This is a genomic window from Marinococcus salis (assembly GCF_054971365.1).
Map to the genome: position 1 here is coordinate 113,671 of NZ_JBQOJB010000003.1, position 57,671 is coordinate 171,341.

The 57,671-nt window shown below is 47.7% G+C and carries 54 protein-coding genes and 5 tRNA genes (2 of these 59 only partly in view); 5 read left to right on the top strand and 54 right to left on the bottom strand.

Features of this window, described 5'->3' with window-relative positions; genetic code table 11:
- The 14 genes from ACTTK6_RS03960 to ACTTK6_RS04025 all read right to left on the bottom strand — a co-directional run.
- Nucleotides 1-711, bottom strand: partial view of a DUF92 domain-containing protein gene (locus ACTTK6_RS03960; protein WP_094907954.1) — the 5' portion only. 60 nt of this gene lie to the left of the window's left edge; 711 of the gene's 771 nt are visible here — the first part of the coding sequence; the start codon lies at nucleotides 709-711; its stop codon lies off the left edge, out of view.
- Complete coding sequence (locus tag ACTTK6_RS03965) at nucleotides 701-1,264, bottom strand: 5-formyltetrahydrofolate cyclo-ligase (protein ID WP_462832757.1); 564 nt, start codon at nucleotides 1,262-1,264, stop codon at nucleotides 701-703. Before ACTTK6_RS03965 ends, ACTTK6_RS03960 begins: the two co-directional genes overlap by 11 nt.
- Before the next feature lie 85 nt (nucleotides 1,265-1,349).
- Nucleotides 1,350-1,499 carry a 50S ribosomal protein L33 gene (gene rpmG / locus ACTTK6_RS03970; protein WP_079476821.1) on the bottom strand — a complete coding sequence of 50 codons (150 nt, stop codon included), beginning with the start codon at nucleotides 1,497-1,499 and terminating at the stop codon, nucleotides 1,350-1,352.
- A 184-nt stretch (nucleotides 1,500-1,683) separates the two neighbouring features.
- On the bottom strand, nucleotides 1,684-3,822 hold the full coding sequence (locus tag ACTTK6_RS03975; protein ID WP_462832758.1) for a peptidoglycan D,D-transpeptidase FtsI family protein: 2,139 nt from the start codon (nucleotides 3,820-3,822) through the stop codon (nucleotides 1,684-1,686).
- Between the two features lie 139 nt (nucleotides 3,823-3,961).
- Nucleotides 3,962-4,573 (bottom strand): superoxide dismutase, encoded by a 612-nt coding sequence (locus ACTTK6_RS03980; protein WP_079476823.1) that lies wholly within the window; start codon nucleotides 4,571-4,573, stop codon nucleotides 3,962-3,964.
- A gap of 373 nt (nucleotides 4,574-4,946) precedes the next feature.
- A tRNA-Ser gene (locus ACTTK6_RS03985) sits at nucleotides 4,947-5,039 on the bottom strand.
- Nucleotides 5,040-5,068: 29 nt separating this feature from the next.
- Nucleotides 5,069-5,145: transfer RNA gene (locus tag ACTTK6_RS03990), tRNA-Ile, on the bottom strand.
- Between the two features lie 24 nt (nucleotides 5,146-5,169).
- Nucleotides 5,170-5,245 (bottom strand) — tRNA-His (locus ACTTK6_RS03995).
- A gap of 21 nt (nucleotides 5,246-5,266) precedes the next feature.
- Nucleotides 5,267-5,343, bottom strand: a tRNA-Met gene (locus ACTTK6_RS04000).
- Nucleotide 5,344: 1 nt separating this feature from the next.
- A tRNA-Asn gene (locus tag ACTTK6_RS04005) sits at nucleotides 5,345-5,419 on the bottom strand.
- Nucleotides 5,420-5,496: 77 nt separating this feature from the next.
- A complete protein-coding gene (locus ACTTK6_RS04010; RefSeq protein WP_079476824.1) occupies nucleotides 5,497-5,979 on the bottom strand; it encodes a DUF456 domain-containing protein in 483 nt (160 codons plus the stop codon).
- Between the two features lie 95 nt (nucleotides 5,980-6,074).
- The gene (locus ACTTK6_RS04015; RefSeq protein ID WP_079476825.1) at nucleotides 6,075-7,706 is read right to left on the bottom strand and encodes a Na/Pi cotransporter family protein; all 1,632 of its coding nucleotides are present in this window, start codon (nucleotides 7,704-7,706) and stop codon (nucleotides 6,075-6,077) included.
- A gap of 197 nt (nucleotides 7,707-7,903) precedes the next feature.
- Nucleotides 7,904-8,551, bottom strand: coding sequence for an NfeD family protein (locus tag ACTTK6_RS04020; RefSeq protein WP_079476826.1), 648 nt, complete (start codon nucleotides 8,549-8,551; stop codon nucleotides 7,904-7,906).
- Between the two features lie 197 nt (nucleotides 8,552-8,748).
- Nucleotides 8,749-9,648 (bottom strand): DUF1002 domain-containing protein, encoded by a 900-nt coding sequence (locus ACTTK6_RS04025; protein ID WP_462832759.1) that lies wholly within the window; start codon nucleotides 9,646-9,648, stop codon nucleotides 8,749-8,751.
- A 315-nt stretch (nucleotides 9,649-9,963) separates the two neighbouring features.
- On the opposite strand from ACTTK6_RS04025, the gene ispG reads away from it, so the two are divergent.
- On the top strand, nucleotides 9,964-11,091 hold the full coding sequence (gene ispG, locus ACTTK6_RS04030; protein WP_079476828.1) for a flavodoxin-dependent (E)-4-hydroxy-3-methylbut-2-enyl-diphosphate synthase: 1,128 nt from the start codon (nucleotides 9,964-9,966) through the stop codon (nucleotides 11,089-11,091).
- A gap of 79 nt (nucleotides 11,092-11,170) precedes the next feature.
- On the opposite strand, the gene ACTTK6_RS04035 is transcribed toward ispG, so the two are convergent.
- Genes ACTTK6_RS04035 through ACTTK6_RS04050 form a run of 4 tightly spaced genes read right to left on the bottom strand, consistent with a single transcriptional unit; the run spans nucleotide 11,171 to nucleotide 14,155 of the window.
- Nucleotides 11,171-11,614, bottom strand: coding sequence for a Fur family transcriptional regulator (locus tag ACTTK6_RS04035; protein ID WP_079476829.1), 444 nt, complete (start codon nucleotides 11,612-11,614; stop codon nucleotides 11,171-11,173).
- Nucleotides 11,592-12,452 carry a metal ABC transporter permease gene (locus ACTTK6_RS04040; protein WP_079476830.1) on the bottom strand — a complete coding sequence of 287 codons (861 nt, stop codon included), beginning with the start codon at nucleotides 12,450-12,452 and terminating at the stop codon, nucleotides 11,592-11,594. The genes ACTTK6_RS04035 and ACTTK6_RS04040 overlap by 23 nt, the downstream gene beginning before the upstream one ends.
- 48 nt (nucleotides 12,453-12,500) lie before the next feature.
- Nucleotides 12,501-13,379, bottom strand: a complete 879-nt coding sequence (locus tag ACTTK6_RS04045; RefSeq protein ID WP_462832761.1) for a metal ABC transporter permease — start codon at nucleotides 13,377-13,379, stop codon at nucleotides 12,501-12,503.
- Nucleotides 13,379-14,155 (bottom strand): metal ABC transporter ATP-binding protein, encoded by a 777-nt coding sequence (locus tag ACTTK6_RS04050; protein WP_079476832.1) that lies wholly within the window; start codon nucleotides 14,153-14,155, stop codon nucleotides 13,379-13,381. The genes ACTTK6_RS04045 and ACTTK6_RS04050 overlap by 1 nt, the downstream gene beginning before the upstream one ends.
- A gap of 194 nt (nucleotides 14,156-14,349) precedes the next feature.
- Here ACTTK6_RS04050 and ppx point away from each other — a divergent pair, with 194 nt between their 5' ends.
- Together ppx and ACTTK6_RS04060 are read left to right on the top strand one after the other, a co-directional pair.
- The gene (gene ppx / locus ACTTK6_RS04055; RefSeq protein WP_079476833.1) at nucleotides 14,350-15,927 is read left to right on the top strand and encodes an exopolyphosphatase; all 1,578 of its coding nucleotides are present in this window, start codon (nucleotides 14,350-14,352) and stop codon (nucleotides 15,925-15,927) included.
- A gap of 96 nt (nucleotides 15,928-16,023) precedes the next feature.
- Nucleotides 16,024-18,132, top strand: coding sequence for an RNA degradosome polyphosphate kinase (locus tag ACTTK6_RS04060; protein WP_462832762.1), 2,109 nt, complete (start codon nucleotides 16,024-16,026; stop codon nucleotides 18,130-18,132).
- Between the two features lie 120 nt (nucleotides 18,133-18,252).
- Here ACTTK6_RS04060 and ACTTK6_RS04065 read toward each other — a convergent pair whose 3' ends face one another.
- The gene (locus ACTTK6_RS04065) at nucleotides 18,253-19,155 is read right to left on the bottom strand and encodes a deoxyribonuclease IV (protein WP_094907959.1); all 903 of its coding nucleotides are present in this window, start codon (nucleotides 19,153-19,155) and stop codon (nucleotides 18,253-18,255) included.
- An 11-nt stretch (nucleotides 19,156-19,166) separates the two neighbouring features.
- Nucleotides 19,167-20,465 carry a DEAD/DEAH box helicase gene (locus ACTTK6_RS04070; RefSeq protein ID WP_462832763.1) on the bottom strand — a complete coding sequence of 433 codons (1,299 nt, stop codon included), beginning with the start codon at nucleotides 20,463-20,465 and terminating at the stop codon, nucleotides 19,167-19,169.
- A 249-nt stretch (nucleotides 20,466-20,714) separates the two neighbouring features.
- On the opposite strand from ACTTK6_RS04070, the gene ACTTK6_RS04075 reads away from it, so the two are divergent.
- Nucleotides 20,715-21,659, top strand: coding sequence for a 4-hydroxy-3-methylbut-2-enyl diphosphate reductase (locus ACTTK6_RS04075; protein WP_079476837.1), 945 nt, complete (start codon nucleotides 20,715-20,717; stop codon nucleotides 21,657-21,659).
- Nucleotides 21,660-21,695: 36 nt separating this feature from the next.
- Here the strand turns inward: ACTTK6_RS04075 and ACTTK6_RS04080 are convergent, their stop codons facing one another.
- The 30 genes from ACTTK6_RS04080 to lepA form a co-directional block, all read right to left on the bottom strand.
- A complete protein-coding gene (locus ACTTK6_RS04080) occupies nucleotides 21,696-22,805 on the bottom strand; it encodes a Nif3-like dinuclear metal center hexameric protein (protein ID WP_462832764.1) in 1,110 nt (369 codons plus the stop codon).
- On the bottom strand, nucleotides 22,802-23,521 hold the full coding sequence (locus ACTTK6_RS04085; RefSeq protein WP_079476839.1) for a tRNA (adenine(22)-N(1))-methyltransferase: 720 nt from the start codon (nucleotides 23,519-23,521) through the stop codon (nucleotides 22,802-22,804). The genes ACTTK6_RS04080 and ACTTK6_RS04085 overlap by 4 nt, the downstream gene beginning before the upstream one ends.
- Nucleotides 23,522-23,605: 84 nt before the next feature.
- Entirely contained in the window at nucleotides 23,606-24,721 is a 1,116-nt protein-coding gene (gene rpoD / locus ACTTK6_RS04090; protein ID WP_079476840.1) for an RNA polymerase sigma factor RpoD, read from the bottom strand.
- 222 nt (nucleotides 24,722-24,943) lie between these two features.
- Nucleotides 24,944-26,767 carry a DNA primase gene (gene dnaG / locus ACTTK6_RS04095; RefSeq protein ID WP_462832765.1) on the bottom strand — a complete coding sequence of 608 codons (1,824 nt, stop codon included), beginning with the start codon at nucleotides 26,765-26,767 and terminating at the stop codon, nucleotides 24,944-24,946.
- Between the two features lie 24 nt (nucleotides 26,768-26,791).
- Nucleotides 26,792-27,259 carry a DUF188 domain-containing protein gene (locus ACTTK6_RS04100; RefSeq protein WP_462832766.1) on the bottom strand — a complete coding sequence of 156 codons (468 nt, stop codon included), beginning with the start codon at nucleotides 27,257-27,259 and terminating at the stop codon, nucleotides 26,792-26,794.
- A gap of 12 nt (nucleotides 27,260-27,271) precedes the next feature.
- The gene (locus ACTTK6_RS04105; RefSeq protein WP_079476843.1) at nucleotides 27,272-28,087 is read right to left on the bottom strand and encodes a pyruvate, water dikinase regulatory protein; all 816 of its coding nucleotides are present in this window, start codon (nucleotides 28,085-28,087) and stop codon (nucleotides 27,272-27,274) included.
- A gap of 15 nt (nucleotides 28,088-28,102) precedes the next feature.
- Nucleotides 28,103-28,735: a helix-turn-helix transcriptional regulator gene (locus ACTTK6_RS04110; protein WP_079476844.1), complete on the bottom strand. Its 633-nt coding sequence runs from the start codon at nucleotides 28,733-28,735 to the stop codon at nucleotides 28,103-28,105.
- Between the two features lie 44 nt (nucleotides 28,736-28,779).
- A complete protein-coding gene (gene glyS / locus ACTTK6_RS04115) occupies nucleotides 28,780-30,864 on the bottom strand; it encodes a glycine--tRNA ligase subunit beta (protein ID WP_094907964.1) in 2,085 nt (694 codons plus the stop codon).
- A complete protein-coding gene (gene glyQ, locus ACTTK6_RS04120; protein ID WP_094908028.1) occupies nucleotides 30,854-31,744 on the bottom strand; it encodes a glycine--tRNA ligase subunit alpha in 891 nt (296 codons plus the stop codon). Before glyQ ends, glyS begins: the two co-directional genes overlap by 11 nt.
- Nucleotides 31,745-32,041: 297 nt before the next feature.
- Complete coding sequence (gene recO, locus ACTTK6_RS04125; RefSeq protein WP_079476846.1) at nucleotides 32,042-32,791, bottom strand: DNA repair protein RecO; 750 nt, start codon at nucleotides 32,789-32,791, stop codon at nucleotides 32,042-32,044.
- 27 nt (nucleotides 32,792-32,818) lie between these two features.
- Nucleotides 32,819-33,721: a GTPase Era gene (gene era / locus ACTTK6_RS04130; RefSeq protein WP_079476847.1), complete on the bottom strand. Its 903-nt coding sequence runs from the start codon at nucleotides 33,719-33,721 to the stop codon at nucleotides 32,819-32,821.
- Nucleotides 33,722-33,750: 29 nt separating this feature from the next.
- The gene (locus ACTTK6_RS04135) at nucleotides 33,751-34,140 is read right to left on the bottom strand and encodes a cytidine deaminase (protein ID WP_462832834.1); all 390 of its coding nucleotides are present in this window, start codon (nucleotides 34,138-34,140) and stop codon (nucleotides 33,751-33,753) included.
- Nucleotides 34,141-34,162: 22 nt separating this feature from the next.
- Nucleotides 34,163-34,546 (bottom strand): diacylglycerol kinase family protein, encoded by a 384-nt coding sequence (locus ACTTK6_RS04140; protein ID WP_462832767.1) that lies wholly within the window; start codon nucleotides 34,544-34,546, stop codon nucleotides 34,163-34,165.
- Nucleotides 34,530-34,991, bottom strand: a complete 462-nt coding sequence (gene ybeY, locus ACTTK6_RS04145; protein ID WP_462832768.1) for an rRNA maturation RNase YbeY — start codon at nucleotides 34,989-34,991, stop codon at nucleotides 34,530-34,532. The genes ACTTK6_RS04140 and ybeY overlap by 17 nt, the downstream gene beginning before the upstream one ends.
- A 16-nt stretch (nucleotides 34,992-35,007) precedes the next feature.
- Complete coding sequence (locus ACTTK6_RS04150; RefSeq protein ID WP_462832769.1) at nucleotides 35,008-36,012, bottom strand: PhoH family protein; 1,005 nt, start codon at nucleotides 36,010-36,012, stop codon at nucleotides 35,008-35,010.
- Nucleotides 36,013-36,172: 160 nt separating this feature from the next.
- On the bottom strand, nucleotides 36,173-36,799 hold the full coding sequence (locus ACTTK6_RS04155; RefSeq protein WP_462832770.1) for a hypothetical protein: 627 nt from the start codon (nucleotides 36,797-36,799) through the stop codon (nucleotides 36,173-36,175).
- Nucleotides 36,800-36,833: 34 nt separating this feature from the next.
- The gene (floA, locus tag ACTTK6_RS04160; protein ID WP_371862268.1) at nucleotides 36,834-37,844 is read right to left on the bottom strand and encodes a flotillin-like protein FloA; all 1,011 of its coding nucleotides are present in this window, start codon (nucleotides 37,842-37,844) and stop codon (nucleotides 36,834-36,836) included.
- Between the two features lies 1 nt (nucleotide 37,845).
- The gene (locus ACTTK6_RS04165; protein ID WP_462832771.1) at nucleotides 37,846-39,201 is read right to left on the bottom strand and encodes an NfeD family protein; all 1,356 of its coding nucleotides are present in this window, start codon (nucleotides 39,199-39,201) and stop codon (nucleotides 37,846-37,848) included.
- A 168-nt stretch (nucleotides 39,202-39,369) separates the two neighbouring features.
- Nucleotides 39,370-39,816, bottom strand: a complete 447-nt coding sequence (locus ACTTK6_RS04170; protein WP_094907969.1) for a GatB/YqeY domain-containing protein — start codon at nucleotides 39,814-39,816, stop codon at nucleotides 39,370-39,372.
- Nucleotides 39,817-39,836: 20 nt separating this feature from the next.
- Nucleotides 39,837-40,010, bottom strand: coding sequence for a 30S ribosomal protein S21 (gene rpsU, locus ACTTK6_RS04175; protein ID WP_022794945.1), 174 nt, complete (start codon nucleotides 40,008-40,010; stop codon nucleotides 39,837-39,839).
- A 130-nt stretch (nucleotides 40,011-40,140) separates the two neighbouring features.
- A complete protein-coding gene (gene deoC / locus ACTTK6_RS04180) occupies nucleotides 40,141-40,809 on the bottom strand; it encodes a deoxyribose-phosphate aldolase (protein WP_094907970.1) in 669 nt (222 codons plus the stop codon).
- Nucleotides 40,810-40,837: 28 nt separating this feature from the next.
- Complete coding sequence (gene mtaB / locus ACTTK6_RS04185; protein ID WP_079476855.1) at nucleotides 40,838-42,172, bottom strand: tRNA (N(6)-L-threonylcarbamoyladenosine(37)-C(2))-methylthiotransferase MtaB; 1,335 nt, start codon at nucleotides 42,170-42,172, stop codon at nucleotides 40,838-40,840.
- Nucleotides 42,169-42,927 (bottom strand): RsmE family RNA methyltransferase, encoded by a 759-nt coding sequence (locus tag ACTTK6_RS04190; protein ID WP_079476856.1) that lies wholly within the window; start codon nucleotides 42,925-42,927, stop codon nucleotides 42,169-42,171. The genes mtaB and ACTTK6_RS04190 overlap by 4 nt, the downstream gene beginning before the upstream one ends.
- Nucleotides 42,928-42,938: 11 nt before the next feature.
- Nucleotides 42,939-43,883: a 50S ribosomal protein L11 methyltransferase gene (gene prmA, locus ACTTK6_RS04195; protein WP_079476857.1), complete on the bottom strand. Its 945-nt coding sequence runs from the start codon at nucleotides 43,881-43,883 to the stop codon at nucleotides 42,939-42,941.
- Nucleotides 43,884-43,900: 17 nt separating this feature from the next.
- On the bottom strand, nucleotides 43,901-45,022 hold the full coding sequence (dnaJ, locus tag ACTTK6_RS04200) for a molecular chaperone DnaJ (RefSeq protein ID WP_079476858.1): 1,122 nt from the start codon (nucleotides 45,020-45,022) through the stop codon (nucleotides 43,901-43,903).
- A gap of 171 nt (nucleotides 45,023-45,193) precedes the next feature.
- A complete protein-coding gene (gene dnaK / locus ACTTK6_RS04205) occupies nucleotides 45,194-47,032 on the bottom strand; it encodes a molecular chaperone DnaK (protein WP_094907972.1) in 1,839 nt (612 codons plus the stop codon).
- A 37-nt stretch (nucleotides 47,033-47,069) separates the two neighbouring features.
- Nucleotides 47,070-47,651 (bottom strand): nucleotide exchange factor GrpE, encoded by a 582-nt coding sequence (grpE, locus tag ACTTK6_RS04210; RefSeq protein ID WP_233133215.1) that lies wholly within the window; start codon nucleotides 47,649-47,651, stop codon nucleotides 47,070-47,072.
- A gap of 93 nt (nucleotides 47,652-47,744) precedes the next feature.
- Nucleotides 47,745-48,779 carry a heat-inducible transcriptional repressor HrcA gene (gene hrcA / locus ACTTK6_RS04215; protein ID WP_079476861.1) on the bottom strand — a complete coding sequence of 345 codons (1,035 nt, stop codon included), beginning with the start codon at nucleotides 48,777-48,779 and terminating at the stop codon, nucleotides 47,745-47,747.
- Between the two features lie 79 nt (nucleotides 48,780-48,858).
- On the bottom strand, nucleotides 48,859-50,001 hold the full coding sequence (hemW, locus tag ACTTK6_RS04220) for a radical SAM family heme chaperone HemW (protein WP_462832772.1): 1,143 nt from the start codon (nucleotides 49,999-50,001) through the stop codon (nucleotides 48,859-48,861).
- A gap of 58 nt (nucleotides 50,002-50,059) precedes the next feature.
- Nucleotides 50,060-51,883 carry a translation elongation factor 4 gene (gene lepA / locus ACTTK6_RS04225; protein WP_094907975.1) on the bottom strand — a complete coding sequence of 608 codons (1,824 nt, stop codon included), beginning with the start codon at nucleotides 51,881-51,883 and terminating at the stop codon, nucleotides 50,060-50,062.
- A gap of 233 nt (nucleotides 51,884-52,116) precedes the next feature.
- On the opposite strand from lepA, the gene rpsT reads away from it, so the two are divergent.
- Nucleotides 52,117-52,383, top strand: coding sequence for a 30S ribosomal protein S20 (rpsT, locus tag ACTTK6_RS04230; RefSeq protein ID WP_022794935.1), 267 nt, complete (start codon nucleotides 52,117-52,119; stop codon nucleotides 52,381-52,383).
- A gap of 31 nt (nucleotides 52,384-52,414) precedes the next feature.
- On the opposite strand, the gene holA is transcribed toward rpsT, so the two are convergent.
- From holA to ACTTK6_RS04250, 4 genes are all read right to left on the bottom strand, one after another.
- On the bottom strand, nucleotides 52,415-53,434 hold the full coding sequence (gene holA / locus ACTTK6_RS04235; protein WP_179124136.1) for a DNA polymerase III subunit delta: 1,020 nt from the start codon (nucleotides 53,432-53,434) through the stop codon (nucleotides 52,415-52,417).
- Between the two features lie 90 nt (nucleotides 53,435-53,524).
- Nucleotides 53,525-55,822 (bottom strand): DNA internalization-related competence protein ComEC/Rec2, encoded by a 2,298-nt coding sequence (locus tag ACTTK6_RS04240; RefSeq protein WP_462832774.1) that lies wholly within the window; start codon nucleotides 55,820-55,822, stop codon nucleotides 53,525-53,527.
- A gap of 117 nt (nucleotides 55,823-55,939) precedes the next feature.
- Nucleotides 55,940-57,229 carry a homocysteine synthase gene (locus ACTTK6_RS04245; RefSeq protein WP_462832776.1) on the bottom strand — a complete coding sequence of 430 codons (1,290 nt, stop codon included), beginning with the start codon at nucleotides 57,227-57,229 and terminating at the stop codon, nucleotides 55,940-55,942.
- 72 nt (nucleotides 57,230-57,301) lie between these two features.
- On the bottom strand, nucleotides 57,302-57,671 hold the 3' portion of the coding sequence (locus ACTTK6_RS04250) for a helix-hairpin-helix domain-containing protein (RefSeq protein WP_462832835.1). 251 nt of this gene lie beyond the right edge of the window; 370 of the gene's 621 nt are visible here — the last part of the coding sequence; the start codon falls outside the window, past its right edge — the gene reads right to left on this strand; its stop codon occupies nucleotides 57,302-57,304.

The window sequence follows — 57,671 nt, forward strand, 5'->3', positions numbered from 1 at the left end:
GCTTAGTGCATTCACAGCGTTATTGGTCATCCATGAAACGCCCGAAGCATAAATGGTTTTTCTGCCGTGATGAACCTCTGCTTCTGTGTAAGACTTACATTCACTGCACCAGTTTATCCGCTCTGCGTACGCTCCGAGAAACGTGTCTATAAAGCAGCCTCCTGCTCCTGCGATACACACGGAAACAAGCATAAACATCCCAAGCTCTTCAGATAAGTAAAAGACGGCCCCTCCTATAAGGGCGGCGCCCCCGCAGGCACCCAGTGTTCCAACTGTTGAAACCGCTCCGGACCATCCATTTTCTGTTTGTTTTCGACTGCGAATATGAAAGGGGCGGCCTCCGAAGCGCCGGCCGATCTCTGAAGCCCACGTATCCGCATTCGATGCCGCTACTGCCCCAACAGCAGCAGCCAAAAATCCCTCCCACGGAACTGCGCTGTATAAGGCGGCAAATAAAAGCATCGGCCCCCCATTTGCCCATACCTGCCAGCTGTCCCGCTGGACCTTTTCCTGCCTGTTCAAGCGTGAGAGAGCTGTCGAACTAATAAAAAAAATAAGCAGGGCCGCTGTTCCCGGCCAACTTGTCCATACGTAGATAAGCGTACCAAGCACCCCTGCTGACATCGTACCGAAAAGCGTTAGGGATCGTTTTTGCCAAATGGTGAGTAAAAACAGCGCGAACACTAGACCCAGTGCTGTTTCACCCCACATGAAGAAGTCCGTCACTGCTGATCAGAGTCTGTACCGGCACATCGTGCGCTTCTACCGGAATATGCTCCTGAAGCTGAAAAGTATGAATCAGGGCAGCCGTGGAAAAATCCGCCCGGTTTAGAAAACGGTCATAGTACCCGCCTCCAAATCCAATACGATAGCCTTCCTTATTAAACACTAGACCAGGCACAAGAATAAGGTCAAGCTGCTCCGGAGGAACGAGGGCACAGACGCTTTTTTTAGGCTCGTATATCTGGCCGATCGAGCGTTCAAGCTCACCGAAATTCTGAATTTCATAAAATTCCATTCCACGCTGTTCGGGATCTATTTTAGGTACACATATCCGCTTTCCTTGCTGCCAGCCAGTTTCAATGATCGGTCCGGTGTTTATTTCATTTTTAAGTGATACCGTTACCGCGATCGTATCCGCCTGTTTCCAGCCGTTCCATTGAAATAAATATTCGTAAATTTTCTTTTCCGCCTTCAGACGCTCGCTTCCGGAAAGGGCCTGGTACGAGCTGTTTATCTGCTGGCGGAGCCTATGTTTATTCAATTGCATCCCCCTTCCACGTTATTTTTCCTTATACGTTGCTTTAAGACAAAAGAAAAAGCAGCTGGGAGATGTAATCTCCTGCTGCTTATTTCGTTTCGCGATGAAGAGTGTGCTTTCCTAAACGAGGAGAATATTTGTTCAATTCAATACGCTCAGGGTTCGTGCGTTTATTTTTGCTGGTAATGTAATTACGGTCACCAGTCTCTGTGCAGGCAAGCGTTATTTGTACACGCATGTGATTCCCTCCCTACTTTCGTACATTTTTCATACTTAGTAATATTATCAGATTCCTATTTGTGCTTCAAGTCTGTGGTGTTAGTTTTTCCAAGGAAAGTTAAGAAGATTTTTCTTAAAAGCGGCAAATCAGTGAAAAATGTTAGCAGCGCACCGATATACCGCAGTTATCTATCCTGGAGGAATTACTGTTCTTCCCCGACATCGCCGGATTCTTCCTCATCTCCTGAGGTCTCTTCATTGTCTTCCGCATTCTCCTCGTTGTCTTCCGCGCTCTCCTCGCCATTTTCACCTTCAGCTTCGTTTTCGCTGCTTTCGGCTCCCGGGCGTTCTTCCTTGAGGTTCACATATGCCTGCATCGTATCGGCGGCAATGCTGTTAGCAATACCCGAGCGCCCTCCGTCCTCACTTTTATAAGTATTAGGCACGACGACCGCGATCGCAATCTCCGGGTCTTCATACGGCCCATAGGCAATAAAAGTCTGATTGTTCACCTCTATAACTTCATTGTCGCTTTCCCTGCGCACACTGCGCTGGGCCGTTCCGGTTTTCCCGGCAACTTCCATATTTACATCGGTAAAATAGCTGTCCGCTGTGCCAAGCTCGGTGTTTACCACGTCGTACATGCCCTCCTGGGCGATATCAAAGTATTCTTTGTCAATATTAACTTGGTTCAGCATGTTCGGTTCAAACTGGTGGAGCACAGCTCCCATCTCGTCGGTATTACGGTTAGGTTCACGGATTTCTTTGACCAGGTGCGGCTCCATCCGTTTTCCGTCCGAAGCAATAGTCGCAGAATACTGCGCCAGCTGCAGCGGCGTATATGTGTCAAGCTGACCAAATGAGAAGTACAGCAGACTTCCAGCCTTGGCTCTTCCTGCATTCAGCCCGGTAGCCTCTGATGGCAGATCCACGCTAGTTTCTACCCCAAGCCCGAACTGATGGTAGTAGTCTCTCATCGTCGCATACGCTTCATCCACTTTTTCATCGTTAAAACCATTGCCGTCCCCAAGCTCGTAATTCATCAGTCGCATCGCAATTTCGGACATGAAAATGTTGGAGGATTCCTGGATGGCACCGATGACATCTACCGTGCCAATATCATGGGAGGAACGGATTTTTGGGCTGTTTGGCAGTTGAATCGGACTGTCATTAATCCGTGTGTCTTCCGTAATGACTTCCTCCTGGAGACCAATCATACCTGTCGCCGGCTTGATCGTGGAACCCATCTCATACGTGTTCGTTACATTCCCGAGCTGGTCATCGTAGCCATTCATGGCAAGTATCTCTCCAGTATTCGGGTCGATCGCAGTCACGTACGCCTGCTGATCGTTTGGAAATGAGCCCTCTGACTGCCCCATCTGATCGTCAATTATCGTCTGTACTTCCCGCTGCAGATCCATGTCAATCGACAGCACCAGGTCATTACCGCGGCTTCCGTTACTCGTTTCCTCTGCTTCATCGTCTTCACCACTGACGGTTCCTTTTTTGCCTCTCAGTGTATCTTCATAATGTTCTTCGAGAAAGCTCTGGCCTACTTCATCGGAACGCTGGTATCCTTTGGCCAGAAACTCAGACACCGTTTCTTGAGGAATCGATCCTACATTTCCATACAGACTTTGAAACGCCTTTGTGTACTGATAGTCGCGCCTGAAGTCTCTTGTTACATCCACGCCCTCCAGCTCATCGAGGCGGGCACTAATAGCAGTGGCTTCTCCCTCTGTTAAATCCCGTTTCACACGCTGCGGAGAGTCGTAGTAGCCAGAAATCATTTCACTCCAGATGGCCACCACTTCCAGTTCTTCGTCACTGATGTCATTTAATTGTTCGTCTGTAATCCGGTCAAGCTGAACTTCATACGGATCTTTACCGTTTTCCATCAGCCGCTGCTCTTCTTTATCCGAAACGAGTTTATCCGCTTCATTTTCCCGTGTCAAAAGCCAGTAGTCCTGCAAATTTCTTTCGGGCATGCTATCGCGATCTGTTTCTTCTTCATCAAACTCAATCAGCTTAGCCAGCTCTTCAGCTGTCTGAATACGTTCGTCGTCCTCGTAGCTTCTCTGGTTCGTGTACGTTAATGTCAGAATAAGGTTGTTGCCCACCAGCTCTGTGCCATTTCGGTCGTACATGATCCCTCGCGGGGCATCGACGCGGCTTGCAGAAGTGGATGCTGTCTCATTTACGTCTTCTTCATATGTATCACCTTCAACGATCTGTACGTACCCAAGCCGCAAAATCAATATAGAAAATAATATAAAAACGGCGAAAAAAAGAACGTTCAGCCGAAAAGGAATGGTAGGTTTTTTATTTTTTCCAGAAGCCACACGCAATCCCTCTCTTAATGTATATATGTTTGCTGATCACTTATTAATTATAGCACAGAAAGAGGCTGCTGCCGAACTTCTGCTTTCTGCCAAAACAAAAAATCCGCTCCCGAAAATGGGAACGGATTCTGCAGAAATATTATTTTGCTTCCTGATAATTCTTTTCAACTTCGTCCCAGTTCACAACATTCCAGAATGCTGCTACGTAATCCGGGCGACGGTTTTGATATTTCAGGTAATAAGCGTGCTCCCAAACGTCCAGGCCGAGAAGAGGAGTTTTCCCTTCCATAACTGGGGAGTCCTGGTTGAGCGTATCCATAAGTTCAAGCTCACCGTTGTTTAAGACGAGCCATGCCCAGCCGGAGCCAAAACGGCCGGTAGCCGTTGCGCCGAATTCTTCTTTAAATTTGTCAAAGCTCCCCCACTTGCTCTTAATGGCATCTGCCACTTCGCCTGTTGGTTCTCCACCGCCGTTCGGGCTGAGAAGCTTCCAGAAAATGGAGTGGTTGGAATGGCCGCCGCCGTTGTTTCTTACTGCGGTACGGATATCTTCAGGTACAGCGTTCAAATCGCTGATCAGTTCATCAACGCTTTTGTTTTGAAGATCGCTGTGGTTTTCCAAGGCTGAATTTAATTTTGTTACATACGTGTTATGGTGTTTATCGTGGTGAATGTTCATTGTCTGCTCATCGATATGAGGCTCTAATGCGTTTGGTGCATAAGGTAGATCTGGTAGTTGATGTGTACTCATACAAAATGCCCTCCTTGAAAGTTCTGGTGATTTGTACAAAGTGACTATGCAATAATTTAGTATACAAAATTACACTTAGTCTACTTTCACTTTACCAAAACAATACTTATTTTTCAAATCAGCTTTCTGGCTAATTCAAACTAGAAAGCCTGCCACGGTTGATTATTCCCTTTTGCTTTTTCTTTAAACATAAAAAATTCGGCAGTGTTTGCTGAAAACCAGAAAATCAAAAGCTTAAAAATGTCTGCATACACGATCGTCCCTTTTCCGGGCCAACCTGGCTTTCAAACAAAAAAACTTCCCCGGCTTTGCCGAAAAAGTTTAGTGGATGTCTATATTAAATCCGTTTGTGTTTACAATCATAGTTTAATAATGGCGGAGGAAGAGGGATTCGAACCCTCGCGAGCCGTAAAGCTCCTAACGGTTTTCGAGACCGTCCCCTTCAGCCGTACTTGGGTATTCCTCCATGAGAATATTCATCCACTGTTTTTAAAGTGGTGGACCCTGTAGGACTCGAACCTACGACCGGACGGTTATGAGCCGTCTGCTCTAACCAACTGAGCTAAGGGTCCCTAAGAGTATTCCAGACAAAAAAATGGGGCGGTTGATGGGAATTGAACCCACGAATGCCGGAACCACAATCCGGTGCGTTAACCACTTCGCCACAACCGCCGTATGCTTATGTAAATGTATTGGTAGCGGCGGAGGGGATCGAACCCCCGACCTCACGGGTATGAACCGTACGCTCTAGCCAGCTGAGCTACGCCGCCATGGCTCCGCAGGCAGGATTCGAACCTGCGACCAATCGGTTAACAGCCGATTGCTCTACCACTGAGCTACTGCGGAATGTGTTACTGCCGTTTTTACGACAGTAATTACTATATCATTTCCCTTAAAAAGCGTCAAACAGATTTTCGCACTTTTTAAACAAGAATTATTATAATATAAATAGCGTTCACTAGCAATATACCGCCCTTTACAATAACACTTGCGATAAATCCCCCAACAGAGCCAACGCCAATTTTACCAAGCTGTTTCCACGACTTCTGGCCCCCAATTAATTCTCCGATGACAGCTCCGGCAAGTGCGCCAATCAGAATACCAGCAACCGGAATAATAAACGGCCCGACGACCAGGCCGATCAGGCTTCCCCAGATGCCGTACTTCGTTCCCCCGCTTCGCTGGATACCATAATAGTTAGCGACGTAATCAATGGCAAACAACAGCACGGCGATCACTGCCTGGATAATCCAGTATGCAATGCCAATGTCTGTGAACCCGTACCCGAGTGCAAACAAAAGAGCAGCAGCTGCATGAAATATCCCGCCCGGGAGAATCGGGTAAATAACTGCCACAAGCGCCAACACGTAGCAGGCGAACCCAAGCAAATACCAGATGATTTCCATAGTTTCCTCCTTATACAGATATACTTTGTTCTATAGTCCTATTCCCCTTTGGACAATCCACAAAAAAGAAGGAGGTGTCCTCCCTCCTTCTCTTCTTATGAAACTTCCCGATCATCTAGTACTGTTTCGGCTATATTCACCGAATGGTCGCCGATACGTTCGAGATTACTGATCATATCGACAAATACAATACCGGCAGACCCGGAACAGCGCCCCTCATTCAAACGGAGAATGTGTTTTTTACGCAGCTTCCGTTCCATCTTATCGATGTCTTCTTCCTGTTTTGCCACCTGCTGGGCAATTTCATAGTCATCCTTTTCAAGCGCTTCAACGGCGCGGGTAAATGTGCTGATCGTCAGCGTGAACATTTCATGTAAATCTTTATATGCTTCTTCTGAAAGCGTCACTTTATTGGACAGCTGATAGTCGACAAGCTCCATGACGTTTTCCATGTGGTCGCCCACCCGCTCGATGTCGCGGACAGTATCCATTACGACAGAGTGTTTGCGCGAATTTTCTTTAGACAAAGACCGGGCGGAAATGCCGATCAAATATTCCGTAATGTCTTTATCAAGGTTATTGATCGCTTCTTCATACCGAACAATCTTCTCGGCGTCCTTTTTGTTTTTCGTATCCAGATAGCTTTCGCTTTTCTTAAGACCTCTTCCAGCGTAATCTGCCATTCGGAGCGTTTCAAGCTTCGCCTGGTCTAAAGCAATCGCCGGGGATTGATAAATAAAGCTCGGATCCAAGTGTTTCGGTTTGTATTCAATTTCTTCATCGCTTCCAGGAACCAGCTTGGTAACGATGTACGCCAAAACGCCCACAAAAGGCAGCTGGATAATCATGTTTGAAATGTTAAAAATTCCGTGGGCGAACGCAATCGTCATTGGCTCATTTAAGTTAAGAGCTTCCTGCAGGTAGCTGATAAATGCTGTATACGGCACAAGCAAGATGAGTACAATTGTTGCACCGATCAGGTTAAAGATGACGTGGGTCAACGCAGTACGCTTTGCTGCCACGGAAGCGCCGATAGCTGCTATGACCGCTGTAACAGTCGTACCTATATTGTCGCCAAAAAGTATTGGAAGCGCAGCCTCCAGCGATATTGCATTTTGCGTGTACAATTCCTGAAGAAGGCCAATGGTCGCCGAAGAGCTCTGCAGCCCGACGGTAAAGATGACCCCTACCAGCAACCCTAAAAGCGGGTTATTACTCATGCTTATCGTTAAATCGTTAAACGCCGGCAGTTCTTCAAGCGGTGCTACTCCGTCCCCCATAAGTGAGAGCCCAAAGAACAGAGCCCCAAAGCCGAAAAAAGTTTGTCCTATGTTGTTTATTTTTTTGTTTTTAAAGAAAAAGATCAGTACTGTACCAATAAATATAATTGGAAGAGCGTATTCTTCGAGTTTGATCCCAATAATAAACGCCGTCACCGTTGTCCCGACGTTTGCCCCCATAATAACGCCAATCGCCTGGCGCAGCGTCATAAAGCCGGCGCTTACAAGGCCGACTGTAAGTACTGTAGTTCCTGAACTTGATTGAATAAGTATAGTTACGATAATACCGACCAGCACGCCCATAAACGGGTTGGAGGTGAATTTATCCAGAAGGTCCCGAAGCCTGTCACCGGCAATCTTCTGCAGGCCATCCCCCATGTATTTAATTCCAAATAGGAATATTCCCAAACCACCAAAAAAAGTAAACAAAATCGTTTGAATATCCAAACTCTACATCTCCTTAGTCGCTTTATGAATTTTGGCAGTTTTTTGCCGCACCCAGTCTATTTTTAAAGTAATTTAAATGGTTTGTAAAGGAAATATTACTTTTTTCCAAAGTTATTTAACTTTTGTTTTTATGCCGTAAAAAAAGAGCAAGCCAAAGCCTCCTCTTTTTTCATCTACAACCTTTTATTATATGGAAATTATTGTTCTTTTACTGCGGAATCGAGACGCTTCACCCGGATGCGTGTACCGTCCACAGAGGTTACCTCAATTTCTTCGTTGGCATTCAGCCACTGATCGCCGCTTGTCGCACTGTAACGTTCTCCCTCAATATCAATCGTCCCAGTCGGACGGAAAGGAGTAACGGTAGTCCCCGTTTTACCGACCAGCCCTCCGTACGTCTGGTTAATCGAATTGTAGCCCAGATCGCTCGTTAAACTATCCTTAAGCATCAGCTTCGACCACAGATCCCGGCGCGGAAAAACCTTCAGGAAAAACATAGCTGCCATCGCTCCTGCCAGGAATCCGAAAATAACGAGTACGCCGTAAATAATGGTAGGAGTCGGTACTGCAATAGATACCCCCATCAGCAGAAGTCCTACAATAGAGACAGTGCCATCTCCGATAAGCTTGCCGTCAAGCAGAATCAGACCAAGCCCCGCTGCATACAGCACCAGCACCCAAATGCCGGCTGCCCCTTCAAGATGATAAGAAAAGAATAAGACCATAAAGGCTGTGCCCAGAATAAAAAATAAGCTTTTGGACTTAACAAGAAATTCGGAGATTAAAAACATCGTTCCAAGGAAAACGACAATAAATCCTACACTCGGGTTCGCTAACCATTCCATCGTATATACTCCCTTCCACAAAGCTTTTATATTGCCTACTCTATTCGTTTCATAAGCGCTTAATAATCATATATACGCGTAAGCAGCCAGTATCGTTTCACATATATTGTAACTCTTCCGTCTGCCAGTTGTCAGCTGAAAGCGTCTTCTTTCCATAAAAAAAGAGACCCTAGCGGCCTCTTCTTTTTTATCCAATATTATGCCGATTCCCCGGAATCGCTGTTGAACCATCCCTGGACGGAATCAAGCATCTGTTCGAGGAAAGCGACGATGCGTGAAAGGAAGTTCTGCGTGTCCTCGCTGTTCATAAAGCTGTCAATATTTTCGGTAGCCTTATTCAGCTGGTTTTCCATCTGTGACCAATCAATATTTAAGTTCTGCATCCGGTCGAATAAAGAAACAAGCTCATCTTGCTGCTGTTCGCTCAGCTCAATGTTCATATCACTGGAAACATTCTGTACGATAATCCGGATGTCTTCCGTATTATTAATCTCAGTGTTATTAATCTCCTGCTTGATTTCTGTGATCAGGGTTGTGGCTTCTTCTTTGCCGATGTCTTCGCCAAGCTCAGATGTTTTGGCAATCTCTTCATTTGCCACCTGTTTTTGATCCTCAGATATGCTGACATTGTTCTGCTGTTCGTAGGCTTTTAAAATTCCTGTCAGCGCGGCCGTGCCGGATACATTAAACGGGGCTGTTACGTAAACCTCTGCATCCTCTACTCCTGCTGTTGCAAGCGCGTTGGCATACATCCCTTCTGTAACAGTATCTATTTTGTTCGTTTCAATATCAATGCCTTCACCGTCTTCAGCCGCAGTAATCTTTGCAGAAGATAACGCCCGCGAGCCAATTTCGGAACTGCTTAAATAATCCCCAAGATACTGATACTCTTCTTCATTTGTAACTTCAACCACCGGGACTTCCCCTTCGGTTACCTCCATCTCTTCGAGCAGAGAACTTCTTTGTTCCGAGGAAAGGTCCTGGCCGAGTGTCACTGTTACATCTCCTGCCGCTGCGTCCGCTGACACCTGCTGGCTTACCCCGAGAGCCCCTAACGTAACTACCCCGGCTGCTAATGTCTGTTGCCACCACTTCATTATAATCAGCTCTCCTTCTTATGCCCTTTCATTTCCAAATCATATGCTTTTTTGACCAATATATTTATATTCGTCGCATCTATAGTCGTAAGCTTTGCAAAAAAGTTACACTACCCGCACGCTTTCGTTAGTTTCTCATCATTTTACAAAATGCCGGCGCAGTGCATTTCATTTCACTGCGTTAGAAGCAACTGCTTGCCAAGAGCACACGCCCACTGATACAATTACGTTGTGTTATAGACCACTGTCAACTATTGTTGTTGCACTAGAAGAAGCACGAAATAAATTCACCAATATAAAGGGGCGAATGGATACATGAGCCAAATAACCCACCGCAGCGAAACCCGAGCAGTCAAAGTAGGTAATGTGACGATCGGTGGCAGCAATGAAGTAGTAGTACAAAGCATGACCACAACAAAAACCCACGATGTGGAAGCGACCGTCGCAGAAATCCACCGTCTTGAAGAAGCCGGATGCCAGATTGTCCGTGTCGCATGCCCGCAGATGAAGGATGCTGAAGCAATTCCGAAAATTAAACAGCGTATCAATATTCCGCTCGTGGTCGATATCCACTTCGACTATAATATGGCTTTAAAAGCCATTGAGGGCGGCGCCGATAAAATCCGGATCAATCCCGGCAACATCGGCAAGCGGGAAAAAGTAGAAGAGGTTGTTGAAGCAGCCAAAGCTAAAGGCATTCCGATCCGTATCGGTGTGAACGCTGGCTCCCTCGAAAAACGAATTCTTGATAAATACGGGTATCCAACTGCAGACGGAATGGTTGAAAGTGCTCTCTACCACATTTCCATTCTCGAAGAGCTCGGCTTTTACGATATCATCGTTTCAATGAAAGCTTCGGACGTGCACCTTGCTATTGAAGCTTATGAAAAAGCAGCTCAGGCCTTCAGCTATCCGCTTCATTTGGGCATCACTGAATCAGGCACCCAGTTCGCCGGTACGGTTAAAAGTTCGGCCGGCCTTGGCGCTATTCTAAGTAAAGGCATCGGAAGTACACTGCGTATTTCTCTCAGTGCCGATCCGGTGGAGGAAGTAAAAGTAGGCCGCGAACTTCTGAAAACGTTCGGCCTTGCGTCGAACGCCGCTACACTTATTTCCTGCCCTACCTGCGGACGTATCGAAATTGACCTGATTAGTATTGCTAACGATGTCGAAGAGTATATCTCCACAATTAAAGCCCCAATTAAAGTAGCAGTGCTCGGCTGCGCAGTTAATGGCCCTGGTGAGGCAAGAGAAGCCGATATCGGTATTGCCGGTGCAAAAGGCGAAGGTCTTCTTTTCCGCCACGGGGAAATCATCCGGAAGGTTCCGGAAGAAACCATGGTGGAAGAACTGAAAATTGAAGTTGATAAAATTGCTGAAGAGCACTACGCTAAAGAGGCAGAAAAAGAACGCGAAGCTAAAGAAAAGGAACTGACGAATTAAGCTTCCCATGCAAAAGAGGTCCACCCGTTGCGGGTGGACCTCTTTTTTGCTTTTATTGTTATCATCGCAGCTCCAGAGTTTATGCCGGTGCTGCTTCTCTTTGTTTTGCTCGTTTGCACTCAGCGCACAGGCCGTAAATCTCGAATTTATGACCGGTCACTTCAAAACCGCCGTCGACGTTTTCATTCAGCCAGTCCATCGGGCACGTTTCAATTTCTCTGGTTTTTCCACATTCAAGACAGATAAGATGATGATGGTGAGCCGTCGTTGAGCAGGAGAAACGAAAATGCATTTCGCCTTCAAGTTCGGTCATTTCAAGAATATCCATTTCTTCAAATATGGCCAGGTTTCGGTAGACAGTATCCACGCTCATTCCAGGGTAATTTTTTTGCAGGGACTGCAGTACCTCTTTCGCTGTCAGGTAGCGCTTTTCATCAGAAAAGAGCTGAAGCAGTTCTTCGCGCTTCGCAGTATATTTAAACCCTTGTTCTTTCATAATGTTAAGCGCTTTGGTGACGTTCATATTTAAGCCTCCTGTTTCTTTTCCAGTTAATCCATGCTCTAAGAATTAAAGTGGCTAAAAGTATAAAAGCAGCTGTTACCACCGTACCGCCGCCGGAAGCAACCCCAAAAAAGATGGAACCGGCCGCCCCGGCTGCCACAGAGATCTCCCCGATTATAACAGCTATCAGAAGCATTCGTTTAAAGCCAGTGGCCCACTGCATTGCAGCCGCTGCCGGAAGCGTAATTAAAGCCCCTGCGAGCAGCACGCCGACAACCTGCATGGATGCCGATATGACAATTGCAAGCAGCACAGCAAGCAGCACATTGAATATTTTAACCGGAATTCCAGCAGATGCCGCCATTTCTTCATCAAAAGAAAGAAACATTAACTCTCTCCCAAACGCTGCAAGCAGCCCTAAAGCAACAACTGTCATCACCCCAATAAACCAAAGGTCTTCCATCTGCACTGAAACGACACTGCCAAACAGGTAGCCATACCACTCCGTCACCCCATCCGCAGATATGGACATAAACAGGGCGCTGAGCCCTACCGCCGCTGCCATTAGAATCGGAGCGGCAAGCTCCTGAAATCCTCCGTAGGTATGACGTACACGTTCGATAATCAGCGACCCGGCAAACGCAAATAAAAAACCGGTATACAAAGGATTAATTTCCCAAAAAGCCTGAAGATTACCGGCGAGCACTCCGGCTGTCACTCCGGTAAGGGTGACGTGAGCGAGAGAATCTGCTATCAGCGAAGAGCGGCGCACAACTAAAAATGAACCGATCAAAGGTGCCGTCAGTCCAATTAACACCGCTGCTATAATGCTTCGTTCCACAAAATTAATATCAAACATAGCCGTCACTCTCTATTCTTTATTTTACACAATGAGCACTTTTTTGTGCTATTGATTTGCTTTGTCCGTCCATTTGGCCGTTTCCCACGGTCTCTGCCGTATTCGCCCAGCCACTTTTTCTGCCAGCACCACAATTGTCCATATTGCAAATGAAATGACTGCTATTGTACCGCCGGAGCTGAGGTCATAATAATAAGAAACAAAAAATCCAGCCAGAACAGCCGCTTCTCCAAACACTATGGCATACAGGAACATGCTTTTAAAGTTGGAGGCGACACGGAGCGCTGCTGCGGCCGGCAGTGTAATTAAGGCAGAAACAAGCAGTACTCCTAAAATAGATATGGAAGAAGCAACTACGACAGCCACGATGCCGGCAAATAATAAATTTACTCTCTGAACTGGAATTCCGTTTGCATCAGCCTGCTCCTCATCAAAAGCCAAAAACAATAATTCTTTGTAAAACAGCAGAAACAGCAGCAGCGACACAGCGGAAATGATGCCTATTACCATTGTGTCTGTGACGTTCACCGTGAGAATACTTCCAAATAAAAAGTTAAAAAGATCGTTGTTAAAACCGTCTGCCAAAGAAATAAAAACAACTCCAAGCCCAATGGCCGAAGCCATTACTACTGGTATTGAAAGCTCCTGAAATGTTTTAAACCGCCGGCGCAGGTATTCAATGATGAAGGAGACAATAAAAGTAAACAAAATGCCAGTGTAAAGAGGATTCCATTCGCTGAGCCAAACCCAGAAAGAAGCAAGCCAAAGGTGAAAGGCAATGCCGGTTAATGCCGTGTGCGACATGGCATCGGCAATCATCGGTGTCTTTCTTACCACCACAAAGACACCGGCAGCCGGAGCAACCACTCCAAGCATAAGGCCGATGATCAGCGCATATCTTAGAAAATCAAATTCCAGAAAAACCATTAGGCTCCTCCCGCGTGGTGATCATGCTCATGGTGGATAATATGCACATCGTGCCCGTAAGTGCCGGCAAGATCACTTTCTTCAAACTCCCTCGTCGTTCCGTGAAAATGAAGCTGCTGATTCAGGCAGGCCACTTTTGTTACATACTTGGTCATCGCTCCTACATCATGGGTGACAAGAATAAGAGTAATGCCCTTCTCTCTGTTCCAGTAGCTCAGTCTTTCATAGAATGACTGAGCCGAGGCAGCATCCACCCCCACGGTCGGTTCGTCCAGAATCAGCACCTCAGGGTCGCTTACAAGCGCGCGCGCAATAAATACCCGCTGCTGCTGTCCTCCGGAAAGCCGGCCCATATTTTTCTTTTTATAGCCAAGCATATCCACCTGTTCGAGAGCTTCGTGAATCCGCTGCTTGTCTTTGCGGTTCAAAAACCGGAGCAACCCTTTTTTACCATACAGTCCCATCGCAACGACCTCATATACAGTTACCGGGAAGCCGGCATTAAAACGATTTGCTTTTTGCGATACGTAGCCAATCTTCGGCCATTGATGAAAATGGCGGGCCGGAGTTCCAAACCAGCGGACTTCTCCTCTATATTGCTTATGCAGGCCTAACAGAATCCGTACAAGCGTGGATTTCCCTGAACCGTTCGGCCCAACCAGGCCGACAAAATCTCCGTGGTTTATATTCATATTGATGTCATCGAGCACGAGTTCTGACTCGTAGCGAAAGGACAGGTGATTCACTTCAAGCAGCGTATTCGTTGAATCTTCCATCAGGAAGCCTCCTTTTTTCCAAAAAAAACAATTAAGAATGGTTACGATTTATTGCTAGGAAAAGTATACAAAACCTTTTTGGTTCTGTAAATCTTCTTTGCTTAATCATATATACAATTCATGGTTTTTCTTTGTATGATAGTTAATAGAAAAGCAGGCAACGAAATCAAATCCAATTCTAAGGAATGATGCATATGTTTCAAGCGAAAGAAAAAGTCGCCGTTATCGATATTGGCTCCAATTCCATTCGTCTTGTAATTAATGAAGTGGATGAAAAACGGGGCTACCGCGAACTTCATAATTTAAAAACCGTCGCCCGCCTAAGTAACCATATTGATGATCAGGATGCGCTCACTGCTGAAGGGAGAGATATTCTGCTGCATACGCTGCAGCAGTTTGAAGAAGTTCTTCGTTTTCACGATGTTCAAACCATTCATGCCGTGGCCACCGCAGCTGTACGTGGTGCGTCCAACCGTGAAGAAATTCTGCAATACATTGAAGAACGCATTGATTTTCCTATCCGCGTGCTCTCCGGCGAGGAAGAAGCCTCTTACGGCTATCTGGCAGTCGTGAATTCCACCAGTCTATCTGAAGGTATTACGATTGATATTGGTGGTGGAAGTACAGAAGTGACCATGTTCAAAAACAGGGAACTTGTACGCACTCACAGCTTTCCTTTTGGCGCTCTCACCTTAAAACAGAAATTCCTTCCAAATGATGATAAAATTACCTCAAGTAACTTAAAGCAAATGAATAAATGGATTGAAAAACAGTTCCAGAAGGTGCCCTGGTTAAAAAAGGAGGGTGAAAATCTTCCGGTTGTCGGTATCGGCGGCAGTTCCCGTAACATGGTGCTCGTCCACCAGGCTTCCATCAATTATCCCCTGGCCGGTTTGCATCAGTATTCCATGAGCGGTCGCGATATTGCTGAAACCATGGACCTTCTTGAAAAATCAAGCTTATCGGAACGGGAAAACATCGAGGGTCTTTCCAAGGACCGGGCGGACGTTATTATCCCGGCAGTCCGGATCATTTCCCAGCTTTACAATCATATCGATGCCCCCTCCTATTTAATCAGCAATAAGGGTCTTCGTGATGGTCTGCTGTTTGAAGAGCTGCTTCGGGACAAAACATATCCTCATTTTCCGGACGTAATAGAAGAAAGCTTCTACCAGCTGAATCGCGAATTTGAGATTAATCCAGACTATGTGGATGAAGTCGGTAACATTGCTTCTTCTATGTACAATAGCCTCGAGCCTTATATTCCAAAATCCTATTTGCATGAAGATAATCATCGCCTGCTGAACCGGGCCGCCCAGGTGCTGTATATCGGAGAGTACATCAGCTCCGAGGCGAGCAGCCAGCATACTTTTTACATTTTAACCAACCGTTCCATCGATGGCATCATGCATGAAGAGCGCATAGCCATGTCCCTTGTATCATCCTTTAAATCAAAATCAATGTTTAAAGAGTTTGCAAAGCCGTTTCGTCCCTACCTTCAGAAAAACAGCCTAAAACGGCTCGAATTTCTCGGAAGCATCTTAAAGTTCTCTTATTCGCTCAATCGCACGCGCCGCAATATCGTTTCAGGGCTCGGCATTGACAAAGAAGGCAAAGAACTCCACTTCCACATTTATTGCCGCGAGGGGATGCATTCTGCTTTTGAAGAAGCCAAAGCAGATAAGTACAAAAAACACCTGGAGAAAATGATCAGCCGGGACGTGGTGCTTCATTTCCATGAACAGTCCCCCGTTTCTGCTTTTTCAAGCTGAACGATGCTTTTTTCGTGGACCTTTACATGCACTTAACATTTCATTGATACAATTGGCCCAGAAGTGAACAGGGTGTAAAGAAAGGCGGATTCTACTATGACCGAAACGACACAGTCATATATTGACCTCAATAATCCAGCATATTATAACAACCGCGAAATCAGCTGGCTTGCTTTTAATGAACGGGTGCTTGAAGAAGCGCTTGATGAAACCAATCCGCTCCTTGAGCGCCTGAAGTTTTTAGGTATTTTCAGCTCCAACCTGGACGAGTTTTTCATGGTCCGGGTCGCGGGTTTAAAAGACCAGGTGAAAGCAGGATTTAATAAGCCTGAAAATAAAGCCGGGCTCACGCCTAAGCAGCAGCTCTCCGAAATCACTAAAAAAAATTCAGAGCTCGTACGACTGCAGGATCACTTTTTTACAGAAACAGCTGTACCGCTGTTAGCCTCGGAAAATATCCGTTTTCTTTCAACGCTCGAATTAAACAGCGGCCAGTATGAATATATTCAGGAATACTTCATGTCCAATATTATGCCGGTGCTGACACCAATGGCCGTCGATGCCTACCGTCCGTTTCCGATGCTGCTGAACAAGTCATTAAACCTGGCTGTACGGCTGCAAAAAGAGGATAGTGGAGAAAAGGAAAGCATCGCCATCGTACAGGTCCCCGGCGTGCTCCCGCGCTTCCTCGCACTTCCATCAGCCAACGGCAGCCGGGAGTATATACTGCTTGAGCAGGTGCTTGCCGAATTTATACACATGCTTTTCAGGGGGTTTTCCGTGGTAAGTGCTTCTCCGTTCCGGATTACCCGCAACGCGGATTTAACGATCCACGAAGAAGGCGCCCGCGATTTGCTCAGGGAAATTGAAAAGGAATTAAAAAAGCGCAAATGGGGCGCTGCCGTTCGCCTCGAATGCCAGCAAGGCATGATGGACGAATATATTCTTTCCTTTCTGCTCGAGGCTCTTGAGATTCATACGGACGATGTATATACGCTGAAGGGCCCGATCGATTTAACCTTTTTGTTTCCGCTCTGCGATGAACTAGGAGAGGCCTGGGAGCACCTTTCGTACGAAACGCTTATCCCTCAGCCGCCTGAAGATTTAATTGCCGACTCCGACGTGTTCAACGCTTCCGACGAACGGGATATTTTATTGCATCATCCATACGAATCGTTCCAGCCGGTGATTGATTTTATTTCCAAATCTGCCGATGACCCCGATGTACTTGCCATTAAACAGACTCTTTACCGTGTCAGCGGGGACTCTCCTATTATTGCTGCGCTGGCAAGAGCTGCAGAGCAGGGCAAGCAGGTCACGGTACTTGTAGAGCTGAAAGCACGCTTTGACGAAGAAAATAACATCCAGTGGGCGAAGACCCTCGAAAAATCCGGGGTCCATGTCATTTATGGGATCACGTCGCTCAAAACTCACAGTAAAATTGTGCTGATCGTTAAAAAAACAGCGGCCGGCATTAAACGGTATGTGCACCTCGGCACCGGGAATTATAACGATTCCACCGCCAAGGTATACACCGACATGGGCATGATTACCACCCGCCCGTCCTTCGGTGAGGATGCTACTAACTTTTTTAATCACTTAAGCGGGTTTTCCCAGCAGCCTTCCTGGAATGAGATCAGCACTTCTCCGGACGGGATCCGTGATGAGCTGCTCCAATTGATCCAGCGGGAAATTGAATGTCACCAGCGGGATGGGAACGGACGGATTATCGCGAAGATGAACTCTTTAACAGACAAGGACCTCATCATTAAACTGTATGAAGCTTCCAGGGCCGGCGTTCGCATCGAACTTATCGTGCGCGGTATTTGCTGCCTAAAACCGGGTATCCCCGGAGTAAGCGAAAATATCACCGTCCGAAGCATTGTCGGCCGGTTTCTCGAGCATACCCGCATTTTTTATTTTGCCCACAGCGGCAGCGACTATTATTACTTGTCCTCGGCTGACTGGATGACACGCAATATGGAAAAACGGATCGAAATTATGTTTCCAGTTTATGAAGCTATTTTAAAGAAACGGCTCAACTCCATTTTACAGCTGATTCTGCAGGATAATGTCAAAGCACGGGAGCAGGACAGCAGCGGCCGTTATTATTACGTCGAGCCTTCCTCTGGAGAGCCTTCCATTAACAGCCAGCTCGTCTTATTTGAGTGGGCATCGAGGTTTCTGGACATGAATAACGAATAAAACCACGCCCTGCACATTCATGAATGCGCAGGGCGTGCTTGTTATGGGAGAGGCCTATCTCTTTGCTCCGTTTTGATTCCTCAGAAACCCAGATGTAATTTACACCCCTGTACCAGGCATTTATACCTCTGCTGGCATGAGTTCATCCCGCCAGTTCGCCTTCCATTCTTTTTGTCTGAGCATAGCAATTTCATGCTTATACGGTGGTTGTTTGTTTTTCTTATCTGTGCCTACATAAGGTGTTTCTAATATTTTCGGCACAGATGCAAATGCCTCGTGGTGCACAATTTCCGCCAGCGTATTGTAGCCAATATACCCATAACCGATATTTTCATGGCGGTCTTTGCCTGCTCCGCGCTCGTTTTTACTGTCGTTAATATGAAGCACCTTCAGTCGGTCCAGGCCGACATAATGATCGAACGCTTCCAGGACGCCGTCAAGGTCTCCTGTGATATCGTAGCCCGCGTCGTGGGTGTGGCATGTATCAAAGCAGACGCTCAATTTATCATTGTGGGTTACTCCGCTGATAATCTCTGAAAGCTCCTCAAAGCTTCTTCCGCATTCCGACCCTTTTCCAGCCATTGTTTCAAGCGCGATTTGAACCTTCTGATCCGGATATATGACTTCATTTAATCCTTCAATGATTTTTTTAATTCCCGCCTCTGTGCCAGCTCCGACATGCGCACCCGGATGAAGTACGATCTGCTTTGCCCCGAGTGATTCGGCTCTGCTAATTTCATTGCGCAAAAAATCGACGCCCAACTGAAACGTTTCCGGCTTGGTGGTGTTGCCGATATTAATAATATACGGTGCGTGAACCACAACCTCTTGGATGCCATTTTCTTTCATATGCGCATGCCCGTTTTCGATATTTAATTCTTCGATAGGTTTGCGCCTGGTGTTCTGCGGCGCTCCTGTGTAGATCATCATCGCTGTCGCTCCATACGAAGCCGCTTCTTCGCTCGAACCAAGAAGCATTTTTTTTCCGTTCATAGATACATGTGAGCCTAAAAGCACAGTCATCACCTCGGTTATTATTTTCGTTTACGGCGGCGGGATGTTGTTTGGTCCGCCATTGCTTTTTTCTTATATCCCGGCTTCACTTTCTTCGGTTTTTTTACCGGCATGGCATCTGACGCAGGCGCAGGCTTTCGCTTCGTCTGCTTGGTCGCAAACAGCGGCTTGGATAGTTCAGTCCAGGCGCCTTTACGAAAGTCCATAAACGTAAAACGAATACCCTGCTTCTGAAGGGAAAGCACAGCTTTCCGGTCTTCTTCCCCCATCAGAGTATACGATTCTCCTGTCAGCCCCGCCCGTCCAGCGCGACCCGTCCGGTGGATAAAGTATTCCAGCTCTTTCGGCAGACTGTAGTTAATAATATGCGAAATTCCGGGAATATCCATGCCCCGGGCAGCAAGGTCGGTAGCTACCAGGTACTGGACTTCGAGATTTTGAATCCGTTTCATGACCTGCTTGCGCTGCCGTGAAGGCAGCCCGCCGTGCAGCACTTCTACCGGGTATTGCTTTTTAAACATCTCTCCAGCCAGTTCATCGGCTTCGTCCTTCGTGCTCGCAAATATAATGGCTAGAAACGGCTGCAGCCGGTCCACAAGCTCCATCGTCACATCGAGCCGGCTGCGGTGCCTAAGGGCGATGCCGTAATGAGTCATCTCCTTCGGTGTCGCATGCTCCGGCTTGACGTGTACATGCTTCGGATTATTCATATATTTGCGCAGAAAGGGCTGCAGGCTTTCCGGAACCGTAGCAGAAAATACCATCATCTGCAGATTGTCCGCCATTTTACCGGCCACCGGGTCAATCTCTTCCAGAAAGCCCATGTCAAGCATCTGGTCGGCTTCATCAATGACGAGCATGGTGGCTGTATGCACATTGATAACATTTTCTCCTACCATATCTTTCAACCGGCCCGGTGTTGCTACAATAATGTGAGGCGGATTACGGAGCTGCTCCATTACCCTTGAGCGTTCCGTGCCTCCGGACACCTGCTTGGCACGTACCGAAGAAGTTTCGTCTTCATCTATAAGTTCCTTCAGCACCCCGAAGATCTGGCCGGCAAGCTCACGTGTAGGCGCTGTAATGACTGCCTGTAATTCCGCTTTGGAGGTGTCGATCCTGCTCAAAATCGGGAGCAGGTACGCTAGTGTCTTTCCAGACCCCGTCTGTGACTGGCCAATAACATCTTTTCCATTAATGGCAGACGGAATCAGCCGTTCCTGAATATCCGTTGGTTTTTGAATTCGTTTTTTATCCAGCAGCTTGAGGGCATAAGCTGGAATGTTATATTGTTTAAAGCGGTTTTCCACGCTATTCACCTAACTCTCTTTTCATTTACGCATTTTTTGCATCTCCATATTTTATCATAGTTAAAATAGAAACCATAGCTTCTCCTCTGCTTCTGTTCACAAAATATTAAAGGAATGGTATTTGGCCAGCTGTCCTTTCTTTTCAACCAGACGCTTAGGTAGTATAATGAATCCAGAATCGTTTTATATGACTGCATACGTAAAGTCAGCGCGTACACGCAAGACCTCACGGTTCAAATTATGAAACAGGAGGCCTTTATGGAAGTAACGAAAATTTCACCACGGGGATACTGCTACGGCGTTGTTGATGCGATGGTAATGGCGAAGAAAGCCGCCGGCAACCAGGAGCTCCCACGCCCCATCTATATTTTAGGCATGATCGTACACAATAAACACGTGACTGACGCGTTTGAGGAAGAAGGCGTTATTTCTCTCGACGGACCCAACCGGCTTGAAATACTCCGCCAGGTGGACAAAGGCACGGTCGTCTTTACGGCTCACGGCGTTTCGCCGGAAGTCCGCGAGCTCGCCGAAGAAAAAGGACTGACGACTATTGACGCTACCTGCCCGGACGTTACCGTGACGCACGACTTAATACGGGAAAAACGGGACCAGGGCTATGAATTTATCTATGTCGGCAAAAAGGGGCATCCGGAGCCGGAAGGCGCTGTCGGTGTCGCTCCGGACATCGTACATTTAGTAGAAACACTCGATGATCTTGAGAGCTTAAATATCCAGTCGGAACGGATTATTATGACCAACCAGACGACGATGAGTCAATGGGATGTTTCCGACATTATGGACCGGGCGAGAGAAATTTACCCGCACGCAGAGGTTCATAACGAAATCTGTAATGCCACTCAGGTACGCCAGGAAGCGGTAGCTGAGCAGGCAAAGGATGTGGATCTTGTGCTCGTTGTCGGCGATCCGAAAAGCAACAACTCCAACCGGCTTGCCCAGGTCTCGGAGCAGGTTGCAGGAACCACTGCGTACCGGATCAGCAACTTGGCCGAGCTGGATTTAAGCTGGCTTGAAAATGTCAATTCTGTCGGGGTTACAGCAGGCGCTTCCACACCGACGCTAATCACAAAGGAAGTCATTTTGTTTATCGACCAGTACGACCCTAATGATTCGTCTACGTGGGACACCGAATCCCGGATCGATAAATCAAAAATTCTTCCAAAAGTTAAAGCAAAATCATAAAAAAATTCCTCCGTTAAAAGCGGAGGAATTTTTCTGTTACGCCAACCGGAATGGCTCAGTGGACAGATCAGAAGCGACCCATTCGACCTGCAGCAGGCCCTGGCTGCGGCTTTGCATTTCCTTCTGAACGCCCTTTTTCATGATTTTCTCCACATGATGGCCGGGATCGATCATCGTAAGACCGTCCATAGCTGCATCCTGGGCTGTATGGAAATAAATATCGCCCGTGATGTACACATCTGCCTGCTTGGAAAGCGCCTGCTGCCAGTACTTGTTGCCGTCGCCTCCAAGCAGTGCCACGCGTTTAATCCGGTCGGTTTTTCCATCCACCACCCGGACAAACGGCACATCATAGCTCTTTTTCACCTGTTCCACAAATGCGTCAAGCGTCATTTCCTCTGGGAGTTCTCCAACCCTGCCTAATCCGTAAGGCTCTCCTGGGAGGGCAAGCGGGTACAGATCATATGCCGGCTCTTCATATGGATGAGCGGCAGTTAAAGCGGCTTCCACTTTTTTCCGGAGGGAGTGCGGCACAATCGTTTCCATCCGTTTTTCGTCTGCAAATTCCATTTTTCCCTGCTCACCCAGAAAGGGGTCGGTGCCGTCTCCGGGGATAAACGTTCCGGTCCCTGAGGCAGAAAACGTGCAATGGCTGTATCCACCGATATAACCGGCGCCCGCGGCTCCCACTGCCTGCCGTACTTCTTCAGCGTGGGATTCCGGCACAAAAGCCACCAGCTTGTACAGCTGATCTTCACCGGTTGGGGCCAGCACTTCTGTATTCGTTAAACCGAGTGCTTCTACCATCATGTCATTCACTCCCCCCGGAGCTATGTCCAGGTTTGTATGAGCGGCATAGACAGTTAAATCATGCTTAATACACTTTTCAATTACCGGTCCCTGCCCGTTCGCCACGTCAAGCGACTTTATCGGGCGGAACAGGAGCGGGTGGTGGGCAATGATTAGCTCTGCTCCGTTTTTGACCGCTTCATCCACTACTTCTTCGGTCACATCAAGGGTCGTAAGTACTTTTGTTACCGGCTGGTTCCAATCCCCGATCATCAGTCCTACCCGGTCCCCTTCCACAGCCAGCGATGGCGGCGCCCACTCTTCAAACAACCGGATAACGTCACGTACAGTATTCATGCAATAACCTCCTCAGCCCATGCAATGTATTGGCTTAATTCTTGTTTCTTTGCCGTGATTTTTTCTGTCGGAACGGCGTTTGTCAACTGGTGCAAAATCTGCTGCCAGTTATCTTTTTCCCTCATCCATTTCTCCTTAAAAGCATTGTTTCTTTCTTCAAGCAGGTAAGGCCCGAACAGCAGCTGCTTTTCAAGCGGTTCTCCGCACTCTTGGTACGGCGCTTCTGCTTCTCCAGGTACAGCTGTCAGTACTTCGTATACGTGGCGCTCCTCCTTCAGGATTCGCTCGCCTGTAAGCTTCCAGCCGTTATCAAGCAGCCATTTGCGGACGCGGACCGCCGAAACGTTGGGCTGAAGAACCAGCTTCTGTACAAAATGAAGCTTTATCTTCCCCTGTTCTAAAATATCAGCGATCAGTGTGCCACCCATTCCGGCGATAACGACCGTATCAACCGCGTCTTTTTTAGTTAAGACAGCAAGACCGCTGCCCAGGCGGATATCGATTTTATCAGTCAGTCCGCAGGAAGCAATGTAGTCCGACGCAGCCTGGAGCGGTCCCGCATTTACATCTGCCGCCACCGCACGCTCCGCCTTGCGGTGCGCCACTGCCTCCACCGGGACAAGCCCGTGATCCGTGCCTATATCTGCGACTACCGCCCCCGGGTCGATTTGTTCAGCGATGAGTGCCAGTCTATCCGGCAATACAGATTTCTTCATGTTTTCCTCTCTCTTCTATGTAAAATAAAAAAGGGACACCTGCTTATTGGAAGCATGCGTCCCCTTGTATCTATAATGAATTCATTAGTCCATGAAATCTTTTAATCGCTTGCTGCGGCTAGGGTGACGAAGCTTTCTTAACGCCTTGGCCTCGATCTGGCGAATACGTTCTCTTGTTACGCCAAACACTTTGCCCACTTCTTCGAGCGTACGGGTGCGCCCGTCATCAAGACCAAACCGGAGACGAAGAACATTTTCTTCACGGTCCGTAAGCGTATCAAGCACGTCTTCAAGCTGCTCTTTCAGCAATTCATAGGCGGCTGCATCCGAAGGCGCCATTGCTTCCTGGTCTTCAATAAAGTCACCAAGATGGGAATCATCTTCTTCACCGATCGGAGTTTCCAGCGACACCGGCTCCTGGGCAATTTTGAGAATTTCCCTGACTTTATCCGGAGTCAGGTCCATTTCTTTGGCAACTTCTTCCGGAAGCGGCTCCCGGCCGAGATCCTGCAGCAGCTGGCGCTGCACGCGGATTAATTTATTGATCGTTTCCACCATGTGCACCGGAATACGGATGGTTCTCGCCTGGTCGGCAATAGCACGGGTGATTGCCTGACGGATCCACCACGTAGCGTACGTACTGAATTTAAACCCTTTGCTGTGGTCAAATTTCTCCACCGCTTTAATCAGGCCCATGTTGCCTTCCTGGATTAAGTCGAGAAAGAGCATGCCGCGCCCGACATAACGTTTTGCGATAGAGACCACCAGACGAAGGTTGGCTTCTGCAAGACGGCGTTTTGCTTCTTCATCGCCTTCTTCGATTTTAGTCGCAAGATTAATTTCTTCTTCCGCAGAAAGAAGTGGCACGCGGCCAATTTCTTTTAAATACATGCGGACTGGATCGTTAATTTTAATGCCTGGAGGGACGCTTAAATCATTCAAGTCGAGAGATTCTTCTTTTTCTACCTGTTCCATGCTCGGAACTTCTTCTCCCTCGTTGATAATATCAACGCCTTGTTCACCAAGGTATTCAAAAAACTCATCCATTTGCTCAGAATCCTGGTCGTAACTGGAGAGTTTTTCTGTTATTTCTGCGTACGTTAATGTTCCACGTTTTTTGCCCGTTTCGAGCAATTGTTCTTTTACCTGATCGACCGACATTTCACCTTCCGCCAGCGGACGGCTTGGTTTTTCCGCCATTCGATCTCCCTCCTTCCAAGCTTCACACCTTGAATCCTACCCTGTCTCTTTACATGCCCGCAATTGTCTGTGCCGACGATTTCTTTTCCTGGTATTTTCTTAGCTGGTTGAAAGGACGGCAGGCACATAGAAAGAGCGTGCACATCAAACTGGCACGCTTTTCTACTATCGTGATCATATCTTATCAACCACAAAGGAAAAGCGCAAGCAAATTGCTTCAGGCTAGTTTTTCTTCAGCTGCATCATCAATTCCATAATTCTCGCACCCAGCTTTTGGGCTGCTTCTGAATCACGACTTCTTTCAGCGTCTTTAAGCTGTTTCTGCCTTTGCAGTAATTCTTCCCGTTTTGGTCGAATTTTAATCTGTTCAACATAGTCAGACATTTCATTATCTGATATTTCTGTTGGAATGTCAAGATGCGCCAGCTCAGATACAAGATTTATAAGTTCCTGCTCTTCGACGTATTCCATAAAGCGACTTACGTCCGGCTCATGCTCATCGTCATAATAAGCATATAAATAAGCCGCAAGCGCTGTATGGGCATCAATGTTAAATTCTCCCCCAATGCGCTCCTTAACCTCCTCAGCTATTTCCCGGTTCTGAAGCATAAATGCAAGGAGCGTCCGTTCAGCATTTTCGTAAGCTGAGCGCATCGATACCTGCTTTTTCGGAAGCGCCCCGCTTCTCCATCTTTTACCGGCTTCAGAAGCAGACGGAGCCCTAGCAGCCTTTTCTTTCTGATCTTCTCTCTGGACTTTGCGCTCTTCCTCCCGGAGTGCATCCATCGACAGATCAAATTCTTCTGCCAGCTGCTTCATGTAAAATTCACGTTCCACAGCACTGCTGATTACAGATGTTTCCCGGAGTACTTCTTCGATATAGGCAAGCCGGTCTCCTTCATTTTGAAGGTTTTTATTTTCACGAAGCTCCTGAACCTTAAAGGACATGAAAGGGACAGCCCGTTCCGCCAGCTGCTTTCTGAATGCTTCGGGGCCCCGGGCCTGGATAAAATCGTCCGGATCCATCTGTTCAGGAAACAGCGCTACCCGGACGTCAACGCCCTGGTTTACAAGAGTATCCCCGGTTTTCCAGGCAGCTGCCCGACCTGCATTATCACCGTCATAAGCAATTACAGCCTTGTCTGTCGCTTTTCGGATCTGCTCGGCCTGTCGTTTGGAAAAAGCTGTGCCAAGGCCCGCTACTCCATTCTTCACTCCAGCTTTCCAGGCGGCGATAACGTCCATGTAGCCTTCAAAGAGGACAGCTTCGTCCTGTTTGCGAATTGCCTGGCGCGCTTTGGGGAATGCATATAGCGTTTCGTGTTTTAAAAAGATGGGCGTTTCCGGGCTGTTTAAGTATTTCGGCTTTCCTTCCCCAAGTGCACGGCCTCCGAAGGCAACAGCCTGCCCGCGCTGATTATGAATAGGAAACATGACCCGCCCTCGAAAGCGGTCGTACCGTTGCCACGTGGATTCCTGGCGGAGAATCAGGCCGGCCTCTTCCATTTCTTCAAGGTCGTACTCCCTTTTTTCAAGCAGCTGCACAAGCATGTCATTCCGCTCCGGCGCATAGCCGAGCTGAAATTCTTCAATAATCTCTTCACTGATACCCCGGGCTGTTAAGTAATCATACGCTTCTTTTCCCTGTTCTGTATTCATCAGCAAGTGATGATAAAACTTGGCTGCCATTTGATGCGCTTCTTTTTTGGATTGATGCTGTTCCCGTTCGCCAGGATATTGATCTTCGAGTTCAGGCAGATCCACATTTGTTTTAGCTGCGAGAGACTGAATGGCTTCCACAAACGTCAGGCCGTCATGCTCCATCAAAAAAGAAATGGCGTTGCCACCCGCTCCGCAGCCAAAGCAGTGATACAACTGCCGTTCCGGCGAGACGGAAAATGACGGAGTATTTTCCCCGTGAAAAGGACACAGGCCAAGGTAGTGTTTGCCCTGCTTCTTTAACTGGACGTAATCATTGATAACTTCTACGATATCTACCTTTTCCCGCACCTCAGCAACTTTTTCTTCTGGAATAAACGCTGCCAATTTGCTGCCTCCCTGATGAGCCTATTACCATTTGGACGTACTATCGCCTGTTTCAAAAATCTTCAGGCCTTCAAAAAACCGTTGGCGCTCTTCGGGCGATATTGCTTTAGGCCCTTTAACTCTTTGCTTTCCCTGTTTAGCCAACACGCCGGCATACCGGCCGGCAAGCAGCCATTCTTCGTCGCCTTTTTTCCAGCGTTTCCCCCGGAAGGAGAGCACTGACGCTCCCTTCTCAAGGGCGATTGCTGCCAGGCCGTGGTCGTCGGCAATAACCAGGTCGCCGGCAGAGACATGATTCCAAATGTACATGTCCGCTGCTTCGGGTTCGTTTTCTACCATTACGGTCTCTGCTTCATACATTTTATTTGATGCGTGGGCACTGCTCGCCACAAAAACGATTGCCATGTTTTTATCTGCGCCCCACGTATCGATCGTTTCTTTGTGCGGGCATGCATCAGCGTCCACATACACTGTGGGTTCCTTTTTCGTCATGTTGAGTCTCTCCTAGCGCTGCTGAAACATATTGGAGATGATATTAGCTGTCTCTTCCACAGCTTTATTGGATACATCAATGACCGTACAGCCGATCTTGTTCATCAGCTCTTCCGAGTAGTCAAGCTCTTCCTGGATACGCTCCATGCTCGCATAATTTGCTTCCGGCCTCAGTCCAAGGGCTTTCAGGCGTTCTGAACGAATACGGTTCAATTTATCAGCGCTGATCCGCAGGCCGATACATTTCTCACTTGGAATGTTAAACAATTCCTCCGGCGGGTCCACTTCCGGTACAAGCGGCACATTCGCCACCTTCAGGCGCTTATGGGCCAGATACTGGGAAAGCGGCGTTTTCGAAGTTCGCGATACGCCGATCAGCACAATGTCCGCCCGGACGATGCCCCGCGGGTCCCGGCCGTCATCGTATTTAACCGCAAACTCAATCGCCTCCACCTTACGGAAGTAGTCTTCATCCAAACGATATACGAGCCCAGGTTCATATCTTGGCTGCTGGTTCGTGAGGGTCACCATTTTATCGAGCACCGGCCCCATAATATCAACAGTATCTACGCCAGCCTTCTCCGCACGTTCCCGAAGGTACTGATTGATTTCTGGAATTACTAGCGTAAAGGCAATCATCGCCTTGGCTTCCTTGGCGAGCTGGATGACCTCTTCAACCGTGCCTTCATCTTCAACGTACGGGATGCGGCGCACCTCCATCCCGTCTTCCCCAAACTGACTCGCAGCAGCTTTTACTACTAGTTCAGCTGTTTCTCCTACCGAATCGGACACTACGTACACTACTGGACGCTCTTGTTTTGTGGTCATGTCTGCCTCCCCGGGTTAAAATAATTGATTATTGGCCAGATCCACCAATACTTTGGTTATATTCGTTTTTGTGACCCTGCCGACCACTTCATACTTTTCACCGCCGGCATCTTTTACGACCGGAAGCGCGTCAATCTGGCGTTCAATCAGCTTGGTGGCCGCGTAAACCACCAGATCTTCTTTTTTACAAACTGTGATATTGGGCATCCTTGTCATTATAATACTTACCGGGATAGCTTCTGTATCCTGGCGGCCAAGACTAGCCCGCAGCAGGTCTTTTCTTGAAAGGACGCCGGCCAGGTGGCTTTGTTTATCCACTACAAAGAGGGTACCGACATCTTCAAGGAACATAGTGCATATGGCATCGTACACGCTATCCGATTCTGAAACGACCACCGCAATCGACTGATAATGTTTAACGGTCAGTTTGTGCAGCTGATTATTCAGTTCTTCCGTATCCGTTTTTCCGGTGTAATAATACCCTACTCTTGGTCTTGCTTCTAAAAACCCTGACATTGTGAGAATAGCCAGATCGGGTCGCAGCGTAGCTCTCGTAAGTGAGAGTCTGTCTGCGATATGCTCCCCGGTGATTGGCCCGTTGTCTTTAACAATCTGCAGGATGGTTTCCTGACGCTCTGTTAATTCGATAATGACTCCCCACCTTCATCGGCGCTTCGCACGGAGGCACTGTTTTATGAAGAAAAAACAATACTCCGAAAGCGGGCGAACCGTTCAATTTCTTTAGATAACAGTGTCATCTGCTGCAGTCTGTTTTGCTTTACCTGTTCATCTTCAGCCATAACCATGACATGATCGAAGTAGGCGTTGATCGCTGGCGTCACTGCCTGAAGCGATTGATAAGCACCGGCCACGTCAGCCTGGTCGAGCCTGTCATCGAGCTGTTGATTCAAGGTTTTGCTTTTTTCGTAAAGCTCTCTTTCCTCTTCAGCCTGGAACAGCTCTGTTTGAATATCCGAGCCGCTATCTGTATTTTTTGCGATATTGGTCACCCGGCTGAGGGCTTCCACCGTTTCTTTAAAGTCTGCTTCTTCGGCACGTGACTGAATAAATCCAGCTTTCTCTGTCACTACATCAATTCTTTCGCCAAGATGAAGCAGCACAGCATCCGCGATATCATGACGGATCCCCTCATCAAGGAGCTTCTGGCGGACACGCTGAACAAAGAAGTCTTCGAGGTCCTTCAAGACATCCGCCTCCTCCCGCTGGAGAAGAGAACGCTCTTTAATTTCATCCATTACAAGGACAATCAGCTGTTGAATCGTCAGCGGAAGGCGGTGCCCGTTGATTGTCTGGACAATACTTGCTGCCTGTCTTCTCAATCCGTGAGGGTCCTGGGAGCCGGTGGGCACCATCCCTACCCCAAAGCTTGAAATGATAGTATCCATTTTATCCACTACACTAATGACCGCGCCTTCAATGTTTTCCGGCAGAGAATCGCCAGCAGCCTTGGGCTTGTAATGTTCTGCAACAGCTTCGGCAACTGCTGTGTTTTCTCCTGCCAGAAGGGCATACTCTTTTCCCATAATACCCTGGAGTTCCGTAAATTCATCCACCATTAACGTAACGAGGTCGAATTTGGAAATGTGGGCAGCGCGTTTGATGTTTTGCCCCTTTGTGCTGTCCAGCTGCAGATATTCTGCCAGCCGGGTGCTGACAGCTTCCACCCGCATTACCTTCTCACCGACTGTACCGAGATTTTCCTGATAAATAACGTGATTTAATTTTTCTACCGCTTCATCCGGTGATAGCTTCTGATCTTCATCATAGAAGAACTGGGCATCCGCCAGGCGAGCACGAAGCACTTTTTCGTTCCCTTTCCGAACCTGGTCAAGATGTTCTGCGTTACCGTTTCGTACTGTAATGAAATATGAAAGAAGGCTGCCCTCATCATTTTCCACCGGGAAATACCGTTGGTGCTCTTTCATGGAGGTTACAAGCACCTCCCGCGGAATATTCAAATATGATTCGTCAAATGAGCCATGCAGCGCGGTCGGATATTCCACAAGCTGATTCACTTCAGCAAGCAGCCCTTGATCGATCGGAATATGCCAGCTGTTTTCCGCTTCGATCTCTTCGATTTGGCTGCGGATCAGTTCTGTCCTTTCAGCAGCGTCTACAATGACATACTCCTCTTTTAGCTGCTGCTCATACGTTTCCGGTTTATGGATCGTTACCGCATTTCCCAAAAACCGGTGGCCGTGAGAAACATTTCCGGCTGTATGGCCTGTAATAGTGAACGGGATCACTGCTTCACCGTACAATGCAACGAGCCATTGAATCGGACGCACAAAGCGGAGCTCATGGCTTCCCCAGCGCATATTTTTTGGAAAAGCAAGCGATGTAATAATCGTTTTCATTTCCTGCAGCAGTTCTGTAGTTGATTGTCCTTTATGTTCTTTTTCCACAAAAACGTATTCGGTGCCTTTGACCTCTTTAAAATACAGATCCCCCGCATCGACCTGCTGGCCTCTGGCAAATCCTAAAGCAGCCTTGCTCCAATCCCCTTCATCTGTGAGGGCAATTTTCTTGGCCGGGCCGCGGGCTTCCTCGACCATATCCTCCTGATAATCAGCCAGATCTTCCACGCGGAGCGCGAGCCGTCTCGGCGTGGAAAACATATGAACGGCACTATAGCTTAAGCGCTGTTCCTCCAGCCAGGTTTCTGTTTTTTCCTTCAGCTGCTTTACTGCCCCTTCCACAAAGCGGGCAGGCATTTCTTCCACGCCAATTTCAAGTAAAAAATGATTAGCTGCCATAATTCATCGCCTCCTGCTTCTGTAGCGGAAATCCTAGTTTTTCCCGTTCTTCATAATATGCCTTCCCGCATTTTCTTGCCAGATTGCGCACACGTGCAATATATCCAGTTCTTTCCGTCACTGAAATCGCCCCGCGGGCATCGAGCAGATTAAACAAATGCGAGCATTTTAATACGTGGTCGTAGGCCGGCAGCACCAGCTTTTCATCAATCGCCCGTTCTGCTTCTTTTTCACTGGCGGCGAACTGATTCAACAGCAGCTCTTTATCCGCAATTTCAAACGAATACTTCGAATGCTCGTATTCTGCCTGCAAAAACATATCCCCGTACGAAACGCCCTGCACCCATTCCAGGTCAAACACATTTTCCTTGTCCTGAATATACGACGCCAGCCGTTCAATGCCGTACGTAATCTCAGCTGTCACCGGGTGAGCATCCATACCGCCGACGTGCTGGAAATATGTGAACTGAGTGATTTCCATGCCGTCGATCCACACTTCCCAGCCAAGGCCCCAGGCACTCAATGTTGGAGCTTCCCAGTTATCCTCCACAAAACGGATGTCGTGGGCAAGCGGGTCAATGCCAATGGCTTCCAGGCTTTTTAAATACAGCTCCTGAATATTGTCCGGCGAAGGCTTCATGACCACCTGAAACTGATGATGCTGATACAAACGGTTTGGGTTCTCTCCGTAACGGCCGTCTCCTGGCCGTCTCGAAGGCTCTACGTATGCTGCGTTCCACGGTTCGGGCCCGATACTGCGCAAAAACGTCATCGGGTTCATCGTCCCCGCTCCCTTTTCCACGTCATAGGCCTGCATTATAATACAATTCTGACTGGCCCAGTAATTCTGCAATGTTAAAATCATTTCCTGTATGTTCATTGCCATGTTAAACACCCCTTCTGCTTCTGGATTATTTCATTAAAAAAGTCCCTATACCTGTCACTCAGGTATAGGGACGGTTATTACCGCGGTTCCACCCTACTTGCTTTTAGGCACTATGGCCGAAAAGCCGCTTTATCCATCATACGCTCCAGAACGCCTTCACAACCGGTCAGCGTGCAGCTTTCACTATCCTGCACTCGCTAAGACTGAAGAAGATTGCTACTACTTTCTTTCCTTGCGCATCGTTATGATTGTATTGAAATAGTACTTAACATTTGCGAGTGTGTCAAGCACTCATTCGACGTTCCACTTTTCCATCTGTTCTAAAAAACGCCTCGCCTTTAAATGAATACCTGCGTATGAATCATAATAGCTGTTTAGGACATCCTTCAGCTCTTTTTTCGTTTCTGCCGATACAGAAACCGAACCGATCCGATGCACGTCAATATAGAAAAACGTCCGCAAAAGCCGCACCGTCTTCGGCTGAATGCGGAAGCGGTACGGATCGATTTCCCAGCAATGGTGGCAGAGAAATCCGGCTTCACGAATAGAGAAATGAAATGTTCCTTCCTGCCGGCCACAATTCACGCATCGGTCAATCACGGGCTGAATGCCCGCCACCGCAGTCATTTTCACTTCAAAGAGGCGGATAAGCACTTCGGCGTCCTCCCCTTCGTCGATACGCCTCAGAAGTTGCCAGAACAGCTCAAACAAATAGGGATTTCGTTCCTGGTCCACAGTAACTTTATCAAGAAGTTCGGACAAATAGGAAGCGTAGGAAGTGAGAACGATGTCTTCGCGCACGCTGCGGAAAGAATCTGTTACATCTCCCTGGCTGAGTGTCCTCATTCCTTTACCTGGATAGTACACAAATGTTCCATAAACAAAGGGCTGCGAGATTGAACGCAGGCGGCTGCTTGGTTTCTTTGCCCCTTTGGCCATCATCGCCATCTTGCCGTGCTCTCTTGTATATACTGTTAACACTACGTTGGATTCCCCGTACGAAGCAGTCCGCAAAACGATGCCTTCTGTTTTCTGAATCATGCTGTTCCTCCGCTCACAGGCGTTTTCTTAATACTCGTCCTCGCGATATCCGTTCTCCCGAAGCAGATACGCACTGTTTCTCCAGTCTTTTTCCACCTTCACCCAAAGTTCCACGAATACCTTCGATCCAAGCATCGATTCAATATCTGCCCGGGCCCGCTGGCCGATTTCCTTGAGCATCGATCCCTGTTTGCCGATAATAATGCCTTTTTGGGTCGGGCGCTCAACGACAATGGTAGCCGCCACATATACGGCCCCATTTTCCCGCTCTTTCATTTCATCGATAACGACGGCGAGCGAATGCGGCACTTCCTCCCGGGTGAGCTGCAGAGCTTTTTCACGTATTAATTCACTTACAATAAACCGTTCCGGATGGTCGGTGACCTGATCTTCCGGATAAAACTGAGGGCCTTCCTCGAGGTATTTGGTAAGTTCTTCGAGAAGCGTCGTCACGTTATTGCCGTTCAAAGCAGAAACCGGCACTACCTCAGCAAAATCATACCGTTCGGAATAGCTTGCAATAACCTTGAGCAGTTCATCCGGATGGACTTTATCGATTTTATTTACGATTAAAAACACCGGTGTGTCTGTCCGCTTCAGTTTTTCGATAATATATTCTTCTCCGGGGCCGTAGGACTCGGACGCATCAATCAAATATAAAATAATATCGACGTCGTTCAGCGTCTGCAAAGCAGCACGAACCATAAAATCGCCCAGCTTGTGCTTCGGTTTATGAATGCCCGGAGTATCGATAAAAACAACCTGGGATTCTTCCGTCGTATAGACTCCCTGGATTTTATTTCTCGTGGTCTGTGCTTTGTCGCTCATGATCGCAATTTTTTGGCCAAGCACCTGATTCATTAATGTAGATTTTCCCGCATTGGGCCGCCCGATTAGAGCGGCAAATCCGGAACGATACGATTCACTCATTATTTTCCCTCTTCTTTCCTGCTTTCATACTATAAATCCTCCAGGCCGAATGCTCCCGGGAGCAGCTCTTCCATTGTTGTTACTTTCATGTCGCCCTGCAGGTTGCCTAAAACAATCCGGGCGTCCTTTGGCAGAAACTCAGAAAGCACTTGCCGGCAGGCGCCGCATGGGGCGACCGGCCCTTTTGTATCGGCAATGACAGCTATCATTTTTCCACTGCGCATGCCCGTGCGCAGTGCACTGAATACGGCTGTCCGTTCTGCACAGTTGCTTAACCCATATGACGAGTTCTCAATATTGCATCCTTCGAACCATTCGCCGTTTTCCCCTACGAAAACCGCTCCAACCGGGAACTTGGAATACGGGACATATGCTTGTTCTCTTGCCTGTTTAGCCCGTTCAAGCAGTTCGTTTTCTATAGCCAATGTTCTTCCCCCTTTGTCAGCTCAGCCATTCCCAAAGGAATGGCGCAAAAATCATCAATCCGATGGCAACAGCAAATACCGCGTAAATGAGCACCGCCCCGGCTGCAATATCTTTCACGTCTCCTGCGGTTTTATTCCATTCCGGAGAAATCAAATTCACCAGGCGCTCCAGTGCTGAATTAACCATTTCGAGGACGAGCATGCCAGCGATCGCTAGTAAGAGAACGGTCCACTGCCATAATACAATACCGCACAGCCAGCCCAGAAAGACAGCTGCTAGGCCAAAAAAGACATGGAAGCGCATATGACGCTCCTCCCGAAACGCCAGGCGAACGCCTTTTCCGGCAAACACAAATCCGTCTCTCCAGCGCTTGGGAAACAATTTATCGCGGTAGCCCATACGCTTCAAGAATCCTTTCCTGACGCGAAAACATTCTCTCTTCTTCCTCTTTTTCCATATGATCGTAACCAAGCAGATGCAGCAGGCCGTGAACAGCCAGAAACCCCAGTTCCCTTTCAAATGAGTGATCGTACTCTTCCGCCTGTTCCCGAGCCTTTGGGATGCTGATAATAATATCTCCAAGCAGGTTCGGGATGCCTTCGGCCTGCGGATGGATCTCGTCGTCATTCAATGCAAACGAAATCACGTCCGTCGGACGGTCAATTTCCCGGTATTCTCTGTTGACTGTTTGAATCATTTCATTGTCTACAAAGCTTACGGAAACTTCCGACCCGTCTACGACTCCTTCCTCTTCACATGCGAACTGCAGTATGTTCTGTACCAGCTCCCAGTGTTTTGACTCTACTCGCTCCGTCTCATCCACCATATCCACTTCAATACTCACACGTGTCCACCCCCGGCTAGTTGTTTGTTGGTTTGTCCGGCCGGTTCACCGTACGCTTTGGATCGCCTTCTTCCTGTTCATAGGCATCCAGAATCTGCTGCACTAGTGTATGCCGGACAACATCTGTCGCTTCGAGATAAACGAATCCGATATGATCAATGTTTCTTAAAATTCGGGCTGCAACCTTTAAACCAGACTGCTGTCCTTTTGGAAGATCAATCTGGGTGAGGTCTCCGTTGACAATCATTTTTGAACCAAAGCCCAGCCTTGTTAAAAACATCTTGATCTGCTCTTTCGTCGTATTTTGTGCTTCATCAAGAATAACGAAAGCATCATCAAGCGTCCGCCCTCTCATGTAAGCAAGCGGGGCTACTTCAATCGTACCCCGTTCCATGAGCCGCTGTGTATGCTCCGCCCCAAAAATATTATGCAGGGCATCATACAGCGGGCGCAGGTACGGATCCACTTTTTCTTTTAAATCTCCCGGAAGAAACCCAAGGCTTTCTCCGGCTTCCACCGCCGGCCGGGTTAACACAATTCGTTTCACCCGTCCTTCTTTTAAGGCATTGACCGCCATCACTACTGCCAAATAGGTTTTACCTGTCCCTGCCGGACCTACACCGAATATCATATCCTTACGGCGGATTTGATCGATATACTCCTTCTGTCCTAAGGTTTTAATCATGACTGGCTTGCCTTCAGCGTTTATAGCGATCTGTTCCTGAAATAAATCTTCAAGCTTTTCAAGCTTTCCTTCCTCGGCAAGCTGCGCTGCATAAACGACATCCCGTTCTGAAATCCGCACCCGTTTTTTCAAAAGTCTCGCTAATGCTTCAATCACTTCTTCCACCAGTGTCGCTTGTTTTTCATCGCCTTCCACGATCAGTGATCCACCGCGGGTAATTATTGAAACATCCAATTTTTCTTCAAGCCTTTCAATGTGCACGTCATTGGGGCCGAACAGCTGCTGGATGTCATTCATTTCATTCACTTGTAATTCTAGCGTTTTCTTTTCGGTCAATATAGCTCAGTCTCCTCGAATATATTATCATATCCTTGCTCTCATCAGTTTTTACGTTAGTATGCTAACTCTACTCTACCACCACGCTTTAGGTGTTGCAAAAATTAGCAGACATTTTACGTAATTGAAGCAAAAAAAGAGCCTGATCTGAAGACCAGGCTTACTCATTGCTGCTTTTTTTGGTGGAACGGTGCGGCGCGACTATCTCACGCGACATTGTTGATTGCCGCTGGTAAGGATAGCCGCTGCGTCTTGTAACCGGCGGACTGAGAACCTCCGCCCACACAAGTCCATTCGCTGCTTCTTTTTTGTTTATTGCATGCGGATTTCTCCGTCTTCCACCGATTTCTCCCTCTGACATGACGCTGCCATTTTCAGCAGATTGTCTTGAAGCACGCTCAAGACGTTGGCTTGCATTCTTTTTTTGCTGCTGCAGCTCTTCACGGCGTTTTTCGTATTCTTTTAAAGCTGAGCTTTTATTCTGAGGTTCATCTGCCTCTTCCTTGTACAGCTCTGCCTCTGCTTCCGGCACCCGGCGGGTGGGATGGCTGCCGGAACGTCCGGAAGGATCATTCTGAGGACGGTTCGGTGTGTTTTCTTTCCGGGCGTTTTCAAATTCCTCAAACAAGTCCTCAAGTTTTCCGAAAGCACCGCCCCGTTTCTTCGAATCGCTGCCACTGCCGTCCTGCTGGCTGCTGTCCCCCCGGCCCATAAACGTAATCAAACCGCCGAAGAGCAGCAGTAAAATCCACAGGTTATTAAACACTAGTTCAAATAGCTGCTCCATCGCTTTATTCACCTTCTTCTACGGGCAAAGTCCCTTAATTATCGGTGTGCGGACGGCTATACGGCCCGTTTTGATCGTCGTCTTTACCGGATTTACTGATGGATTCACGCATATCTGTATCAGACATTACATTTTGAATATTCATGTAATCCATAACACCAAGATTTCCGGAACGCAGTGCTTCCGCCATTGCCATTGGTACTTCTGCTTCGGATTCGGTAACTTTCGCGCGCATTTCTTCTACACGTGCTTTCATTTCCTGCTCTTGGGCTACAGCCATCGCACGGCGTTCTTCGGCTTTTGCCTGGGCGATGTTTTTATCTGCTTCCGCCTGGTCCGTCTGCAGTTCTGCGCCGATGTTCTTGCCGATATCAATATCGGCTATATCAATGGATAAAATCTCAAAAGCCGTACCTGAGTCCAAGCCTTTGGAAAGAACCGTCTGGGAAATGCTGTCCGGGTTTTCCAATACTTGCTTATGGTTTTGGGATGAACCGATCGTTGAAACAATGCCTTCGCCAACCCGGGCGATGACGGTATCTTCACCAGCGCCCCCCACGAGGCGGTCAATGTTTGCCCGTACGGTTATTCTTGCTTTTGCTTTCACTTCAATACCATCCATTGCAACACCGGCGATAAACGGTGTTTCAATAACTTTCGGGTTAACGCTCATCTGTACAGCTTCCAGTACGTCACGGCCGGCAAGGTCAATGGCGGCACAACGCTCAAATGTAAGTTCAATATTTGCACGCTGGGCAGCAATTAAGGCGTTGACCACCCGGTCCACGTTACCACCGGCCAGATAGTGGCCTTCAAGCTTGTTCAGTTCAATATCAAGTCCGGCTTTTTCCGCTTTAATCAACGGGTTTACTACTCTTGACGGAATAACCCTCCGGAGCCGCATACCGACCAGTTGGAAAATACCTACTTTCACCCCTGCTGCAAGCGCCGAAATCCAAAGCGCAACTGGTACAAAAGTAAATAGAATGACGAGTGCTATTAAAATAATAGCTAATACAACAACGAGACCTAAATCAATGCCCATGTTATGATTCCCTTCTTTCTTTGTTAGAGTATGGCTTTACTACAACACGCGTGCCTTCTACACGCACTACCTGCACATCGTCTCCGCGGTCAAGATAGCGGCCGTCTGAAACAACATCGATTTTTTCACCGTCAATATCTACCGCGCCGGTAGGATGCAGCGGGGTTAATGCTGTTCCTTTCCTGCCTAATAAATCTTTTCTACCTTCACTCGACACGTATCCTTCCTTCGAAGAGAAAGTATCCTGCAGGACTAGCTTTTTCATCGGCCCCCGTTTTCCAAAGCCAACCACCATGACTACTGCTGCAATGATAGCCGCTACGGCTGCCAGCGCAACGGAAATTGCCATGACCGAAACAGAAAACGAGGACATAAATAAGCTGCCGACAACTGCCCCTATACCTAATATACCAAAAATTCCAAAACCAGGAACAAAGAATTCTACCAGCAGTAATATTAAGCCGACGCCAAACAGAAGCAGCCCTTCGAAGCCAGCAAACCCGGCAATCATATGACCAAAAAAGAAAAGTCCTAAAGACGCAAGGCCGATGCCTCCAAAAATGCCAAAGCCCGGCGAAAACACTTCAAGTATTAACCCGATCATGCCGACGCTCAGTAAAATCGGGATTACATAGGGACTGGTCACCCATCTGGCTATCTGCTCGGCTGCACTGATGTCTGCTTCTTCTACTGCCGCGTCTCCCAGGTTCATCTGGCTGAGAAGATCCTCTCTGCTGTCAGCAATGTATTCTGCATAACCTACTTCCTCAGAAGCTGCCTCCGAGGCTGTAAGCGTTAACAGCTCACTTTCACCGGCACGGTAATCAGGCAGATCCACTCCAGGATCGGCCATGGCTTCTGCATACACCGGATCTCTGTCATTTGATTCAGCAGCATTGACCATATTGGATACCCAGGCTGATTGAGCCTTATCAGATGCTGCGTTACCTGAGCCGTCAATAACCTGGGCTGCTCCCATTTCCGTGTCAGGTGCCATCGCAATTTCGTCAGCACTCAGAGCCAGAAATGCCCCTGCTGACATCGCCTGTTTCGTTACGTATGCTGTCGTTGGAATAGACGTTTCATTAATAATTGAAGCAATCTCTCCTGCGGCATCTACCGCACCACCAGGAGTGTCAAGCTCAAAAATAATCCGGTCGGCTTCCGCTTCTTCTGCTTCCTCTACCGATCGTTCCAAAAATGCAGCCATTCCCTGCTCCACGGTCTGCTCAACCGGAATAACGTACACTGTCTGATTTTCACCAGCTCCCTGTACAGAAGCTGGAAGCCACGCGGCCATCGTAAAAAGAATCGCAAGAAAGACAGCCAGCCATCTGCTTTTTCTCTGCTCCACCATTATCCCTCCTCCCGTTCAATAGTTATATGTCTATATTCTTATGTACGAGGATAAAGATAAAAGCGTTTCAATTTTTTCCCGTTTATTTCAGTAGTAAGAGCGGCATAAGTTTAAAAAAAGAGACCGAACCGGCACTAAACCCTGATTCGATCTCTAGATTTCTTATTATCAAGAAGACAGATGCTTTTTCACTAATTGATTTACCTGAGAACCATCTGCTTTTCCGCTAATTTTAGGCATCACTGCAGACATCACTATTCCCATATCTTTCATCGAAGAAGCATTCTGCTCTTGAATGGTTTCTTTTACAATCGATTCCAGTTCTTCATTCGATAAAGGAGCAGGAAGATATTCAGATATGACGTTCATTTCGAACCTGGTCTGTTCTGCTAAATCTTCCCGTCCTGCGTTTTCAAACTCATGGAGGGAATCTTTTCTTTGTTTCATTTCACGGTTTAACACCGCTGTTGCTTCACTTTCATCAAGCTCTTTATTGAGCTTGATGGCTTCATTCTGCATCGAAGCCCTCAGGCCTCTGATAACATTCAAACGCTGTTTTTCCTTGTTTTTCATTGCTGATTTCATGTCACTGCTTAAACGATCCATGAGTTCCAAGGATGCAGCACCTTCTTTACTTAAAACTTACGTTTTCTAGCTTCTTCGCTTTTCTTCTTACGACGAACACTAGGTTTTTCGTAGTGTTTGCGTTTTTTCACTTCAGCCATTGTTCCTTCTTTGGAAAGGCTACGCTTAAAACGGCGAAGAGCGGCATCAATATCTTCATTCTTTTTCTTTCTTGTCTCTGCCATGTGATTCCCTCCCTCCGAACAACCAATCTAACCAATACATGAATAAAGAAGTTTACTCAAATACTAGCCATTTGGTAAATAGTATAAAGCATCTATGCCAAAAAATCAACGAGCAGGAAAGTTCAGATTGTTAGTAGTTTTCGCTTGAGGTTTCGCCTTGCAGAATTTTCACACCGGAACTTGCACCGAGCCGGGAAGCTCCGGCCTCAATTAATGCAAGAGCGGTCTGCCGGTCTTTGACCCCGCCACTTGCTTTCACTCCGGCGCGGTCGCCCACCGCTTCTTTCATCAGCCGCACATCTTCAATTGTTGCTCCGCCTCCATTAAATCCAGTGGAGGTCTTTACAAAATCTGCGCCGGCTTCTACGGCAAGACTGCAGGCCGTTTTCTTTTCATCATCCGTCAGCAGCGCTGTTTCGATGATGACTTTCACCAGTGCTTCCTTATTAGCAGCCTGTACTACTGCTTCAATATCTGCGCGGACCAGGGCGTCTTCCCCGCTCTTTAGCGCGCCTATATTAATAACCATATCAACTTCCTTTGCTCCATTAGCAAGGGCATTTTTTACTTCAAACGCTTTTGTTTCCGGATTCGTAGCACCGAGCGGAAAGCCAATTACCGTGCAAACGAGCACATCGGAGCCTTCTAGTTCCTTAGCCGCTAACGGGACCATTGCCGGATTAATGCACACAGATTTGAAATGATTATCTTTCGCTTCGGTGGCGATACGTTTAATGTCTTCAAATGTTGTTTCCGGCTTCAGCAGCGTATGATCGATATATTGCGCGAGATCTGCCATGCTTTCTCCTCCAGTTCAACTATTATAGTTATACAAGCGTTGCCGCGTCAGGGTCGAGCACGCGGACAAATTCCCCTTCATTCAACGGGTAGCCGGCGTCCGTAATTTTCACACGTACAATCTCACCGCGCCATTCCGGTTTCGCAGGGAAACGGACTTTTATATAATTTGTCGAATAGCCGACAAAGTATCCTGGTTTTTCCTTATCTTCCTCTTCCGGGATTACTTCCACGACTTCATTTTCGAAACGCGAAGCATATTCTTTGGCCAATTGGTTGGAAAGTTCAATCAGACGGTGCACCCGATCATTTTTTTCTTCCTCCTCAACTTGGTCATTCATTTTAGCAGCAGGCGTACCCGTGCGCTTCGAATACGGAAACACGTGCAGCTCTGAGAAACGCTGGTCCCGGATAAAGTCGTACGTCTGCTGAAATTCTTCTTTTGTTTCTCCTGGGAAACCTACGATCACGTCTGTGGTGATAGCACATTCCGGCAGGGCTTCGCGCAGTTTTTCGAGGCGGTCTGCATAAAACTCCACGCTGTATTTTCTTCTCATTCGTTTAAGCACGGTGTTCGAGCCGGCTTGAAGCGGCACGTGCAGATGATTTACTACTTTGTTGGAGTTGCGGAGCACATCAATTACTTCATCGGTGATCTGACTTGCTTCGATGGAGGAAATCCGGATTCGTTTTAGACCCTCGATTGTTTCAAGGTCCCGCAGAAGCCCAGCAAGGTTGTAGTCCTTCAGGTCTTCCCCGTATCCGCCTGTATGGATACCTGTAAGCACTAATTCTTTGTAGCCTTTATCAACTAACTGATGGGCTTGATGCATGACATCTTCCGGATTTCTCGAACGAAGAAGGCCGCGGGCCCATGGAATAATACAGAAGGTACAGAAATTATTGCATCCTTCCTGAATTTTAAGCGATGCTCTCGTACGATCGGTAAATTCCGGCACATCAAGCTCTTCATACACCCGGTTTTTCATAATGTTGCTTACACCGTTAATCGGTTCCCGGGATACCGTGTACTCTTCAATATAGTCGAGCATTTTTTTGCGGTCCTGCGTGCCTACGACAATGTCGACGCCGGGAATATCCATGATCTCTCCCGGGGACGTCTGGGCATAACAGCCGGTAACGCAAATAATAGCTTCCGGATTTTTGCGCACTGCGCGCCGGATAACCTGGCGGCTTTTTTTGTCTCCGGTGTTGGTCACCGTACAGGTGTTGATGACATAGACATCTGCGGTTTGATCAAATTCCTTTTTTTCGTAGCCGTTATTTTTAAACAGCTGCCATATGGCTTCCGTTTCGTAGTGATTTACTTTACAGCCAAGAGTATGAAACGCCACTGATCTCATTGTATGTTCCCCTCCTGAATTTCATAATAATATGTCACTGCCCCGAGAAGCAGCAAAGAAGCAGTTTCGCTGCGGACAATTCTTTTTCCGAGCGACGTCATAGGAATTTCGTTTTCTTCAAGCAGAGAAAGCTCATTACTGGAAAAACCGCCCTCCGGCCCGATGAAAGCGAGCAGCGTTTCAGGCTTCCGGCTGAATACGGCTGGAAGCTGTGCAGGCCTGCCTGCCCTGGCCTCTGCTTCCGATAAAACGATTCTGCTCTCCATAGAAGACGTATTTTCTACAACCTTCCGTACAGAAGCAAAATAAGCAACTTCCGGTATATACATCCGCTCTGACTGCTCTGCTGCTTCTTTAGCAATTCGGTTTAAACGATCAATTTTCTTTTGCCGTTTATTCGCATCCCATTTTACCACAGAATGCTCCGCTTCATAAAAATAAATCGCCGCGGCTCCCAATTCCGTTGCTTTTTGTACAACGGTGTCCATCTTTTCTCCCTTAATCAGAGCCTGGGCTGCGATGACATTTACAGGAAGTTCTGCACCGGCTGTCCATTCGCTGACTATTTTTGCACGAACACTCTTTTCTTCAACGCTTTCGATTTCACTCACAAAAGCATGTCCCTGGTTGTCTTTGCATACAATTTCTTCTCCCGGGCCCATACGCATAACACGGGCAATGTGCTTTGCATCATTACCCGTGATTTGTATATATTCATGCTGTATGGAGGAGGGGTCCACAAAATAATGCTGCATATTCCTCTCCTTTATAACGCCTGCGGACGGCGGGCGATAATGCACAGCCAGTCTTCGACTGCCCGCACATCCTCAATAACGAAACCCGCTTCCGTCAGAGCCTGCTCAACATCTGTACGTTTGCTTTCAATGATGCCTGAAGTAATAAACACACCATCCGGTTGAAGAGAGCTGAACGCATCTTCCGCGAGGCGGATAATAATTGGCGCTAAAATATTAGCTACAATGATATCTGCCTGCATTGATTGGTATTCCAGCAGATCCGATTGAGCCACAGTGATCTTTTCTGCCATACCGTTACGGCTAATATTTTCTTTCGCACTTCTGACAGCCACTTCATCGAGATCGAGCGCAAGAATCTCTCCCGCTTCAAACAAGGAGGCTCCTATAGCAAGCACGCCGGAACCGGTCCCTACATCCAGCACCGCATCTCCCGGACGTGTATACTCTTCAAGAGCCTGCATGCTGAGTACGGTTGTCGGATGGGTGCCGGTACCAAATGCCATGCCCGGATCAAGCGTAATGATTTTTTCACTGCTCTTTTTTTCGTACTCTTCCCAGGAAGGCACAATAGTGATTTTATTCGTGATCTGGACAGGCTTGTAATATTTTTTCCACGCCTCTGCCCAGTCCTCCTCGGCAATCTCTTTGAGCACCACCTGGTTTCGTCCTAAATCAATATCGTAAAGGAGCAGTTCGTTAATGGATTGCTTGATTTCCTCCACAGTATCGGTGACGTAGCTTGTCATTGGAAGGTAGGCCTTCACGAGCGTGCCTTCATCCGGATAATTATCTTCAGAAAGCATAAACCATTCATCTTCCGCCTCTTCCCATTCACGCTCCAGGTCGGCCGAATCTTCAATCACCACTCCGCTCGCTCCTGCTTCCTGAAGCACAAATGAAACAGGGTCAATTGCTTCCTGGGTGGTGTGGACAGAAATTTCAATCCAATTCATAAGCCTGCTCCTCTCTTTTACTCTCCACGAAAAGCCCGTTTCACGCGGTCAAAGAAATTTCCGTGCTGTTCATCGGTCTCTTCATCGCCGCTGATTTCTGCAAATTCCCGCAGCAGCTCTTTCTGGCGGTCCGTTAATTTTTTCGGTGTCACTACCTGGACTTTGACATGCTGGTCGCCCTGCCCGCGGCCGTGTACATTACTAATACCTTTATTACGGAGGCGGAATTTCGTGCCGGACTGTGTACCTGCCGGTATTTTCAGTTTCACTTTCCCGCGCAGTGTCGGCACTTCAATTTCATCACCAAGCGTTACCTGAACAAATGTAAGCGGCATTTCACAGTAGACGTCGTCTCCGTCACGTTCAAAGAACTCATGCGGTTGTACGTTGAATACAACAAACAGGTCGCCTGGCGGTCCGCCGTTTGCACCAGGCTCGCCCTGTCCGCTCACGCGGATCTGCTGGCCGTGGTCGACGCCCTCCGGAATGTGAATATTAATCTTTTTGTTCCGGCGGATGCGTCCGTTTCCATTACACGTAGGACATTTTTCCTCCACTTCGACGCCGGAGCCGCTGCAACGGTCACATACGCGCCGGTTCACGACACGTCCAAACGGCGTATTCTGTTCTACGTTCATCTGGCCTTGGCCACCGCACTGGCGACATGTTCTTTTTTCAGTTCCCGGCTTCGCGCCGTCGCCGCCACACGTTTCACAGTTTTCTTCTTTTGGAATTTCAATTTCTGTGTCCTTGCCGAAAGCTGCTTCTTTAAAGGTGAGCGTCATTGTATACTGCAGATCCGCGCCCTGTCTCGGAGCATTTGGATCTCTGGAAGCACCGCCGCCGAAAAACATATCGAAAATATCGCCGAAGCCGCCGCCAAAACCGCCAGCTCCACCACCGCCGCCAAAGCCCTGATTAGGATCTTCATGGCCGAAACGATCGTAATTTGAACGCTTCTGTGGATCGCTTAATGTATCGTAGGCGTCTTTGATTTCAATAAATTTTTCTTCGGCGTCGTCTTCTTTGTTGACGTCCGGGTGATACTGGCGCGCCAGTTTTCTATATGCTTTTTTTATTTCCTGCTCATCTGCGTCTTTGCTGACGCCAAGCACGTCATAATAATCGCGTTTACTCATCGTTCATCTTCACTCCTCGCTCTTGTCCATACGTGTTATCTTATCATTCTACAAGAAGACGCTTCAATCTGAAAAACATATTCTTTACAGAAAGAAGGGGCTATCCCCTTGAATAGAAGCAGTCAAGTGACCACTATTCGGGACAGCCCCATTCATCAGCGCTACAGATCGTTAGCTGTTTTTGTTGTTGTCATTGTCATCATTAACGTCTTCGTACTCAGCGTCTACAGTGTCTTCACTGCTTTCGCCGCCGGCTTCGCCCTGCTCCTGCTGAGCCTGTTGCGCTGCCTGCTCGTACATTTTGGTTGTGAGCTGCTGAACGATTTCCTGAAGCTCGTCTTTCGCTGTGCGAATAGCTTCAATATCTTCGCCTTCAAGCGCCGTTTTTACTTTTTCTTTTGCGTCTTCTGCCTGTTGTTTTTCTTCCTCTGTTACGTTTTCACCGAGATCGCTCAATGTTTTTTCGGTAGTGAAGACGAGCTGGTCCGCTTCGTTGCGTACTTCTACTTCTTCTTTACGCTTTTTGTCTTCTTCCGCGTTTTCTTCAGCATCTTTTACCATTTGTTCAATTTCTTCTTCAGAGAGGCCGGAAGAAGAAGTGATGGTAATGGACTGCTCTTTGTTTGTGCCAAGATCTTTCGCACGCACATTCACAATACCGTTGGCGTCAATATCAAAAGTAACTTCGATTTGAGGCACACCGCGCGGAGCCGGTGGAATATCCGTCAACTGGAACCGGCCAAGTGTTTTATTGTCCGCAGCCATTTCACGCTCACCCTGAAGCACATGAATATCCACGGAAGGCTGGTTATCTGCCGCTGTGGAGAACGTTTGGGACTTACTTGTCGGGATCGTAGTGTTCCGATCGATTAGTTTCGTCGTCACTCCGCCCATTGTTTCGATACCAAGCGAAAGCGGTGTAACGTCGAGAAGCACAACGTCTTTTACGTCACCAGTGAGGACGCCTGCCTGCACGGCAGCACCTACGGCTACCACTTCATCCGGGTTAACCCCTTTGTGTGGTTCTTTACCGGTTAAGTTTTTAATTCCTTCCTGTACAGCTGGAATACGGGTGGAACCACCAACAAGGATGACTTTATCCACTTCGGAAGCACTGAGACCGGCGTCTTTCATTGCCTGTCTTGTAGGTCCCATTGTGCGTTCAACCAGCTTCGAGGAAAGCTCATCAAACTTGGCGCGTGTCAGTGTAAGCTCGAGGTGCTTCGGCCCGCTTTGATCTGCTGTAATAAACGGCAGGGAAATTTGGGTCTGCGTAACGCCGGAAAGATCTTTCTTCGCTTTTTCAGCTGCATCTTTTAAACGTTGGACAGCCATTTTATCCTGGGAAAGGTCAATGCCATTTTCTTTACGGAATTCATCCACCAAATGATCGATAATTACCTGGTCAAAGTCATCGCCGCCAAGCTTATTGTCGCCGGACGTGGAACGCACTTCGAAAAAGCCTTCGCCAAGCTCAAGAATGGAAACGTCAAATGTACCGCCGCCAAGGTCAAACACGAGAATCGTCTGATCCTCTTCTTTTTCCAGCCCGTATGCAAGCGCTGCTGCTGTCGGCTCGTTGACAATCCGGTCTACTTCAAGACCTGCAACGCGGCCGGCGTCTTTTGTAGCCTGACGCTGGGAGTCGTTAAAGTAAGCCGGCACTGTAATAACCGCGTTTGTAACAGTTTCGCCAAGATAGCTTTCAGCATCAGACTTCAATTTTTGAAGAATAATCGCAGAAACTTCCTGCGGATTGTATTCTTTGCCTTCGATTTCCACCTTATAATCTGTGCCCATGTGACGCTTGATGGAACTGATCGTGTTAGGGTTTGTGATGGACTGGCGCTTTGCCACTTCCCCAACCTGACGTTCTCCGTCTTTGAACGCTACAACTGAAGGAGTTGTGCGGTTGCCTTCCGGATTCGGAATAACCTGTGCTTCGCCGCCTTCCATAACGGCTACGCAGGAGTTTGTTGTACCTAAGTCAATGCCAATTGTTCTACTCATTTTTCTTCCTCCTATACAGTACTCTATATATGAATTATTAGTTGTTCACTTTTACCATTGAAGGGCGCAGTACACGATCTTTCAGTCTGTATCCCTTCTGCATTTCTTCCACAATCTGATTGGACTCAAACCCTTCTTCGTCAGCCTGCATGACAGCCTGGTGAATGGTTGGGTCAAAGTATTCGCCCTGTGCCGGGATTTCTTCTACTCCCTGCTGTTCAAGCGCGGTCCGGAATTGATTGTAAACCATAGCCATGCCGTCAATAAATGACTGGGCACTTTCATTATCCGGCTGGGTCTGCATCGCTCTTTCGAAGTTATCCATTACCGGCAGAAGCTCCTCTGCAAGAGGCTGAACCCGGTATTTGGCGTCCTCTTCTTTTTCCGCTTTTGCTCTGCGGCGCACGTTTTCTAGATCGGCCTGCGCGCGAAGAGCACGGTTTTTCCATTCCTCTACTTCTTTTTCGAGTTCCGCTTCACGCGACCCTGTTTCTTCTTCCAGTTCATCTTCCTCAACATCTTCAGGTTCGATGATTTCAACATCTTCTTCTGTTACTTCTTCATTCGGTGTTTCTTGTTCATTTTTTTCTTGTTCCTGCTGTTTGTTCTTTTCGCTCACCTGCGCCACCTCCATAAATGCTGTTGCTATCGTTCAGAGCTACATTTTATCCGGCTCTTTATTAAGTTCATCAACCAATAACAAATACTATCATTAAGAGTCTCTCCGGTACAAGTCATCCAACACATTTGACAGTCCGTAGGAAAGATGGTTGATAAGGGTTATGACTTTTTGGTATTCCATCCTTGTCGGCCCTACAATGCCAATGGTTCCGACCGGCTTCCCAGCAAGAGAATAGGTGGCAGAAATAATACTGCAGTGTTCAAACGCTTCATTCGTATTTTCCTGGCCGATCCTAATTGTCATTCCATTCATGGTTGGCTTTAAGAGCTCATGGATCAAATGCTCTTCCTCCATTAATTCAAGCAGCGCCCGCACACGGTCCACGTCTTTAAATTCCGGCTGGTTAAGCAGGTTGGTCTTTCCTCCGTAAAAGATTTTTTCATGCCTTGACTTGCGCAGAGCTTCTTCTGTAAATGAAAGAGCTGCTTCATAGTTAAGCACATACTTTTTCAGAAGGTCCCTTACTTCAGAGAACAACGCCCGCTGCAGCTGATAAAGCGGAATGCCCCGCAGGCGTTCGTTTAAAATATTCGTAATTTGTTCGAGCTCTCCTGCTTCGAGAGAGGGGGGAAGAGCTACCGTGTGGTTTTCCACATAGCCTGTATCCGTTACAATGACAGCAACAGCAGCTGCTTTTCCGATCGGAACAATCTGAATCTGCCTGAGCCTGGATTCAAACATCTCCGGGCCAAGCACAATAGAGGCATAGCTTGTCAGCTCAGACAATATCCCCGCTGTTTCCTTCACTGCTTCTTCAGCTTCGAGTATTTTGCCAGCAAAAAGTGATTGAATATTGTTCATTTCAGGCTCACTGAACCGGTACGGAAGCAGCAGACGGTCCACGTAGAGCCGGTAAGCTTTTTGGGAAGGAATGCGTCCGGATGAGCTGTGGGTTTTTTCTAAAAAACCGAGCTCCTCCAAATCCGCCATATCGTTACGGATAGTGGCCGGACTGAACGTAATGCTGTTTTTTTTGGAGATGCTTCTTGAACCCACAGGCTCAGCCGATTGAATATAATCTTCAATGATCGATTGCAAAATGAGTAATTGTCGATCGGTAAGCATTACACATTCTCCTCTGTTAGCACTCGTTTTACCCGAGTGCTAAATCTATTTTATAAGCTATCAAAGGATTTTTGCTTTGTCAATTATTTTCGGGCTCCTCGTCCAACAAAAATAACGTAAACACTTCATTGCCGAGCAGTTTTCCTTCTTCCGTTAAAAACAGATAGCCGTCTGCTTCTGCCAGCCATCCTTTCTGCTTTGCTTCCTGAATGCTTTCCGGATATATATCTTCGACTGTGCAGCCGTATTTCTGATAAAAACGTTCCGTAGACACACCCTCGTATAGACGAAGCCCGAGAAACATTTCTTCTTCGATCTGCTCTTTTCTCGTCACTGGATGCGTTGACTGGACTGGATTGCCTTTTTCCTGAACTGCCTGGATATAGTGGTTCAGCGGTTTAACGTTAGCATAGCGCACGCCATTAATATATCCATGAGCCCCGGCCCCAGCCCCAATGTACTCTTCATTCTGCCAGTATATCCGGTTGTGGCGGCTGCTGTGCCCCGCACGCGCAAAATTGCTGATTTCATAAGCCTGCAGCCCATAATTTTCAAGGCGAGCCACGAGCAGTTCATACATGTCCGCTTCCTCTTCTTCCGGAAGCGGTGCGATCTTCCCTTCCCTCCACCAGTTATAAAACCGGGTCTGCTTTTCAATTTTCAGAGAGTAAGCCGATACGTGCGGGGGGGCAAGCGCCATCGCTTCATCAAGCGTTTCTTCCCAGTCCTTCATTGTCTGTCCCGGCAGCCCGAACATTAAATCAATAGAAATGTTATCAAATCCGGACTTTCTGGCGGCCTGGACCGTTTCTTTCGCTTCTTCCGCTGAATGCCCCCGGCCAATCTTGTTTAGCTGGGTGTCATGGAACGTCTGGACACCAATGCTCAACCGGTCGACTTTACCTGCCTTTAGCAGTGACAGCTTCTCTTCCCCAACATCTCCTGGATTCACTTCCACCGTGTACTCTTTCAACTGGGACACCGGAACGTGCCGGCTCACGATCTGCATCAGCTTCTCCACCTGTTCGACTGAAAGTGCAGTCGGTGTACCCCCGCCGATATAGACCGTCTGCAGCTGATCCATCTTATAAGAAGCAAGCTCCTGGTCCAGCGCTTCTAAATATTTATCCACCGGCTGATTGTTAATGAGAAATTTATTAAAATCACAGTAATAACAAATGTATTCGCAAAAAGGGATGTGGACGTACAATCCTTTGGCCACGTTTTTCTCTCCTTATTTATAGAAAAAGCAAAGGCCGCCCGGAAGGCAGCCGCTTTGCTTAGTCTTTATCCATCTTTAATACAGACATAAATGCTTCCTGCGGAACATCTACTTTTCCAACGCTTTTCATGCGTTTTTTACCTTCCTTCTGCTTTTCAAGCAGTTTGCGCTTCCGCGTAATGTCGCCGCCATAACATTTCGACAAAACGTTTTTCCTCATGGCTTTGATCGTTGAACGGGCAATGACGCTTTTTCCAATCGTCGCCTGCACCGGCACTTCAAACTGTTGGCGCGGAATTAAATCCTTTAATTTTTCAACGATAGCTTTTCCGCGTTCGTAGGCTGCCTCCCGGTGAACAATAACAGACAGTGCATCGACATTTTCGCCGTTTAACAATATATCCATTTTCACGAGATTGCTCTCTTTAAAGCCGATAAATTCATAATCAAACGAAGCATATCCTTTCGTCTGCGATTTCAGCTGATCGAAAAAATCATAAACAATTTCGGTTAACGGAAGATCGTAAACGATATTTACACGCGTATCATCCATATACTGCATATCTTTAAATTCTCCGCGTTTGGCCTGGCAAAGCTCCATGACGGCGCCCACGTAATCATTTGGCACCATGACAGTCGCTTTCACAAACGGTTCTTCCACCCATTCCACCTGCTGGGCGTCGGGCATATTGGAAGGATTGTCAATTTCCTTCATTTCCCCGTCCACCATCTGCACGTGATAAATGACGCTCGGGGCGGTAGTAATCAGTTCAATATTATATTCGCGCTCGATGCGCTCCTGAATAATTTCCATGTGCAGCAGGCCAAGAAACCCGCAGCGGAAACCGAATCCTAGCGCCTGGGACGTTTCTGCTTCAAACTGCAGCGAGCTGTCGTTAAGCTCGAGCCGTTCGAGCGCGTCCCGGAGGGCGTTATATTTGCTTGCATCTGTCGGAAACAGGCCGCAGAAAACCATCGGATTCATGCGTTTGTATCCCGGAAGAGGTTCTGCAGCCGGGTTGTGGGCGTTTGTAATTGTATCGCCCACCCTCGAATCACCGACGTTTTTGATGCCGGCAATCAAAAATCCAACGTCTCCCACTGTCAGTTCATCGCAGGATACAGGTTTAGGATTAAAAACCCCGACATCCGAAACTTCGAATTCTTTTCCCGTCTGCATCATCCGGATTTTTTCCCCAGGCTTGACCGTTCCTTCTTTAATCCGGATATAGGCAATAACCCCGCGATACGTATCATAGACGGAGTCAAAAATCATACCCTGCAGCGGAGCCGAGGGGTCTCCCTGCGGAGGCGGGACTTTTTCCACGATCTGCTTTAAAATTTCTTCTGTTCCGAGTCCATCCTTTGCCGAGGCAAGCACTGCCTCCGAAGCGTCCAGGCCGATAACGTCTTCCACTTCCTGTTTCACCCGGTCAGGTTCGGCGCTCGGCAGGTCCACTTTATTGATAACAGGCAGAATTTCCAGATCGTTATCGAGGGCCAGGTACACGTTGGCAAGCGTCTGGGCTTCAATGCCCTGGGCGGCGTCTACTATTAAAAGAGCCCCTTCACAGGCTGCCAGGCTCCGCGACACTTCATAGGAAAAGTCGACGTGTCCCGGCGTATCGATAAGGTGAAAAATGTATTCCACTCCATCTGTATGTGTATATTTCAGCTGTACAGAATTAAGTTTAATCGTAATACCGCGTTCTCTTTCTAAATCCATCGCATCCAGCATCTGGGCCTTCATTTCACGCTGGGTCAACGCGCTGGTCGATTCTAAAATCCGGTCAGCAAGCGTCGATTTCCCGTGATCAATATGGGCGATGATCGAAAAGTTACGAATGCGCTTCTGGCGCTCAAGTTTTTCATGCTCTTTCATTGATTCGATCACTCCTGTTATTACTACTTTGCCGTGCGTTCCGTTCGCAGAGACTAACGTCTATTATAGCAATGCCCCGCCTTTCCTTCAACGTTCGCGTTCACTTCGCTTTAATTCTGAAAATTTCCTCCATTTAACTCTTTGCTGCTGAATCTTGCGCTTAGTCGTGATTTTTGATAGAATCCTTTTGTGCTGATAAAAGAAATGACCGGTAACTAAAGGAGGTGACCACCATGGCAAATATTAAATCCGCAAAAAAGCGCGTGATTATTAACGAAAATCAACGTGTGAAGCAGCAGGCTTTCCGTTCTTCCATGCGTTCGGCTATTAAAGAATTCGACAAAAACATCGATGCAAACAACATTGATGCTGCGAAGAATTCTTACGCGCTCGCGATGAAGAAAGTAGACAAAGCAGCGAGCAAAAACATGATTCACAAAAACGCGGCCAACCGCGCTAAATCCAGAATGCACAAGCGCCTAAGCGCAGTAGCACAATAAGGATAAAACGACTCGGGCCCGAGTCGTTTTTTTATTGTCCAATTTTCTGCCCTGAAACAAGCTTCATAAAACAGAGTTCCAGTGCGAGCTGCTTATCCATTTTTCCTGCTTTCATCTGGTAATCTGTGGCACTCAGCAGCTTCATGGCCTCCTGAAGGTACGCGTGGGAAAATGCTGCCGCCGGCTTTTCAGCCAGCTGCACCGCGTACGGATGGATTTTAATCGACCCAGCCATGCGTTTTCGCGAATAGCCCTGCTGCTTCAGGTTTTTTACGTGATAAATGATACGGATCTGCCTGGCAAGCAGCGCCAGAATTTTAATCGGCTCTTCTCCCTGCTTGAGCAGGTCGTAATATATACGCAGCATTGTTTTTGCCTGGCCCTTGACTACAGCATCCACCAGTTCAAACACATTGTCCTCAAGCGATCGCGGAACCAATTTATCTACTGTCTCCATCGTTACTTCCCCGCTGCCGGTATAGAGCTGCAGCTTTTTCGCCTCTTCGGCAAGCATCAAAAGGTCTTTGCCGGCAAGAGCAATGAAACGGTCCATAACTTCCCGGCTCATCACAAGCTGGTGGGCCTGGTTAAACTGCTGCATCCATTTTTTCATTGTCTCTTCGCCGGCGGCTGCTGCTTCGAGCACCACCGCCTGTTTTTTTATTTCTTTAACTACTTTCTTTCTGGCGTCAAGCTTTTCATAGGGCGCGGACAGTATTAACACGGTAGTCGGGTTTGGCTGCCTAGCATAGGTCTCAAGCGCTTCGATTTTATGCTCTACCTTCTCTTTTTCTCTTGCCCCCGTTAAAAAATAACAGTTTTTCAGCACAATCACTCTCCGCTCCCCGAAAAAAGGGAGGGTTTCCGCCTCTTCTACAGCAATTTCGATTGGCGTTTCACGCATATCAAACGTGGACAGGTTAAATTCTTTCTCTCCTTCTGCCAGCGCTTTACCGATAATTTTCTGCTGAATATCCTGAATCATATAGCTTTCTTCGCCCTGCAAAAGGTAAAACGGCTGCACTTCCTCCTGCTGTACCTTTTTTTCCATCGTTATATAATCCATCTGCTCACACTTTCCGAACGTATTCTTTTTCTATTTTATCGTATTTTCTTTTTCTTTCCTATGAGAAACTCTGAGTTACTTGCACGCCGGAAGCATTTCTTTACGCACCGTATGTATGCCTGGCTCTTCCCTGGGGAAAACAGTAAACTGGATGGCTCCTTGAAGATCAGTACGCCATATATTTATCCCTGCCCTTTCAAGTATCTCGAGCGGCTCAGGATGCGGGTGTCCAAAACGGTTGCAGTAGCCAGCCGATATGACCGCGTGCTCCGGCTCCAACGCTTCCACAAAATCCCGGGACGTGGAGGTGCTGCTGCCATGATGGCCAGTTTTTAAAATATCAGCCCGGAGGCCGGGATAATTCTGTATCATCCGTTTTTCCTGTTCGGCGGAAACGTCTCCTGTCAACAGCCACCTTTTTTCGCCAAGCTCAAAATACAACACCACAGAACGGTCGTTTTTGTCTTTCCATTCCCCGCGGGGATGCAACACATAGAAGGACGTGCCTCCGATCTGGTACGTTTCCCCGCCTTCAACCAGCCTGATGTCAGTATGCTCGTCAAATTCTGCTAAAAGCTCCAGCTCTTCAGGTTCGTAGTGAGTGCTTCTGCCATACCATAGTTCCCCCGTCGGCACATGCTCCATCAAATATTTCAGGCCGTTCACATGGTCAGCATCCCCGTGCGTTGCTACTACTGTATCCAAATGCCGGATACCCCGGTATTTTAGATATTCAGCGACGACTGCTTCACCAGGGTCAAATGGCTTTTCCTGCTGCTCCCACTCCACCTCATTAAAACTAACCCGGCCGCCTCCATCAACCACAACCACTCCGCGCCGGTAGGGAAGCTCTATAACTGTGCTGTCTCCCTGTCCGACATCAAGATAAGTCACTGTCCCCCGGCTCTCTGTATAAGGAGCCACCCACTGCCAGCCAACAGCGGCAAGCATGGCTGCTGCTGACAGATATAGTGCTTGTCTTCGCATCCCCCTATTCCAAGCAGCTACAAACACTGTGCAGCCTGCTGCATATACGATAGTAAAAACAGCTCCCGGTTTTCCTAGAAGTACTGTAGACCAAGACATGCCGGACAAATAAATAAAAAGGGCGTGCATCCATTCGATACCTGAGAACATTATGGAAAATACTTCAGGAGGAGAGGCAAGGAAAAACGAGAGAAGATAATTTAAAAATAAAAATGGGAGAACAAGAAGTAGAAGAACCGGGGTGAATAGAAAATTAATCATTACATTCCAGAGGGAGAATTGGTAAAAGTTCCATAATACAATCGGGAGAGAAACAAGCATTGAAGAACCAGCGACCCATGCCATATTCGTCCACTTGCCCATGGCCGCCATCTTTTTCCGGCATAAAAGTAGATGCCCGCTCAATAAAAAGGAAAGCTGAAACCCAATATGAAAAAGATAGCCTGGGTTAAAGAAAAGCATAGCTCCCATGACAGCCAGAAGAATCACCGCCGGATCCAAACGCTGACCGGGCGGCCCCCATTTCTGCCAGGCAATGAAAATCCCCGCAGCAATCGATGCACGAAGCACTGATGGAGCCCCTCCGGTCAAAACAGCGTACACAGGCAGAAGGCAAAGTACAATAGTATAGGAACGTTCCTTTGTCATGCCAATTCGTTTCAAAAGAAAAAATGCAGCCCCGCTTACGATAGCGACGTGCATGCCGGACACTACAAGCACATGAATGAGACCGAGCGAGCGATAAGCTTCTTCAACCTCTCCGGTCATTGAAGCACGTTCTCCAAACAGCAGTGAAGCTGCCAATCCGCCAGCCTGTTCCGGAAAAAAATTATCCATCCGCTGTACCTGCTGGGCCCTCAGCCGCTGCAGCGTGTCCACCACTCCCGTGGATTGGTTAAAACATTTTATCTCCTGGCCGTTTTCCACCGTAAACAGCCAGTGTATCTTGTTCCAATACAGGTAGGTCTTATAGCTGAAGGCCCCTGGATTGCCAGCTGTCCCCGGTTTACGCAGCTCCCCGGCCCACTGGCAACGGTCTCCGGGAAGCAGTCGTTTGCTTTGCTGCATTTCTTCTTCCGTCTCAAACCACCACGTAACCGGTATATGTTCCTCTTGATCCGTGCGCAGATCAAACCGGGCCCTCCCGCCGTCATACGTCAGCGGCGATGACACGGTACCCGTGATTTTTGTTTCTGTGCCGTCTAAAGCCGAATCATTATGCGCAGTCCAGTACAGGGAGCTGCCAGCAAAAATCAACATCAACGCTGCTCCGGCAGCAAGCATCCAAAAGCGCCTGACAATTATCCATCCGGCGCCGAAGCACAGCCAAATGGCCCCCCACGCCCATAAGTCTCCGCGGAGTACCATCGCGGCCGGGGCTGTCATAGATATAAGTATCCAAAGAACGGGGATTGCATCCACCTCCCCATAATTGTTAAATAGTACGTCGGGAAAAGAAAAAGAAAGGGCCTGCCCGTGGAGGCAGGCTTTAGCGTTCGAGGTTTATTTCTGGCTTTCGTGGAGAGCTTTTTCTAAATCGCGGAGAATGTCGTCGATATGCTCTATTCCGACCGAGAGCCGGATAAGGTCTGAAGATACACCTGCTGCACGCTGGTCTTCTTCAGAAAGCTGCTGGTGCGTTGTACTCGCCGGATGAATAACTAAAGACTTGGCGTCTCCGACATTCGCTACGTGCGAGTGCAAATTGCACGCTTCAATGAATTTTTTTCCTTCAGCGAGGCCGCCTTTTATACCAAAGGTTAGAATGGCCCCCTTTCCTTTAGGCAAGTATTTTTCCGCTGTAGCGTACGTATCATGCGAAGAAAGCCCTGGGTAGTTCACCCAGTCCACCAGCTCATGCTGCTCTAAAAACGCCGCTGCCTTTTCGGCATTTTCGCAATGACGTTCCATTCGCAGGTGAAGCGTTTCAAGCCCCTGGAGAAGCAAAAAAGAGTTCATTGGTGAAATAGCGGGCCCTAAATCACGCAGCAGCTGTACCCGCGCTTTTAAAATATAAGCCATCTCCCCGGCTGCTTCAGTAAATACGACGCCGTGATAGCTCGGATCCGGTTCTGTCAGACCGGGAAATTTACCGTTCTCCCAGTTGAACTTTCCACTGTCGACAATCACTCCGCCAATAGTCGTGCCATGGCCTCCGATAAATTTTGTAGCAGAATGCACCACGATGTCTGCTCCGTAATCAATGGGCCGGCATAAAACTGGCGTAACTGTGGTAGCATCCACGACTAACGGCAGGCCGTTATCATGCGCCACTGCTGCCACCTCTTCAATATCGAGCACATTGCCATTAGGATTTCCTATAATTTCGCTGAATATTAATTTTGTGTTTTCATTTATCTTTTCTTCGTATGCTTTTGGATCCGTCCCCTCCACTAAATGCACATGAATGCCCATCTTCGGGAGCGTATGCATAAACATGTTGTACGTACCGCCGTACAAGCCGCTTGAAGCAACAATTTCATCTCCCGCGCTACAGATATTTAAAACGGCAATATGAATGGCAGAACTGCCGCTTGCAGTTGCAAGCGCTCCAATACCGCCGTCCAGAGCAGCCATTCGCTTTTCAAACACGTCAGAGGTCGGGTTCATGATACGGGTATAAATATTCCCGAACTCCTGAAGACCGAATAAGTTTGCAGCATGATCGGTATCATTGAATTCATAGGAAGTGGTTTGATAAATAGGTACTGCTCTTGCATTGGTAGCCGGATCGGGAGTCTGGCCGGCATGTACGGAGAGCGTCTCAAGTTTCCAGTCTTTATGTTCTTCCACGGTAAAGCTCCTTTCTTTCAAATTATTAATATACCTTTCTTAACTTTATCAGACTATTTCGAAAAGTAAATATTAGAGAGAAATGTAATCTTGGAGCTGCTCCACCGTTTTTTCCCCTATTCCGCTGACGTTGGATAAATCCTCAATCGTTTCAAAGGAGCCATTTTCCTCACGATAGCTTAAAATAGCTGCGGCTTTTGCCGGGCCTATTCCTGGTATGGTCTCTAAATCCGTCTGCTCCGCTTCGTTCACATTCACCATTGCCGTATCTGCACTGCTTTCTTCAGGCGGCGCATTAAGAGGCTCCTCTCCTTCACCGGGAATGTGAATAACCATCTCGTCCTCTATTTTTTCTGCCAGGTTCACCTGAAGCATATCCGCATTGTCTGTCGCCCCACCAGCCTTTTGAACCGCTTCCTTGACTCTTTCGTCTGCCTGGAGC

Coding starts and splice junctions, on each gene's coding strand:
- rpoD (WP_079476840.1), bottom strand. CDS start 24,721: ATGGCGGAAAAACCAAGCCGTCCGCTGGCGGAAGGTGAAATGTCGGTC.
- hrcA (WP_079476861.1), bottom strand. CDS start 48,779: ATGCTTACCGATCGACAATTACTCATTTTGCAATCGATCATTGAAGAT.
- rpsT (WP_022794935.1), top strand. CDS start 52,117: ATGGCAAATATTAAATCCGCAAAAAAGCGCGTGATTATTAACGAAAAT.
- lepA (WP_094907975.1), bottom strand. CDS start 51,883: ATGAAAGAGCATGAAAAACTTGAGCGCCAGAAGCGCATTCGTAACTTT.
- rpsU (WP_022794945.1), bottom strand. CDS start 40,010: ATGGCAGAGACAAGAAAGAAAAAGAATGAAGATATTGATGCCGCTCTT.
- ACTTK6_RS04240 (WP_462832774.1), bottom strand. CDS start 55,822: ATGACAGCCCCGGCCGCGATGGTACTCCGCGGAGACTTATGGGCGTGG.
- dnaJ (WP_079476858.1), bottom strand. CDS start 45,022: ATGAGTAAACGCGATTATTATGACGTGCTTGGCGTCAGCAAAGACGCA.
- ACTTK6_RS04040 (WP_079476830.1), bottom strand. CDS start 12,452: ATGTTTGATATTAATTTTGTGGAACGAAGCATTATAGCAGCGGTGTTA.
- holA (WP_179124136.1), bottom strand. CDS start 53,434: ATGGAAAAAAAGGTACAGCAGGAGGAAGTGCAGCCGTTTTACCTTTTG.
- ACTTK6_RS04085 (WP_079476839.1), bottom strand. CDS start 23,521: ATGAAGAAATCTGTATTGCCGGATAGACTGGCACTCATCGCTGAACAA.
- ispG (WP_079476828.1), top strand. CDS start 9,964: ATGAGCCAAATAACCCACCGCAGCGAAACCCGAGCAGTCAAAGTAGGT.
- ACTTK6_RS04190 (WP_079476856.1), bottom strand. CDS start 42,927: ATGCAGCATTATTTTGTGGACCCCTCCTCCATACAGCATGAATATATA.
- ACTTK6_RS04065 (WP_094907959.1), bottom strand. CDS start 19,155: ATGACTGTGCTTTTAGGCTCACATGTATCTATGAACGGAAAAAAAATG.
- ppx (WP_079476833.1), top strand. CDS start 14,350: ATGTTTCAAGCGAAAGAAAAAGTCGCCGTTATCGATATTGGCTCCAAT.
- ACTTK6_RS04165 (WP_462832771.1), bottom strand. CDS start 39,201: ATGGTGGAGCAGAGAAAAAGCAGATGGCTGGCTGTCTTTCTTGCGATT.
- ACTTK6_RS04050 (WP_079476832.1), bottom strand. CDS start 14,155: ATGGAAGATTCAACGAATACGCTGCTTGAAGTGAATCACCTGTCCTTT.
- ACTTK6_RS04020 (WP_079476826.1), bottom strand. CDS start 8,551: ATGGAATGGTTAGCGAACCCGAGTGTAGGATTTATTGTCGTTTTCCTT.
- era (WP_079476847.1), bottom strand. CDS start 33,721: ATGAGTGAATCGTATCGTTCCGGATTTGCCGCTCTAATCGGGCGGCCC.
- ACTTK6_RS04105 (WP_079476843.1), bottom strand. CDS start 28,087: ATGACCACAAAACAAGAGCGTCCAGTAGTGTACGTAGTGTCCGATTCG.
- floA (WP_371862268.1), bottom strand. CDS start 37,844: ATGGGCATTGATTTAGGTCTCGTTGTTGTATTAGCTATTATTTTAATA.
- ACTTK6_RS04045 (WP_462832761.1), bottom strand. CDS start 13,379: ATGGTTTTTCTGGAATTTGATTTTCTAAGATATGCGCTGATCATCGGC.
- dnaK (WP_094907972.1), bottom strand. CDS start 47,032: ATGAGTAGAACAATTGGCATTGACTTAGGTACAACAAACTCCTGCGTA.
- ACTTK6_RS04035 (WP_079476829.1), bottom strand. CDS start 11,614: ATGAACGTCACCAAAGCGCTTAACATTATGAAAGAACAAGGGTTTAAA.
- mtaB (WP_079476855.1), bottom strand. CDS start 42,172: ATGAGATCAGTGGCGTTTCATACTCTTGGCTGTAAAGTAAATCACTAC.
- ACTTK6_RS04025 (WP_462832759.1), bottom strand. CDS start 9,648: ATGAAGTGGTGGCAACAGACATTAGCAGCCGGGGTAGTTACGTTAGGG.
- prmA (WP_079476857.1), bottom strand. CDS start 43,883: ATGAATTGGATTGAAATTTCTGTCCACACCACCCAGGAAGCAATTGAC.
- rpmG (WP_079476821.1), bottom strand. CDS start 1,499: ATGCGTGTACAAATAACGCTTGCCTGCACAGAGACTGGTGACCGTAAT.
- deoC (WP_094907970.1), bottom strand. CDS start 40,809: ATGGCAGATCTCGCGCAATATATCGATCATACGCTGCTGAAGCCGGAA.
- ACTTK6_RS04060 (WP_462832762.1), top strand. CDS start 16,024: ATGACCGAAACGACACAGTCATATATTGACCTCAATAATCCAGCATAT.
- recO (WP_079476846.1), bottom strand. CDS start 32,791: ATGATTCAGAAAACAGAAGGCATCGTTTTGCGGACTGCTTCGTACGGG.
- glyQ (WP_094908028.1), bottom strand. CDS start 31,744: ATGAACATACAGGAAATGATTTTAACATTGCAGAATTACTGGGCCAGT.
- ACTTK6_RS04075 (WP_079476837.1), top strand. CDS start 20,715: ATGGAAGTAACGAAAATTTCACCACGGGGATACTGCTACGGCGTTGTT.
- ACTTK6_RS04100 (WP_462832766.1), bottom strand. CDS start 27,259: ATGACGAAAAAGGAACCCACAGTGTATGTGGACGCTGATGCATGCCCG.
- glyS (WP_094907964.1), bottom strand. CDS start 30,864: ATGGCAGCTAATCATTTTTTACTTGAAATTGGCGTGGAAGAAATGCCT.
- ACTTK6_RS04010 (WP_079476824.1), bottom strand. CDS start 5,979: ATGGAAATCATCTGGTATTTGCTTGGGTTCGCCTGCTACGTGTTGGCG.
- ACTTK6_RS04155 (WP_462832770.1), bottom strand. CDS start 36,799: ATGGAGCAGCTATTTGAACTAGTGTTTAATAACCTGTGGATTTTACTG.
- ACTTK6_RS04140 (WP_462832767.1), bottom strand. CDS start 34,546: ATGGGCTACCGCGATAAATTGTTTCCCAAGCGCTGGAGAGACGGATTT.
- ACTTK6_RS04080 (WP_462832764.1), bottom strand. CDS start 22,805: ATGAATACTGTACGTGACGTTATCCGGTTGTTTGAAGAGTGGGCGCCG.
- ACTTK6_RS03980 (WP_079476823.1), bottom strand. CDS start 4,573: ATGAGTACACATCAACTACCAGATCTACCTTATGCACCAAACGCATTA.